Raw genomic sequence first — 57,671 nt, forward strand, 5'->3', positions numbered from 1 at the left:
TTACAAAACCCTATATCTACTTCACCCGATTTAATAAAATTACAAATTTCAGAGGTTGTGCCATTTAGCATTTGCAATTTAATATTCGGATACATTGTATGGAATGCTTCTAAATAAGGCATTAAAAAGAAGCGTGAGATCGTATCACCTACCCCTATTTTTAATTGCCCTGTTGTTAAATTTTTGAATTCAAGTAACTTTTCTTCACCAGCATCTAAAAGCCCTAAAGCAGAATTAGTATATTCAAAAAGTAGGCTACCCTCTGTTGTTAATGTCACACCTTTAGGGGTTCGATTAAAAAGACGTGTGCCAAGCTCATTTTCTAATTGCATCATTGCCTGACTTACAGCTGGCTGTGTCATATATAAATCTTTTGCTGCACTAGAAAAGCTATTATTTTTTGCTACAACACTAAAAACACGATATAAATCTAATTTCCCTATCATATAAGCACCTCTTATAGCTATTATATGAACTATTAATTTTACTTATATCATTAACGAGCCTTATAGTAAAATCATATGGTTTTTATATCACTTTACGCTAGATAGAATGAGGAGAGATTAAATTGGAACGTGTAATCGGTACAGTTGTAAGAGGTCTTCGTGGTCCTATTATTAATGAAGGCGATAATATTGAACAAATTGTTGTAGATACAGTGTTAAATGCTGCACATATTGAAGGATATACAATAGAGGATCGTGATATTGTGACAGTAACTGAATCTGTCGTGGCACGTGCACAAGGAAACTATGCTACGATTGATGATATTGCCATAGATGTAGCGGCTAAGTTTGGTGATGATACGGTAGGCGTTATTTTCCCCATTTTAAGTCGAAACCGCTTCGCCAATTGTTTACGAGGCATCGCTAAAGGTGTAAAAAAGGTAGTATTAATGCTAAGCTACCCATCTGATGAAGTGGGTAATCACCTTGTAGATATTGATGAGCTCGATGTAAAAGGTATTAACCCATGGACGGATACACTCAATGAGGTTGAATTCCGCGAGCATTTTGGCTATAAAAAACACACATTTACTGGTGTAGATTATATTGAATACTATAAAGAGTTAATCGAAGCAGAAGGGGCTACGTGTGAGGTCATCTTCTCAAATAATCCAAAAACAATTTTAAATTACACAAAGAGTATCTTAACATGTGATATTCATTCACGCTTCCGCACAAAACGTATTCTAACAGCGAACGGTGCAGAAAAAGTTTACAGCCTTGATAATATTTTAGCTGAATCAATTAATGGCTCTGGTTTCAATGCTGAGTATGGTCTACTTGGCTCGAACAAAGCTACAGAGGATAGTGTTAAATTATTCCCACATACTTGCCAACCGATTGTTGATGGAATCCAAGCAAAAATTAAAGAAGCTACAGGAAAAACAGTAGAAGTTATGATTTATGGTGACGGCGCATTCAAAGATCCTGTGGGTAAAATTTGGGAGCTTGCAGATCCTGTTGTATCCCCAGCATTCACCGCTGGATTACATGGAACACCGAACGAGGTTAAATTAAAATATTTAGCGGACAATGATTTTGCAGACCTTCGAGGCGAAGAACTAAAGGCTGCTATTTCTGAATACATCCAAAATAAAGATGAAGATTTAACAGGTCAAATGGCTGCACAAGGAACAACACCGCGTCGTTTAACAGACCTTATCGGTTCCCTATCTGACCTTACATCTGGTTCGGGTGACAAAGGAACACCAATGATTTACATTCAAGGCTACTTCGATAATTACACTAAATAAACAAACAAAAATGAACTCTCGTCCTAATGAAGAGAGTTCATTTTTTTATGGCGAGGATAACAGGAATCGAACCCGTACTCCCATTGGAAAGGGATATGCACTCCTTGCACCTACCTCGTAATAGATGATTATTGAATGCTTGCTATAGTATTACATTGTGCTCAGTCCCTTCTCTTCTTAATTGGTTAGGATTTTAATTTATTTGGAATAATTTCTTCTTGTAGCCAATGCTCACTTGTTTGAACATGTTGCGGTCTCACAAATTTCCCTAAATTATAGCGGAAATCTTCGTAATGGAATGAGCTAGTATTTCTAATGACATACCCCTCTTGTTCCCCTTCAAAGAATGATTTTCCAGTGAATGTACGTTTTATCTGTTCTTCGTCAAAAATCCCTCGGTATAAAACGGGCACTGTTTCTATACCTAACTCTGCTGCAAAGGCCACAGTTTCATCCCAGCTCAAACAAATATTTTCTTCATTCCAAATGCTAAACAAATAGAAATAGCTTGTTAATCCTTGATAATAAATAGAATGCTTGGCATAAACATTTTCACCACATAAGCGCCAGTCCTTTGGAATCCGATACGCAAAATTCGCGTGAAATGTTTTTACCCAATGTCTAGAAGGATGGTTGGCTGAATGAATACTTCTAGCATGCATATAGTCTCTGTAAAGTGTTGTTCCTTCTCCATCTAACTTTTCAGTGACAACAACCTCCTTTCCAATAAAATGATTCACATTTCTAGCCACTTTATCATCATCGGTATAACCCCTGCTCCATGGTAAATGAAAACTTCTTGGGTATTTCATTAATTTCGTCATATTTTCACCTTCCTTTCCTAAAGTTTACTTGGCAAATTGATCTGCCTCACGGAAAAAATAAAGCCTTGTTAATAAATCACCATCTAATAAATGATAAATTTGGCTTCCACCTCTATCTCCCCCATACTGGATTAACATATGAAATTGCACTAAATGAACAACCTTTAATACAAATTCCTTTTCAAAGCCCAACTCTAATAGAAAATGGCAAACCAGTTGAGCAGAGACATTTTCATGCCCAAAATAACCATAACGCTGTTGCAAAGGTTTATATTTTTTACAAGCTGGTTTACCTACATCATGAAACAATGCAGCTATTTGTAGAGCTAGTTTATCGCTTTCTAAGTAGTACTCATTGATATACGCGTACACAAAATACGTATGCTGACATAGTAAAAATTGATGGAATGGGTTTTCTTGATCGAATTGATAAATTTCTTTGAAAAGTGGGACTGCTTGAAGTGTTTGAAAAAGCTCTTCATAGGTGGGGTGGCCTTGTATGAGTGAAACAAATTGTTGTCGAGAAAGATCATAGGGACTTGATTCATGAATAATATGCAATTCATTAAACCCTTCTCCTACTGTAGGGAACTCTAAATGCTTTCTCATTTTTTCCATCACGATTAATGGTACATGTCTTTTCCTTTGCTGGTTTCTAGCTACACAGATTGAATAAGGTGTATCAAAGTAATAACATACCTTCTGCACATTACTTGGTATTTTACGAAGTGCAAACATCCTGCGCTCTCGTTCAATATTGGTTGCATCCACAATGACAGAAAACCCTTTTGCCACTAAGTCATTAAGACGTTCATATAATGTACGAAAGACTATACGTGATTTTTGCTTCGTTGAATCCCCAAATAACTCCTGACGTATAGCGTCGCTTGATAGGACAATTGCATTTTCATTTTTAGCTAACTGTTTCACAAATGTACTTTTCCCACTACCAGGCAACCCCACTGTAAAGATTACCTTCATTCTTTTCACCTCCCTTCAAGTTTCTTTATCGTATGGCATGCCACATTCTTTAGTGTCTCAATAGCATTTCATCTATTATTTTTAATAACAATTTATGATAATCAGTCATAATATGAAGCAATATTACATATAAAAAAGACGGCTCCACCTTTTTGTAGAGCTGTCTCTGTTTATCAATATCTTATTACCTTATACATTTATTGTATCATAAATTTACAATAATTTCTAGACTATACTTCTTTCCGAAGTAGATGTATGATAAATTTCCTGCTTCAATCCCCCCATATCATGTGCATTTGGATACTTTCACTATATTCAAATTTGTGGTTGGACAAACAGTTAAAAAAGCATCACAATTACGTTCTTCTCACCATCTATTGAGGTGAGGGTTACTGTCAAAGGAAGCAAATAACTATGGAGAGGAATGTGAGTAAACGTTGGAAAATCAAAAAGAATGGCTAGAAGAAAAGCATCATCTTGAGGATTCTTTAAACATTATTGTTCATAAAATAAAAGAGTTAGAGCATAAAGAAAAAGGTTTTAAAGAAAATGCTGTTGCCTTAAAGAAATCCTTTTGGAATGATGTGAGAGTCAATCTAGATACCGCTGAGGATGTAGACGAAACCTTTTTTGCAATTAAGCAGCAGGCAGAGCTTTTATCTGACTCAGAGCTAGCACAGGAACGTGCAATTCGTAATGTAAAGGTATATGAACGTTTACAACAGTCACCCTATTTTGCTCGTATTGACTTTGTACAAGATGGTCAACAAGACCCTTTAAAAATTTATATTGGTGTAGCCACATTATTGGATGAACAGGATGAAAATATCATCATTTTTGATTGGCGAGCGCCTATATCAAGTATGTATTATGATTACACACCTGGTGATGCATCCTACGAAACATTAGGTGAAGAAATTCATGGAGAAATGCTGTTAAAACGGCAATTTATTATTAAAAATGGTCAACTACAATCCATGTTTAATACGGGCCTTACAATTGGTGATGACCTACTGCTCGATATCCTTGCGCAAAATGCAAATGAGCATATTCGTAGTATTGTTGCGACAATCCAAGCAGAGCAAAATAAAATTATTCGCCATGTAAATTCACGCTATCTTATTGTTGAAGGTGTGGCAGGTAGTGGCAAAACAGCTGTAGCCTTACAGCGGGTAGCTTATCTACTTTATCGTTATCGTGATGAAATGACTGCCGATCAAATTCTGCTAATTACACCTAACCAACTTTTTAATCAATATGTGCATTCTGTCTTACCTGATTTAGGGGAAGACAATATGCAGCAGTTAACGTTTATAGAATATGCTGAAAAACGATTAGGTAAACAGTTTCAATTAGAGTATCCTTATGAGCAGCTTGAAGAACTGTTAACAGAAAAGGATGATGCTCAGTATCAAACAAAATTAAGCATCATTTCTTTTAAAGCGAGTCTCGCTTATAAACATTTAATCGATCAATATGCGAGTTATTTATCCGATAAAGGCTTGTTATTTAAAAATATCGTTTTTCGTGGAGAACGGATTATTACTGCACAGGAAATTACCGAATACTTCTATTCTTTCCCTTCTACTATGTCGATACCAGATCGCCTACAATTAGTAAAAGAATGGTTATTGCAGCAACTAACGAAATTGGAAAAGGCTGAGCGTACAAAGGAATGGGTAGAAGAAGCTACTGAGCTATTAGATAAAGAAGATTACTCCAAATCTTATAGCGAACTTTTATATGAGGGTCGCTATACTGAAAACTCATTTGACGATTTTGATCAAGAACGCTATAAATTAGCGAGACAAATTGTCAAAAAACACTTTAAACCATTACGTAACTCTGTTAACAAGTTAAAGTTTGTCCATATGTTGGGTACATATCGACAGCTCTTTGATTTGAATAGTTCTATTAGCAGGGATTTACAACACCTTATGCCAGACAATTGGGAGGACATTTGTCTACAAACACTCCCTAATTTAGCAAAGCGTTTGATTGCCTATGAGGATACTGCACCATTTTTATATTTACAGGACAAAATTGAAGGACAACAGACCAATAGGATGATCCGTCATGTGTTAATAGATGAAGCACAGGATTATTCGCCATTTCAACTTACTGTATTACAGCAGTTATTCCCAAAAGCACGTATGACCATTTTAGGTGATGGCCACCAAACGATTCATCCACATACCTTTAATAATCCTTCTCTACTCGACACTCAATTATATGGTGAGCAGGCAGAAAAAATGATATTAACCAAAAGCTATCGTTCGACAAAGCAAATCATACAACTCACTGCCAAAATATTGAATGATGGTAGTGAAGTAGAAGCATTTAACCGAAATGGCCCTGAACCATCGATTACTATTGTGCCAAATGAATTGGAATTAATGGATCAAATTATTCAAAATATCGACCATTTATCTATTGAATTCGAAACAATTGCTGTCATCTGTAAAACCGCAGCCGAATGCTCTGCCGTTTATAAGCAATTAAACAATCGAGTAGATATTCAATTAATCAACCATAATTCAAAGCAGTTTAAGAAGGGTATTTTATTACTTCCAGCTTACATGGCGAAAGGCATCGAATTTGATGCAGTCATCATCTATAATGCATCTGCCGCTAATTACTCAAGAGAAAGCGAACGGTACTATTTCTATACGGCGTGTACAAGAGCTATGCATGAGCTGCACATTTATTCTATTAACAAATTAACGTATTTCCTTCAATAATAGGTAACAGGAGAATCTGTAAATAACAGATTCTCCTGTTCTCTTGCTGTTTTATATATAGAACGTATAGTCTTCTGGAATAACACGTTTTAAAAATTTCTTCGTTCGCTCCTCTTTTGGGCTGACGAAAATATCATGAGGGCTACCTTCCTCTACAACCACTCCTCCATCCATGAAAATTACGCGATTGGCAACATCTTTGGCAAAGCCCATTTCGTGTGTCACTACAAGCATTGTGGTACCCTCCGCTGCAATATTTTTCATGACCTGTAGAACCTCACCTACCAATTCAGGGTCAAGTGCGGACGTTGGTTCATCAAATAAAATAATATCAGGATTCAAAGCTACTGCTCGTGCAATACCAACACGTTGCTGTTGACCTCCTGACAACTGACTTGGATAGGCATCATATTTGTCTGATAAACCTACTTTATCAAGTGCCTTTTTACCAATTTCCACAGCCTGTGCTTTAGGAATTTTACGTCCAATGATTAATCCTTCCGTTACATTTTCTAATGCTGTTTTATTAGTAAATAGATTATAGTTTTGAAAGACAAATGCGACACGCTGGCGAATTGCATGCACGTCTTTTTTCTTTACATGTTGAAAATCAACCTGAATATCTCCAAATGTCGCATGGCCTTGATCAGCCTTCTCTAAAAAATTGATACAACGCAATAATGTTGTTTTTCCTGAACCACTGGGACCTAAAATAACAACAACGTCCCCTTTATCAATGGCTAAATCAACACCCTTTAAGATTTCATTGTCACCAAATGATTTATGAATATTTTTAATTTCTAACATGCTAATTCACCCCTTAGACATTTGCCATTTTGTATTTGCTTAAATATTTCTCATAACGCTTAAACAAGTATTCAACCGTACTACATAAAATTAAGTACACAATAAAGATATCCAAATAGGCCTCTACATAATTGTAGCCAACGTTTGCCGCTACTTTTGCCTTCAGTGTAATTTCAGGAAGCGACATTGCGTAGCCTAGCGATGTAGCTTTAATAAGATTAACTGTAGCTGTGCAAATATTCGGCAATGCCACTACTAATGCCTGTGGAATGATGATGCGAGTATATGCTTGGAATGTTGACAAACCTACTGAGTGTGCAGCCTCTAGTTGCCCCTTTTCAATGGTACTTAACGCCGATCGAAAGACCTCAATCAAAATGGCTGTTGAGCTGAATGCAAATACAATAAACGCATACCAAATTGGATTGATTTTATAAATATCATACGCAATATGATATTTTTCAAAAATAATTTTTAACATTAAAGGTATACTGCTATAGATAATAAAAATTTGTATAATAATCGGCGTTCCTCGAACAAAAGAAACATAAATCTTCGCGAGGTGATGAATAACTGGAATTTTATTGATCCTAGTTAGTGCTAACAAAAAACCTAGTGGCAAAGCTATCACCAAAGCAACAACTGTGACTAGGAGCGCTATAGGAACACCAGACAAAGCTACGAAAAATGTTTCAAGTAAAAATTGATAATTCACCCTCACGCCTCCTTAAGTTGTTTCTAGGGTCTTCTTACCCTTGCCAAATACCTTTTCTAATATAGTAAATATTTTTTCTATAATAATAGATAACACCCAATAGATAATAGCCAATGCAATATAAATTTCTAAGGCATGAGCATTGATGTTACTTGCAATAATTAGATTTGCCTTACCTACAATATCAATTAGACCAATTGTATAAGCGAGTGCACCTTCCTGTAATAAAGCAATCATGCCATTGCCAAAGTTCGGTAAAGCGACGACTAGCGCCTGCGGAAAAATAATTCGACGGTAGGCTTGGAATGGCGTTAGCCCGACACTAACGGCTGCTTCAAACTGCCCTTTTGGAATGGCTAAGTAGGCAGACCGTATCACCTCAGACATTATTGCCGTGAATTGTAAGGTGAATGTTACGACAACAAATATGGCCGTTTCAATTGAATGGAGATTAAGACCAACATTTTCCGCTAATGCTGGGACACCATAGTAGACAAGAAATAACAAAACAATGGAGGGTGTACAACGCATAATCGTTGTATACAGATTGGCGAATTTAGTTAGCCACTTGACTGAAGATAGCTTAGCAGCCGCCAGCAATAAGCCGAATAGGGTACCTAAGATAATGGAGGACCCTGCAACTAAGAACGTAATTTTTAAAAATGGCAATAACACTGGGATTGCGTTCCAAATGTAGGTTGCGTCAAAATATTTATCCATTTCCTCACCAACTTTTGTTTTTATGAATAAAGACTGCTGAGCATTACTGACTCAACAGCCTTACTATTCGTTCCGTTTTAAACTAACGATTTACGTTTTCCAGTACTTCAAATAAATCACGGCCATAGAATTTTGTACTTAATTCATTTGTTTTCTTTTGTTCTTTAACCTGTGCTATTGCTTTATCATAAGCGTCAGCAAATTCCTGCTCTTTTTTATTGAACAGTGGCCATGTTTTTATAACAGCAAATTCGTTATAGACAACGTCATCTTTTAGGTTATAATATGGTCCATCTTCTGCAAGTACTTGTTGTTTAAATGGGCCTTCAATCATGACACCACCATCAACACGGCCTTCATTTACCCACTGCACTACATCGACAGTAAAGGCGTCACCGGCCTCAAGTTTTACTTTATTATCTGGATTTGCCGTATTATACTCATCGATAATTGTATATTGAGCATTATTTGCAGCAATCGGTGCTAAAGAATAGCCCTTTTTCGCAAAATCCGCTAATGTTTTCACGCCTTCATCCTCTTTACGCACAACTAAACCTGCGCTACTTAAACCTAGGAATTCCTTTGGGAAAATAAATTTCTCTGTTCGTTCCTGAGTAAAGAATGCGTTTTTAACCCCTACTTGATATTTCCCTTGCTCCACACCAATTAATAAATCATCACTTGTTGTACCTACATACTCAAATTGATAGTCAGGTAGCAATTCATCTACTAATTTCATTACTTCTACATCATAACCAGTTGGATTTCCATTATCGTCGATGTAACTAATAGGCTTTGAGGCTTGATCGTAGGCTACTTTTACTGTACGTACCTTTTCACCATCACCTGAGTCTTTATCTGCTGATTCTCCTGAATTACAACCTGCTAATAATGCTATAGATGCCAAACCAATTGCAGCAAATTGGAAAATCTTATTCTTCTTCATATGTCATTTCTCCTTATTTTTCACGTGATTTAATGATTGATTTTCATATAATTTCTGCTGTTCAATAGCGGCAGTCGCTAATTTAATAATCGTCATATCATCCATCGGTGGATTATGAAGCCCTGCACGAACATTGCGGTAATAACGCTGTAATGGATTGGATAGTTGTAAGCTTTTTGCCCCCACTACACGCATCGCTTTATCGACTATATCTATTGCCATGTTTGTTACTGTGTGTTTAGCAACAGCCATTTCATTTGTTATTAGTCCACGTCTAGCAGGATCATCGTAAGCCTCAGCCACTCCGTATAAGACAAAACGTGCTTGGTGGAGCTTTAATTCAATATCCCCTAAAAGCTGTTGTACGTTTGGCAACGTACTAATTGGCGCATTCAGGCTATTCGGTTGATGGTGATTAGCAAAATGAATAGCATAATCACGAGCTGCTTGTGCAATGCCTAAGTAAGTTGCTGGGATATGGAGTATCCAGCCATTTATTTTGCCACCACTCGGATGACTTGGTAACTCTACTAAATGCTCTGTTGCAACAAGCACATCCTTTAACACAAGATCGTGGCTGCTTGTGCCTCGCATTGCAGACATCTCCCAATTCTCCTCAATGGATAGACCTGCTGCATCCTTATGAATGAGGAAGAAGCCAACTTGCTGCTTTTCTTCAATCCAAGCGGAGGTAAGGAAATAATCGAGCACCGGAGATGCAGTCGTAAAAATCTTACGCCCATTTATTAGCCAGCCACCTTTAGTAGAAATGGCATTTGTCCCTGGCCGCCCTCCTCGCGTTGGGCTACCTGTTGCCGCCTCACTAACAGCTCTATTAATCATGGCCCCTCTCTTTATTTCTTCAGAAAAAGCTATTAGTAGATCATCAGTCCATAGTTTAGTTTCATAAATTTCACCAACAACACCTAATGTCCATCCAAGGGAAAGAGAGGCATTTTCGTCATAGCTTGCTAGCGTCTCTTGTACAAGCACCATATCATAAACAGATAACCCTTCTCCGCCATATTGTTTCGGTAAAGTAAGTTGAGGATAGCCAATTTGTAAAAGTAATCGATGAGCTTCGAACGGAAAACGAGATTGCTCATCTACCTCAACAGCCTCTGCCTTGATTGGCTCTGCTATAGCAGCTAGTTGATCTAGCCAATATCGTTGTCGCTCTGTTTTTACAAATAAATTCTTCAAATGAATCTCCTTCTTCCCAATATATATAAATCGTATAAATTTACTAAGGATTGATAATGAAAAAAAATCTCTTGCTACATGAATGTAGTGAGATACTATTTGGTACTGAATTTTCTGATTCGTTGACACTTATAATACTTTTCGCATTAGAAAATGTCAATGGGTGAAATTCAAGTTTTTTTGTAAGTTTAATATGTATTACAAAGTTTCAACTTTTACCTTTAATTTATGCACCAAGCTTTTCTTACAACATATGCTAAGACTAATGAAAGAGGTGCATATATGACCAATAATTTAAATTCGCCACTAAACGGTGGAATCATAACCCATTCGGCTCCACAAGTTATTCAAACTAAGTTTGGAGATATTAACGGGGATGGTTTTTTTGAAACCATTTTTTTAATGGGCACTAAACAGCCTGATAGTCCTTTCTGGAGAAATCTAACACTGTCTATTTTTTATGGTCAAACAAGACAAATGGAGCAAATTCCATTGAAACAAAATATGGGCTATAATCCGACTATTTTCTTGGGCGATTTTACTGGTAATCATATTGAGGATATTCTGGTTGTGTCTGATACAGGAGGTAGCGGCGGAATTGTAAATGGTGAGATTTTTTCCTCCATCAACAATCAAGTTCGTTCCATCTTTGATGCAGAATCTTTTAATAATAAACTTAAATATAAGGTCAATTATGTAGATCATTATAAGGCTGTTGTTCAGAGTTTTAATCCTGCTATTAAATACACAATTGATTTACAGTATAAAGGAACCGACTACTTAGCTGAAATTTATAATCCAGATGGCACCTTAAAGCAACCGATTGAAGGCTGGGTAGATCCTTTTGGAGGACTATATCCTGTTGATTACGACCGAGATGGAACGTATGAAATTTTAGGATATCAAGAAATTGCAGGTAGATATCATGCTGATGGATTAGGCTATGTAGAAAATATTTTAAAATGGAATGGCCATGAATTTGTAATAGATCGACAAACGGTTGGTATTTTTGGTGAGGATTTATCATAGACGACAAATCTAGCTATTAAATAATCTAAAACAGGAATCTGCTCATTTTTACTTAACTCTAACAAAAAACAAGCAGATTCCGTTATTTATTTTTTCTTTTCAACCAAGGCAAAGTAGTTATTTTCAGGGTCAGCAAAGTTAAAAACCCTACCCATTGGCATCATGACTAGATCTCCTACTTTTACGCCCTTTGCCTGAAAATCTTGGTACATCTCTTCAATTTTATCAGCGTAAAACATAATAGAAGGTGTTCCTAAATTTAGATCAGGTTGCATTTTAGCAATAATTTCTTTGTTATGAAGCACAAAGGATGTTTGAGCTTCCTTAGTTGGTGCAATTTCAATCCAGCGCATGCCTGCCTCTTCCTGTTCAGAAATAACCACAAACCCCACTTTTTCTGTCCAAAACTTAACAATTGCATCTTGATCATTAACATATAACATTACTTGTCCTATTTGATGAATCATGACTTCATTCCCTCCTCTTTTGAGCATTAGTATACATCAAAAAGCAGCTTTATATAGCTTCTAACGCCATCAATTTAGGGAAATTTCAAACAACTGATAATGATATACATTACTAAGAAATAATTAATTCAAAGTACTTAACTTTTATTTTATTTCTGATAGAATGAGTATTATTTACCTTTAAGGGAAAAGTATAGAATAAAATATTATGTGAGGATAATACAATTGAAACAACTAAGTTTAAGAAAAAAGCTTATTTTTTCGTTTTTAGCCATGCTTCTCATCCCAACACTCTTGATTGGAATAGTATCTTACCAAAGTGCTGAACAGCAAATTTCAGAGGAGCAACGCGCAAGTGCGACTGAAAGTGTACGCATTCTAAATTCCAATATTACAAACATGATTGAACCTAAATTGAAAGATGTACAATATTTTTCACAGAAATTTAGTGAAACTTACTTTCAAGATGAGAGCATTTTAGAACTGAAGTCATTATTAAGTGAATATGTCAACATGCACCCTGAAGTAGATCTGATATATATTGGAACTGCTGAAGGCAAACTGTTTGATCAGCCTGTTCAAGAGTATCCTGATGGCTTCGACCCTCGGACAAGACCTTGGTATAAGCAGGCTTTAGCTAATAATGGGAAGACCTCAATTACTGCACCATATGTTACACAATCTACAGGTGACATTGTCATCACAATTACTCAGGCATTACCGGATGGTTCTGGCGTATTAGGATTAGATCTAAATATTTCTACATTAAGTGACATTACGAATAATATTCGTATTGGAGAAACGGGCTTCGCTTCTCTTTTAGATAACAATAAAATTTACATTGCTCAGCCAGATAAAGAAAGTGGTACAGAGGCAACGGAAAGCTACATAACAAAAATTTATGAGCAGGAAAGCGGTACTATCATTGAAAAAGACCGTCACTTACAATTTGTTACGAATGAGTTAACGGGTTGGAAGGTAATTGGTACAATGTTTACTGCGGAAGCTGCAAAAGCTGCAGCATCCACATTGAATATAAATTTAATTATCATTATTGTTTCCATTCTCGTTGGCGTTATTTTCATGCTCTTTATGATAAAGTCTATTGTTAACCCAATTAATCAATTGAAGCAAAGCGCATTAAAAATTAGTGACGGTAATTTAACGGAGTTTATTGAAATCCATTCTAAAGATGAAATAGGTCAGCTTGGAGAAGCCTTTATCTCTATGAAGGTGAGCTTAAAAAAATTAATTCGAAATGTTGATCAAAGCTCACAACATGTCCAAACAGCCGCTCAAAATTTATCTGCTAATGCAGAACAAAACATCGCTGCCTCAGAGCAAGTTGCCGATGCCATGCACCAAATGGCAATTAGTACAGAAAAACAAACAACAGGTATTGATCAGAATGCCATTTCAGTTGAAGAAATTGCTAAGGGCGTTGTTGAAGTGGCAGACAGTTCCATGCAGGTTTCTGACCTATCTAGTCATGCTATCCAATTGGCAGAAGAAGGTGGACAATCTGTCAAACAAACGGTACAGCAAATGAATTCTATCCATAATTCTGTAACGCAATCAGATACAATGATTAAAGCACTGTATGATCGCACGAAAGAAATTGGGTCCATTTTAGAAATGATTAGTGCTATATCAGATCAAACGAATTTACTAGCGCTTAATGCAGCTATAGAAGCTGCTAGAGCAGGAGAACATGGCAAAGGCTTCGCGGTAGTGGCAGATGAAGTACGCAAATTAGCAGAGCAATCTCATCAATCAGCAGAGCAAATTTCTGCGCTTATAACTACTATTCAGCAAGATACGGCAAAATCTGTAGAGACAATGGTCAAAGCGTCGACAGATGTTCAAGAGGGCTTACAATTGACAGAAGAAACAAGTAGAAAATTCGCGAGCATTATCGAAAGTCTTCGAAACATCGCGCCGAAAATGGAGGATATTTCAGCATCTGCTCAAGAAATGTCTGCCGTTGTAGAAGAAGTTTCAGCGACTGCTATTGAACTTTCCGATCACGCAAAATTAAATGCTGCTGCTACAGAAGAAGTTGCTGCTTCCACGGAACAAACTTTATCTTCTATGCAAGATATGGCTTCGTCTGCCAAAACCCTACTTGATATGGCGGATGAATTGCAGGGTTATGTTAATCGTTTTAAATATTAATTATTTAACTGCTAGATCTGAGTTCACGATAGTATTGAACTCAGATTTTTTCTATTCCAAAAAGATAGGAAATTACAAAATAAGATATTTTTCTACAAATAATAGCGTTGCATAACTTTATTTTCCAGATTTTTCAGAAAATTGTGTTGATTATTATTCATTTTCCTCTTAGAATCAGATTAAACATTTGAACGACTTAGGAGTCTACTAGTGTAATATAACCCATCTCGTAGTTAATTCTATTACACTTCAATAATGTCGTTTAAGGAGGAATACTATATGAAACGAATTAGTTTAAGAAAGAAACTCATCTTTGCATTTTTAGTCATACTTCTCATTCCCGCACTTTTAATCGGGTATACCTCCTTTAAAAGTACCAAAAATCAAATACTCGAAGAGCAGCAAGCAAGCGCCAAGGAAAGTGTGCGTATGCTTAATAGTAATATTACCAATACAATTGCTCCTAGAGTTCATGATATCGAATATTTTGCCAAGAAAATAAATCAGTCTTATTTACAAGATGATAAAAAAGCTGAATTAAAAGGTCTTTTTCAGGAATATGTAAATACACACCCAGAAGTGGAGCTAGTATATATAGGGACTGCTGATGGGCGAATCATTGATGAACCTGTCCATGACTATGCAAGTGATTATGATCCTCGTAAACGTCCTTGGTATATAGAAGCCATGGATAATAAAGGGCATGTATCCATCACTTCTCCATATATCTCAAAATCAACAAATAACATCGTTGTAACAGTTATGCAAGCTCTTCCTGATGATTCTGGCGTAATTGCCTTAGATTTAAATATCTCTCTTCTAAGTGCACTGACAGATCAAACACGTATCGGAGAAACGGGCTTTGCCTCTCTGTTAGATAATAATAAGTTATATATTGCTCAAAAAGATAAGGAAAGCGGCACAGAGGCAACAGAAGATTATGTTTCAAAAGTTTACGAAAAGCAGGAAGGTATTATTACTGAAGGTGACCGTCATTTACGCTTTGAAACAAATGAAATCACAGGCTGGAAGATAATTGGTACAATGTTCATTGCAGAGGCTACTAACGCTGCTACCTCAACCTTTACTATTACATTACTTATTATTGGTATTTCTATTATTGTTGGTATTATCTTTATGCTCTCAATGATTAAATCTATTGTTAACCCAATTAAACAACTACAGCAAAGTGCTCTTAAAATTAGTGAAGGTGATTTGACAGAGTATATTGATATTCATACCAAAGATGAAATAGGACAGCTTGCTGAAGCATTTGTCTCAATGAAAGTTAGCTTAAAAAGACTGATCCGCAATGTTGATCAAAGCTCACAACATGTTCAAACCTCGGCACAAGGTCTTTCAGCGAATGCTGAGCAAAATATCGCTGCATCTGAGCAAGTGACAGAGGCTATGCAACAGGTAGCGATTAGTACGGAAAAACAAACAACAGGAATCGATCAAAATGCTGTTTCTATTGAGGAAATTGCAAAAGGTGTTGTAGAGGTAGCAGATAGTGCCCTACAAGTTTCAGACCTATCCAGCCAGGCCATCCAATTAGCGGAAGAAGGTAGTCAATCTGTTGAGCACACTGTTAATCAAATGGTATCCATTCATGATTCTGTGGCTCAATCCGATACGATGATTAAATCCCTATTTGATCGTACAAAAGAAATTGGCTCCATTATAGAAATTATTAGCGCTATTTCAGACCAAACAAACCTTCTTGCTCTTAATGCTGCTATTGAAGCAGCACGAGCAGGTGAACACGGTAAAGGCTTTGCAGTTGTAGCAGATGAAGTACGTAAATTAGCGGAGCAATCTCATCAATCAGCAGAGCAAATTTCTACTCTGATTACTGGCATACAACAAGATACTGCTAAATCTGTACAAACGATGACGAAAGCTTCTGCAGACGTTCAAGAAGGTTTACAGCTATCCGAGGATACGAAAAAGAAATTTATAAGTATCGTTGGAAGTCTTCGAGAAATTGCTCCTAAAATGGAGGATATATCAGCTTCAGCACAAGAAATGTCTGCCGTTGTAGAGGAGGTATCCGCTACTGCTATTGAACTGTCAGATCATGCAAAACTAAACGCAGCTGCATCTGAAGAGGTTGCCGCTTCAACGGAACAAACATTATCTTCCATGCAGGAAATCGCCTCTTCTGCTAAAACATTGCTTGATATGGCAGATGAATTACAAGGCTATGTAGATCGTTTTAATTACTAAATAAGAAAGCACGATGATACTTGGTTTAGCCCTATCATCGTGCTTTTATCTTGTTATTTAATTATTCATTTACCTCATGGCTAAATTGCCATTCAACGCCAAATTTGTCTGTAAGTGAGCCGTAACATTTGCTCCAAAATGTTTCTTGAAGCTCCATTCTCACGTTACCACCTTCTTTAAGCTTATCAAATGCTTGACGCATTTGCTCTTCATCATCGGATACAACAGCTAATGTGACATTATTCCCTGTGGAAAATGGCATGCCTGGAAATGTATCTGAGAACATAATTCTACTACCGAATACAATAAGTCGTGTATGCATGACAAGATCTTTTGCTTCTTCTGGTAATGGATAGTCTGGATTTTGTGGTGTCTCTCCAAACGTCATAATTTCAGCCTTGTCCGTATTAAAAACGTCTTCGTAAAACGCAACTGCCTCTCGACAATTTCCATTAAAATTCAAATAAACCTCTACTGCCATTTTCAACACTCCTTTGTCATTTTTTGAAACAATTCTATTGTACATGGATTACAAAACATAACACAAATTATAACTAGAATATTTCATCTTCAAAGTAAGTTGTCTCCTTTCTTTTTAAATTTTTTATTTATTTTCACAAAAGCTTTGACATTTACTCAAAAATCATGTAAATTACCAAATGGCGAACAATTTAAATTAAATCTTAAAAAATATTCGTATTTTAGGAGTGTATATAATGGATAACGTATTTGACTATGAGGATATTCAACTAATTCCCGCAAAATGTATTGTAGAAAGTCGTTCAGAATGTGATACTTCTGTTACTTTAGGTGGTCACACTTTTAAACTTCCAGTAGTACCTGCAAATATGCAAACAATTATCGATGAAAATCTTGCAAAGAAACTTGCTGAAAACGGTTACTTTTACATCATGCACCGTTTCCAACCAGAAACTCGTCGAAACTTTATTCTAGAAATGCAAGGAAATGGCTTAATTGCTTCTATTAGCGTTGGTGTAAAAGAAGAGGAATATACATTTATTGAAGAATTAGCAGCTGCTAATTTGGTACCTGATTTTATTACAATTGATATTGCACATGGTCATTCAAATGCTGTTATTCGTATGATTCAGCATATTAAAAAGCATTTACCAAAAAGCTTTGTTATCGCAGGTAATGTAGGAACACCTGAAGCGGTGCGCGAGCTTGAAAATGCTGGTGCAGATGCAACAAAAGTTGGGATTGGACCAGGTAAAGTATGTATTACTAAAATCAAAACAGGTTTTGGTACTGGCGGCTGGCAACTAGCTGCACTACGTTGGTGTGCAAAGGCTGCTACAAAACCAATTATTGCTGATGGTGGCATTCGTACACATGGAGATATCGCTAAATCTGTACGTTTTGGTGCTTCAATGGTAATGATCGGTTCATTATTCGCTGGTCATGAAGAGTCACCTGGTGAAACAATCGAAATCGAGGGTAGAACAGTGAAGGAATACTTCGGCTCTGCTTCTGAATTCCAAAAAGGTGAACGTAAAAACGTCGAAGGTAAGAAAATGTACGTTGAACATAAAGGTAGCATCAAAGATACATTAATCGAGATGCAACAAGATTTACAGTCATCTATTTCATATGCTGGTGGCACAAAGCTAGAGGCTATTCGCAATGTTGATTATGTAATCGTAAAGAACTCTATTTTCAATGGAGATAAAGTGTATTAATCGATGTAAACCTGCTATATTATGCTTCAACATCACCCCAATTAAGAGCTGCTTTTTACTCTTGATTGGGGTGATTTTTTTGGACCTATTTCACTTAAAATACCGTATTTATTTTCAGAATTTTCTATTTTATTAAAAAATTATATATTATAATAGAACTATATTGAAGGAATGAAGGAACGGGGGTTGTATCTTATGAAATCAGTACGTAATAAACTTGTTAGTCTTGCTATTATAGTTATTCTACTATCAACAGGACTAGTTGGAACCGTCAATTATATGGTGGTGAAAGGAGAACTCGATCAGGTAGGTCGAGATAGTCTTAAAAATGGCACACTTGGCATACTTGAACTAATTGCACAATTAGATACTCAAGTTCAAAATGGGAAATTAACGCTAGAAGAAGCTCAGGAAAGTGCTAGAACACAGATCGTTGGTAATAAAATTGAAGATAACAAAAGATCCATTGATAATCCTGTTAAATATGGTGATAATTTTTATTTCTATGCTTTCCAAGATAGTGGTATGGTTGAAACTCATCCATCCCTAGAAGGACAAAATATTTCAGATTTACAAACAGAGGATGGGCGCTATTTTGTACGAGAAATGATTGAAGCAGCAAATGCTGGAGGAGGATATGTACGTTATGATTGGGCCCTTCCCTCAAATCCTGAAATCGTTGCGCCTAAGATAACGTATGTAGAAAAGGACAAGCATTGGGGCTGGATTATAGCAGCTGGTACATACGAAATGGACTTTAATGCAGGTACGAATAACGTTTTATACTACACACTAGGCATGACCATCCTTGCAACGATTATTGGTGTATCACTCTTCTGGTTCTTCTCTGGACGAATGACAACCTATATACGAAAAATTATGGTCATTACATCTGATATTGCTAAAGGCAAGCTAACTGGTGATGACATACCTGTTACTACAGAAGATGAACTAGGTATACTAGCTAGTAACGTGAATAATATGAAACATAGCTTACACGAAATGGTCAACAATACAAAAGATAGTGCGTCCCAAATGCGCGTTTCTTCAGAAATGCTGAGTGCTATTACTGAGGAGACGACTGCTTCTGCTGATGAAATTCATCAAGCCATCAATGATATATCTAAGGGAGCTGTAGTACAAGCTGAGGAAGCAGAAATGGCCATTAGTAAAGTAGAAACACTGTCCTCACTTATCTCAAATGCTACAGATAAATATAGTGAGATTACAGAAAATATGAATATCATTAATCAATCACAAGAAAACGGTAGACAAAAAGTCGATGTATTACTTCAAAATTCAAGTGAGTTTACGCAAGTGATTGAGGAATTAAGAACAACTTTCTCAAGTTTGACAAGCCAAATGAAAGAAATTCATCAAGTCGTACAAACAATTACATCCATTTCTGAACAAACAAATCTTTTAGCACTAAATGCAAGTATTGAAGCAGCCCGTGCAGGTGAACATGGCAAAGGGTTTGCTGTCGTAGCTGAGGAAGTCCGTCATTTATCTGAGGATACGAATGAAGCTACTAATCGGGTTAGAAACCTATTACAGCGCATTGAGGTCGATACCGCTAATTCAGATTCAAAAATGATACACACGCTCCAACTGTCACAAAATCAGGCCATGTCGATTACGGAAGTAAAGGGAGCCTTTACTTTCCTAGCAGACTCCATTCATGGCATTACAAAGCACCTTGTTTCTTTAGACAAAGGAATGAATGACATGGCGGAAAATCGAATAGTCGTGATGAACGCCATCAATGAAATAGCAAGTGTCGCTACACAATCTGCCGCAGCTACCGAACAAATTAACGCTTCTATTGACGAACAAAAGTCAGCAGTGACATCTATCATGCACTCCTCTATGGAGCTTCATACAGAGGCAGAGCGCATGTACGACTTGGTAGAACGCTTTACATGATAAAATACTATATAAAAAAGAATGCTACGCATATCCGTAGCATTCCTCTTTTACATTATAGTTTGTTAATTACTGCGTGGATTGTTTCCTTAAGCTCTGCATCGTGATCTGCAAGATCTACAAGGTTCCCTAGACGTTCACGTAATACAGGACGCTCAATTACTAGCTTTTCATCAAGTACTTGTACCAGTAGCTCGATAATAAGTCGATCACGAACATTTAACGCTTCTTCTAAACGTTCTGGTGTAATTTTCGCATCAGTTTTTGCAGATTTTGCCATTTTAAAAACCCCTTTTATATTTTATATTCATGCACATCTATTTTAGCATACCACTAAATTATTTTGAAAACTTTCTTTCATTAAAATATACCAAAACTTTACAAAATACTAAGAAAAGATTTACGACAAATTGTTATATTTATATCATAAAACACTACTACTCGACCATATGATGATGTATTTACAAAACCGATTGGAGGAATTGGATGAAGCAAAAAAATACGACTTATTTACAGCTCATTAAAGCTGTGCCAAAATCTCTACAGCTCTTTCTCAATGTTTGCCTTGTACTATTAGCACTGATTCTCTGTTTTTTATTATTTAAGGAGCTAATTGAATTTCTTAAAATATTACTATTCGCTAAGGAAGATGGTGATTATAAACTATTCCTTGCCAATATTCTTATTTTCTTTTTATATTTCGAATTCATCACAATGATCATTAAATACTTTAAGGAGGATTACCATTTTCCACTTCGCTATTTTATCTATATAGGTATCACAGCAATGATTCGACTAATTATTGTGGAGCATGATCATCCTCTAAATACGTTAATTTATTCATTAATTATCCTCATACTAATCATAAGCTACTTTATTATTAATATAACGCCACTTGAAAGGCCAACACGTTCTTCCATTCTCATTAAAAAAGATTAAAAGACCTCACGCCCATTCTAAAATGCAGATATACATGTGGGCTTTTCAAACACATAGAAGAATTGCTGTAAAGCCTGTAAATACTGATTATCACTAATCTGTATTCGACTCAGCATAAATAGCTCTTGGACCGTTACTACGCCCATTACTAGTGATGAAAGCTCAGCTACATCTATCGTTACTTCAACATCATAGCTATCACTTTCTAGCATTTTAATTGTACCATTAACAGCCTCAACAATAAGTTGCTGATTATTTTTTGCCAGTAACGAATCCATAACATTCAATTTAAAGGTCAAAGTGACACCGTTAAAATTGCGTGTTAGTAGCTCATCAAAAAAGCCCTTCACATTAATGATACGGTACATTAGACCAATTCCTGACACGGCACTTGCGTGATAGACACTTGGAATTAAATGATTTGTGCCATTTCTTACATCCTCTAAAAAGAAATGGACATTTTCTTCTTGTGTATTCCATTCGATTCGGTTTACTTGATCTGCTTGACTGTTTAAAAATGTACTAAGCTCTAGCAAAGCCTCCGGAGTTTCATAGATCCACTCCTTAATGACCAAATTATTTAGCATAAAATTACTATCGCTTTGTTTATTAAAAGAAAAGGCAATATAGCCCTGAACTGTACCTTCCTGTTCCATTGCAATCACATAGTTATCTGGATTATTAAAAATAAAAGATAGTTCCGATTGTGTTTTAAGAAACATCCCATGTTTTTTTGCTACTACCCTGTTGTAGCAATCTACTAGCTGTTGTTGATCTTCAACTGTCAAATATTTAAGGTGCTTTTTGGTTGGTCCTTTCGGGAAGCTTGAAGGCTCTACCAAGTATTGATAGATTTTCGGTCCATAGCCAAAACCCATTTTTTTATAAAAATCTGGTCTAAACGGATACAAGGCCAAAAAATGAATATTTTTTTCTAAAAAGATGTTAAAGAAATGTTGGATTAATTCTTTTGCAGCCTTCTCTTTTTTATGTAATAAATCAACTGCAACAAGTCCTACCCCACCAATTGGTAGCATTTTAGAGAACAGATTCATTTGAAAGTCATGTAGTCGCATACCACCAATGAGTTTGTCATTTTCCCAAAGTCCATAATAATGAAGAGATTCATCATTGCTCTGATTTTGCATAAAGAGCTTTTTCAGCTGTTCTTTTGTTATTTGTGTTCCATTCAATCTTCCTGGATACGCTCCTACAACGATATTCACAAAGGCTACAAAATCTTGCTCTTTTAATAATTTCTCTACAACCCTCATCATGTCCCCTCCATTTTCAAATTGTTGCATGTTGTTCACGAATTTTTCATATTAATTTTTATACCCCATAATAACATATATTACCACGACTAATTAATGAGTACTGAAAATGATTAAAGGAGGAAAATGTATGACTTTAATTGATTCATATATTCACGAAGTGACTAAAAGGCTACATAAAAATAAACGTGAGATAATCAAGGTTGAACTAAAGGCTACTATTGAGGATATGTTGCCAGAGCAATATACAGAATCTGAGGTGAAGGAAGTAATTAAGAAGCTTGGAAGCCCTTCAGAAGTTGCTGCACGCTATCAGGATACTCCCCACTTTTTAATTGGTCCAAAGAATTTTGAACAATATACAAGAACCATCAAGCTAATTATTCCTTGGGCAATTCTTATTACGATCATTGTTCAAATAATAGAGAAGATGGTTCTCTATTCTGGAGAAGAAGCACTTCTCACAACCATTATTACAGCATTTGTAGGGATGATTGTTGCAATTATTGCTGTGTTATTTCACGTTTTGTTTTGGGTTACGGTTATTTTTATCATTAAGGACCGTTCTGGGGCTGAAAAGCTTTCGATCCCTTTTCTGAGAGATACCAAGCCATGGTCACCTGATGATTTAATACAAATTAAAAAGATTCCCAAAGATAAAATCATTCCTATAAGTGATACGATTTTTAGCCTTTTAGGAATACTTATTTTTTCTTTTGTTTACTGGAATGCCTATCGTCTTTTAGGTATTTATACAACGAATGACAACGGCAGCTTGAAATTTGTTATGCCTATCTTTAATCAAAATACTTTACAATCGTTTGTTCCCATGGTCTTACTATGTATTATCCTAAGCCTAACTTTAACCTTATTAAAATGGCGTGCAGGACAGTGGACAATGCCTATCGCCATCACTAATGCACTACTTCAAAGTGTAGGAACAATTGTGTTTATTTTAATAGCGATACACCAAGATTTTATTCACAGCGCCTCTATACCTTATATTGCGGCTATTACAGAAACAACCTCAGCTAAAGTTGCCTTCACTATTGATAAAATCCTACTTGTCAGTATGATTATTGCTGTTTTAGCAAATGTATTTGATATCTACCAAGGATTTAAAAAAGCGAAAATATAACGCCCTTCTTTTCATATACCTAGTAAACCATACAATCAAATCGCCAAAATACCTTTATTCTCTGATGTTTTGTATAATGATAAAGTTGAAAGTATTTTATATATGTGAAAAATAATCTGCACAATTCAATCAGAGTAAGGGGAAAGTACTATGACCATTCTTCTAGTAGATGACAATCAAGTCAATTTATTTGTCATTGAGAAAATACTAAAAAATGCAGGTTATGATAACTGTGTTTCTCTTTCATCTGCTTATGAGCTATTTGATTATTTACAATTAGATTCACCCAATCCGACAGGAAATTCAGTAGATTTAATTTTGTTAGATATTATGATGCCGGAAGTAGATGGTATTGAGGCCTGCAAACGCATTAAGCAAAATGAGAGATTAAAAGATATTCAAATCATTTTTGTTACAGCACTCGAGGATAAAAACAAACTGGCAGAAGCCCTAGACATTGGTGGTGTAGATTATATTACTAAACCAATTAATAAAACAGAGTTGCTTGCCAGAATGCGTGTTGCCTTACGTTTAAAGGCAGAATTAGACTGGCACACACAGCATGAAAAGAAAATACAATATGAACTAGATTTAGCAACCCATGTACAAAGGAGTCTTCTTAGCCCACCGTTAAATGAGAGGGACATCCGTATTGAAGTTTCTTATTTACCATCCTCTAATTTGGCAGGAGATATGTATTATTGGTACAAAATAGACGATCATCGTTATGCCATTATATTATTGGATATGATGGGTCACGGTATATCTGCAGCGTTGGTTTGTATGTTCATCTCCTCTGTTCTAAGAGAGGCGGTTAAGCAATTGGTGGAACCTGAACTTGTCATCCAAGAACTGAATCGTTATATGACGCTATTACAAGATGGGAAAGAGAATAATCTTTATTATTTTACAGCGATTTATTTAATCATTGATACAGAGCAAAAAACAGTCGAGTACATAAATGCTGGCCATCCTCCTGGATATGCACTAATCGATGAAAAAACATGTATTCCATTAGATCAGGGTAGCTGTGCAGTCGGTTTCTTCGATGAAATAAAAGTGAAAAAGCAATATATTCAATATGAGCATGACATTCAAATCGTGTTATTTACAGACGGTGTATTAGAGGCAATGGGACCCTGTGAATTAGAATCAGAAAAGCATTTGCAAACGCTAACATCCTCAAAGTGGGATTATTCACAATGCCTAATCGATAACCTTTTGCCTAAGGATAAACAAGAGAATCAGCCTGATGACATGTGTGTTTTAATGATTCAAGCTAGCACTAATACTATATAAAAAAGCAGAGGCTATCCGTTAAAGATAGCCTCTTACTCATTAATACATTTTTTGATAAATTCTTTCGTTTCCAGAAATCTCCTTATACTTTGAAATAACCTCTTCAAATCGTAATGTTTCTTTATCCCCTAAGCATAAAAAACCTTTGTCACTTAGACTTTCATAAAATAATTGATGTACCTGGCTCTGAAGCTTAGGTGAAAAATAAATAAGAACATTTCTGCACAGAACAACATGAAATTCATTAAATGAATGATCTGTTACTAAATTATGTTGAGCAAAAATAATATTTTTCAATAATGTTGGATGAAAGTAAGCATATTGATAATCTGTTTGATAGTATTCTGAAAAAGCATGGGCACCTCCAGCAAGCATATAGTTTTTTGTATATGCCTGCATTTTATGAATTGGAAAGGCCCCCTTCTTAGCTTTTTCTAATACTTGCTCGTTCATATCTGTTGCATAAATTACAGATCTCTCTATTAGCCCCTCTTCTTGAAGCAAGATAGCCATAGAATATACTTCTTCACCTGTTGCACAGCCTGCATGCCAAATACGGATTTCTGGATATTCTCGTAAAACAGGGATGACCGTTTCACGAAAGGCCTTAAAAAAGCTTGGGTTGCGGAACATCTCTGTTACATTTATCGAAAAATCGTTTAATATCTGCTCTAAAAATTCTTTATCATGAATGACCTTTTCTTGTACACGTGAAATCGTTGAGATGTTATTTATTCCCATCCTATTGTAGATTCTGCGTGAAATGGATGAACGATTATATTGCCGAAAATCATAACCCGATAAACGATAAATAGCTTCTAGTAACAAATCAATTTCTAAATTTGTATGCTTATTTAATTGTATATTTTGCTCCAAAGGCTGAAATTGTTGTTCCATGTTCATTAACTCCCCTTAGAAACTAACCATACTCTTAAAACTGATATTAATTGATCTAAATTTAATGGCTTACTAATATAATCAGATGCACCTGCCTGCAATGATTTATCACGGTCATTTTTCATCGCTTTAGCAGTCAATGCAATGATTGGCAAATCGATACGTTTCATTTGCTGACGAATAATAGTCATTGCTTCATAGCCATCCATATTAGGCATCATTATATCCATCAGAACAAGATCGATATCTGGATTAGCCTGCAAGACCTCTAAACATTCTAGTCCATCTTTGGCAACTAGAATATGCATGCCTCTTTTTTCTAATGCCGTTTTCAACGCATAAATATTACGGTTATCATCATCAACTATTAAAATATTTTTCCCTTGAAACACCTCAACCTCATGTTGAAGGGCTTCTTCCATTGCTACTGGCTGCTCTTTGATTTGTTCCTCTTCCACCGTCGTCACTGCCACTTCGTTCATGGCAAGCTTTTGGCAATGCTCCTCTTCAATTCCATTTGGTAGACTCGGAATCGTTAACGTAAAGCTACTACCTTGTCCTTCAGTACTTTGTAATGTAATCCATCCACCAAGTAATTTTGCAAATTCCTTACAAATAGAAAGACCAAGACCCGTTCCACCATATTTTCGGACCGTAGCTCCATCTGCTTGTTGGAATGATTCAAAAATTAGCTGGTGTTTGTCTTTTGGAATACCTATTCCTGTATCTGAAACAGTAATTTCTAACCAATCCGTACTTATATCCTGCATATTGTTTGTTAGTTGTTGAGGTGTAAGCTGGTTAATGTCTAATGTGACAGATCCCTGCTCAGTAAATTTAAAGGCATTCGATAATAAATTCTTTAAGATTTGCTGAAATCTCTTCTCATCCGTATAGAATACATCCACTACATGATCTGCCTTTGAAATATGGAATGCTAAGTTTTTCTTCCTCGCAACTGGCGCAAAGGTATGTTCAATTTGTACAGGTACTTCGCTCATATTCACTTCATTAAAAATAATATCAAGCTTCCCGGCCTCCACTTTAGATAAATCTAATATGTCATTGATTAGAGCTAGCAAGTCCTCTCCTGAAGAATGAATAACTTTAGCAAACTCTGCTTCCTCGTCTGTTAGGTTGTGTTGGCTATTTTCTGCTAGCATTTCAGATAATATTAATATGCTGTTTAAAGGTGTTCTTAATTCATGTGACATATTCGCTAAAAATTCGGATTTGTAATTAGAGTTAAGGATAAGCTGCTCTGCACTTTCTTCTAATTCCTTCTTCGCTTTCTCTAGCTCTCTTGATTTGGACTCTGCCTCTTTCGTGCGTTCCTCAAGCTGCTCATTAATCATAGTCAGCTCTTCTGTCTGCATTTGTAATTCCTCTGATTGTGTTTGAAGCTCCTCTGATTGGACCTGTAATTCCTCTGTCATTGCTCTAGATTCATTCAATAGACGTACAATTTCCATACGCCCTAAAACACTATTAACTGTTAGTCCAAAGGTTTCAGTAACCTGTCTCACTAATTCTTGCTGTAACTTACTGAATTTAGCCATTGTTGCTATTTCAACAACCGCTATAACTTCATTTTCAAAAATGACAGGAATCAATAAAATATTTTGTGGTCTAATTTCACCTAATCCCGTTTTGATTAAACGATAGTCTCTCGGAATATTATCATAGAATAGCACTCTCTTTTCTAATGCACATTGACCGATTAACCCTTGTCCTATTTTGAAACTCTCCATGCCAACACAATCATCCGTGTCAGCAAAAGCAGCCTTTTTCACAAACTGTACTTGGTTCTCTGTTACTTCCCGAACATAAAATGCGCCAAGGGATGCTTGGGTTTTCTGTGCTACTTCTGATAGGAAGGTCTCCGCTAATTTTGTAATTGCTGAAATACCTTGATAATTTGTCACGATTTCAGCTACATTGCTTTGTAGCCATTCCCTCTTTTCGACGGACTCTAAAAGCGTATTCGTTGCATTAGCAAGTTCATTCACTTCATCGTTTGTATTCACATGGATTCTTCTTGTAAAATCACCTTTTGTAGCTGCTATTTCTTGAATTGTTTGTGTTACTTCCGTTATCGTTTTTACAATTGAACGGGAAATGCCACTAGCGATAGCAATAGCTATTGTAGAAACTAAAATTAAGATCCCAAATAGAGCACTAGTTAATTTACTATTTTGCTTATCTAACTGACTTGCCTTTGCCTGTGTATAAGCATTTTCAGTGGCACGGAATGAATCGAATAATTTGCGCATTTTTTCCATATCCTGACGACCATTATCCACTTTAAAAAAATCATTTAATGCTTCTACATTATTATCCTTTTTATATTGAATAGTTGGTTCGCCTGACGTTGCAACCCAATGTTCAATTGTTTCCTCTATCTCTTTAAGTTTGTCCTGCTGAGCTGGTTTATCTTTCATTTGTTGATAGAGTTCATTAAAATCTATTTTCCAATTTTCAGCTGCATTATCATAGGGTTCCAGATAACTCTGCTTACCCGTAATGATGAAAGCCCGCTGACTTGATTCCATATCCAAAATATATTTTTCAATTTCATTCGTTAAAGTTAGAACATTGGAATCGTACTTAATAATAAAATTTCTTTCCTTCTGCAAAGATGTAATTTGATTATTTAATATGACAACCGTCGCAAGTAGGCAAAGAATGATTACGATATAACCTAATGAAATCTTTGAGCGTATACCCAATTTTAATCTATTTAACATTTGGTTTTCCTACCTTTACCTTTCTTTTACTTTAGTATGATTACTAGTATACATGTAAAAATAACTCATTTTCTCCTATTTTAGATTCATCATAAAGAAATTTTGCTGATTTTGTATCAATAAGTCTCTGTATTTTTCATATACATTTTATATTGAACCATTTCTAATTAAGGAGAGAAAACATGTGGATATTATCGTAAGACCAGGAGATTCACTTTGGCATTTCAGTAAGGTATTTAAAATTCCTCTTCAACTCATTTTAGATTCTAATGAAAATATAAACCCCCAATTTTTAAGAGTTGGACAACGGGTTCGTATTCCTGGTTTTGTGACCAACAACTATCAAATTAAACAAGGAGACTCTTTTTGGCAGATTGCCCAGAGCCGAAACCTCCCCCTAGTCGCCCTATTGCTTGTTAATCCTGATCTCAATCCAAATCGATTACAAATCGGTCAAATAATTCGCATACCCCAACGTATCACATGGCGTTTAGTTGAAGGTAAGCAAACTTACACGTATACCCATATGATAAATGATCTCAGAAAGCTCCTTGATGCATATCCTTTTCTTCATAGCTCAAACATTGGCAGTTCCGTTTTAGGGAAGGAGCTACCTGAGCTGTCGATTGGCCATGGTGCAAAACGTGTACACTATAATGGCTCCTTCCATGCAAACGAATGGATTACTACACCTATTATTCTAACATTTTTAAATGACTATTTGCTCGCCCTCACCAATCAAAGTAGTATTCGTGGAATTTCTCCATTTTCTCTTTATCAGCAAACATTCCTTTCCATCGTTCCTATGGTAAATCCTGATGGCGTAGATTTAGTAATACAAGGCCCACCAAATGATGAAGCATTAAGAAATCAACTAATTGCATGGAATAATGATAACGCTGATTTTTCTGGCTGGAAAGCAAATATTCATGGAATTGATTTGAATGACCAATTCCCTGCCAAATGGGAGCTTGAAAGTGCCCGTAATCCAAAAACACCAGGGCCAAGAGATTATGGTGGTGAAAGACCACTATCTGAACCTGAAGCCATTGCAATGGCTGATTTGACCAAGCAACGTGATTTTTCAAGAGTATTAGCCTTTCATACACAGGGACGTGTCATATATTGGGGTTTTGAAAATCTAGAGCCCCCAGAATCAGAGGTGCTTGTAAATGAATTTAGTAGAGTAAGTGGCTATGAGCCCGTTCAATCTGCTGGAAGCTATGCTGGTTATAAAGATTGGTTTATTCAAGATTGGCGTAGACCAGGCTTCACTGTTGAATTAGGAAGTGGTACAAATCCTTTACCAATCAGCCAGTTTGATGACATTTACGAGGAGTCTTTAGGGATTTTCCTTGCTGCATTGTATATGTAAAAAGAGTACTCGAACTCCATTCGCTATGAAATAGTCCTTTTGGGCTTTTCAGCGAATGGGTTTTTTTATTGAAAATCTCATCATCATTGTAAAAAAAGGGAAATAAATTACTTTGACAGACAGAGTAATGTTTGCTACTATTACTCTGACAGATAGAGCAATAAAAAAAGTAGGTGACTTATGGTTCGCAGTGATATTATCCGAGGACATTTGGATTCGATTATTTTACGGTTAATTTCAGAAAAAGACCGTTATGGCTACGAAATTTCTCAGGAAATAAGTCTCCGTACAAACAATCGGTTTCAAATCAAGGAAGCAACTTTGTATGCAGTTTTTCAACGTCTCGAAAAAAAAGAAATTATTGAAGCCTATTATGGAGATGTCTCACATGGAGGCAAAAGAAAGTATTACCGTATTACATCATTAGGTAAGGCCTATTTAAATGAGCTAGTGAAAGAATGGTCGGAAGTAAAGGAAATAATCGATTTATTTATGGAGGGCTTAGAATGAAAAGAATAAAAAACCATATTGATGAGCTTTTTAAAGACATTCCTCGAACTAACGAAACGGAAATGGTTAAACAAGAAATCATTGAAAATCTTGAAGAAAAAGTATTTTATTTGATGGACCAAGGTAAAGAACAAGAGGATGCCATTAATAAAGCCATTGTAGAATTTGGAGATATCGAAGACTTAAAGCAAGAGTTAGGTGTTAAAGAACCAGCAAAGAAAAACATGGCTAAATTAAACTTAGAATTTTCAATTTGGGGTAGTGGCTTAATCATTGCATTTTTTATTTTTATTAATCTTTATTACACACCACATACTATTTGGGCAATCTATCCGATTTTCGCCATTCTTTGGTGGCCTTTATCGATGTACTTTGTGTGGTCTCGTAAGAAATGGGGTGAATAAACATGAGGAACTTTATTAACTTTTCTATAGCGGGGAGCTTGATGACAATGATTTTTTTAGGGGTTGTTAATTATACGACATCTCCTCAAACAATGTGGTTTGTATATCCATGCTTATTGCTACTGCTTTGGCCTATTACGTTATTCTTTATGGCTAAAAAATTGTATAAACAATACTCAATTGTTTGTAGTGCCTTAATTATTACATTTCTAATAGTTGAAAATTATATTTACGCACCAGATCATTTATGGTTTGTCTATGCGATTTATCCAATTATCTGGTGGCCAATCCTCATGTACTTAGATGAAAAGGCAAAAACGTTAAAAACAGCTCTAATTGGATGTGCTTCTACCATCATCTATTACTCTATATTGAATATGATTGTATCTCCTCAATATCCTTGGGCAATTTATCCTGCTTTTTTAGTGATATGGTGGCCTCTAGCTTTATATCACGCGCAACGAAAAACCTTTGTAGCATTCTCCGTTACAGCTACGATACTAATTAGTATCTTTTTCATTACAGTAAATGTTGTTTCTTCACCAAGCGTTATATGGGCGATTTACCCTATTTTTGTTACACTTTGGTGGCCTCTGAGTATGTATTTTTATGTGTATAAAAGAAAAATGTATCATGCTAGCTTTATGAAACGCATGTAAAGTAGGTATTGTATGAAAAGGATTAAAAAGTTCATTAAATATCTTGTCTTGATTATGACCTCCTTACTATTATTAGCACTTGTATTTCCAACATGGACATCATCTATAGAGGACATGAACAGCATCAGTACGCTAGAACAGGTAGAAATTAACGGCAGTGACCATGAAATTATGATACGGGGCCATAACAAAAATAATCCTGTCATCATCTTTGTCCATGGCGGACCAGGTTGCTCTGAAATACCCTACGCTAAAAAATATCAAGATTTATTGGAAACCGAATTTACAGTGGTAAATTATGATCAAAGGGCTAGTGGGAAGTCTTATCATTTTTTTGAGGACTACTCAAATCTTTCATCTGATTTGCTTGTGGAGGATTTACTAGCACTGACTGACTATATTGCTAATCATCTAGATAAAGAAAAAATTATCTTAATTGGTCATTCCTACGGTACCTATATTGCCACACAAGCAGCTGCTAAAGCTCCTGATAAATATGAGACCTATGTAGGGATTGGTCAAATGAGTAATACCGTTGAAAGTGAGATGGACAGTTTACACTTTACGATCAAACAGGCTCAGCTTAAGAGTAACACAGAGGATGTTGCACATTTACAGAGATTAATGGAGGAAATTAGTAGTGGTAAAACATTTACGCCTCGTCATTTAGTGAGCAAATACGGTGGAGCTACAAGACTTATTACTAACCCTGATGGAAATATGTTAGGGATGCTTTTTAGTACCGAATATAATTTGTTAGATATTATTCGCTATAGCAAGGGGATATCCCTATCGCAAGAAGTCTTAGTAAACGAAGTCTTGCAGTCCCCACTTCCTGCGAAAGTCAATTCACTGACTCTTCCCTTCTATTTTGTAATGGGGGATTATGATTATCAAACATCATCGAATAGCGCTAAAAAGTACTTCGACCAAATTATCGCGAAGAAAAAGGAATTCATAGCATATGAACAATCTGCTCACTACCCCCAGTTCGAAGAAAAAGAGAGATTTTTCGAATGGATGCGTACGACTTTTAAAAAATAAATATTTCTTAAAGTAATTCTACACTTGGTAGCATTTATTTAATTGCTATATAATTTAATTATTAAATATTTTAGCGGACGTGATTATATGCCAGAAAATCTAAACAATGTAGAAATTATTATGAAAGAAATGCTGGAAATACAGCAGAAGTCGAAAATGTTTGTAGATCTTTTATCTGAAGGAGAGGCGTTATCACAAAACCAATTAATATTACTCCTACAGCTAAAAATAAATAATGGGATGAAGGCAACAGAAATTGCTGAATTCTTTAGTGTAACACCCGGAGCTGTAACTTCCATGTGCGATAAACTGGAAAAACTCGAACTCATACAAAGAATTAGAGAAAATAATGATCGACGTGTGGTCAAAATGGCTTTAACCAATATTGGTGACATGAAGGTTCAAGAAATCTTTTTAAAGTTTTCTCAGGATAAACTCATAGACATGGCCAACATCTTACGCGAAGTAAACCAATTAATGAATAAAATTTTTTAGGATTTCAACAAATTGAAATCCTTTTTTTATTGTTTAATTTAAGCAGTGCTTTTGTTCTTGACAAATGGAAGTAGCATATAATTTAATTAATATATATTTTAATTATTAAAATATATATTAATTAAATTATAATGAGGTGACTTTATGTTTCAAAAACTCCGTACCCTTACACAAACGAATGGCACCGTTAAACATTTGGATGCTGATTATGAACAATTAAACATTCGAGGCGCTGTATCGTTACAACAAGAAGTACACTTAATAAAAGTGTCCACTCATGGTCATAGCTCCTTCTATTATCCAGTTACAGCGCAGATATTTAATAGTACTGGCTCGTGTAAGTTAAAGGATTATTGCCAAATCGGAGAACTTACAAATGCCGGGAATATTAAAATACGTAATGGTTTTATCCAAAAAATCAATAGTTCTGGAAAGCTAATGGTTGAAGAGAAATTACAGAGCGAGCAATTTGATGCCATTGGAATAGTCAAGGCTGCGGAAATAATCGCTCATCACTTTCATTTGAAGTTATCGGGAGAAAGCGGAATTGACAGGTTAAGGGCTGAAAATGTGGTAATAGAAAAGGATAGGATAACCCTTCTTCCGTTATTTAAAAAAATATTACGCTGTCACACAATTAGTGGAAAACACCTACAATTATCTAATACGAATGCAGAGTTTGTGGAAGGGGAAGTCGTCCATGTTGGGGAAAATAGTGTGATTGGGACACTTTACTATACGGATGATTATTCGATAGCTTCGAGTTCAAAGGTGCACCACATTATACGGAGGGAAAAAGAATGATACTTCTAAAAATGCTAAAGACTTTTTTTTGCTCATTAGCTTTAGTGGTATTATCTGTACTTTATGTTGGATTACTTTTAAGCGCTGGCTTATCCATACTCGCTGGTTTTTTACGAACATTCGGAGTGGATCAAATTAAAATGGGCCTTTGGTATGGCGTAGAACTTCCTGTTATGTTCAGCATCCCCTTCGCCCTGTTAATAGCCCTACTGTTGTTCTTTTGTGCCATATATATTAAACGTTCTATTGTTTTTTGTTTGTCAACTCTTCGTATATAGAGCAATAAAAAGTAAGCATATTTCTTAGAAAGAATATGCTTACTCTCATCGACTTTTAAGTTGAATAGCAGGGAGGCTCATTTAATCAGTTGATTCACATTTTTATCAGTAGCTTAAAACATTGCTATAGTTCTCCTTCAAGAAAACGGATAAGGTATATTTCAGGTCTACCAATAAATTCTTTAAAACTACATAAATTAGCATACTCCTCATGCTCCACATCATAGCACCCTATATGGCCTTCTCCTTTTGGGTTCCAGACTATTTGCAAATCAGAGTAATTGTCGATATTTGCGGAAAGAAGGAGGAGCTCTCTATGACCTAGTTTCATCTCAATTGTATCAGTTAGTTTGAAAAAATCGATAAAGTGAATATCATAATCATTTGGTGCAAGCTCAAGATGCAGTCGATCTCCTGTCAGAAAATTAATCAATTCATCTGGTAACTTGTATTTTTTCAATGTCTCTTTTTTGTTTTCAATAGTATGGAGTTCTATTGGTTCTAGAGCCTTTAAGTAATTTGCTAGTTCCACATTTTTCATACGTACAGCAATTGTATAAGCTCTCTCACCATCTTTCTCCGCTAAAGTGACGTTTGCACCTCGTTCAATCAAATAGTTCACCATAGCTATATTTCCCATTCTTGTTGCAACTGTTAATGGTGTTGCTTCATAGGGATAGACCATATCAGGCTTTTGATAATTAATATCTACTCCTTGATCAAGTAAATAAGTGACTGTTTTTTTATCAAAATTCGACACAGCCTGACGCAATACAGGACCTCCATGCTGCTTTATATCAAGCCCAAGTTCATGAATAAGAGGGATATTTCTTTTATTGCCATAGTAGGCCTGAGAATAGGCTCCAGATCCAACTTGATTATAGCCATCTAATTTTGCTCCTTGTTCAACAAGGTAACGTACTATATTTTCTTTACAATATCGAACAGCTCTTAAAAAAGAAGGATTTTTTTCCACATTTAAATTAACCCCATATTCAACTAATAATTTCACTACATCCAATCTTTGTGCAATCAATGCTAAATCCAATGGGCTTAATGATGTATGCTTACTTAAACATATCTCTTCTTCAATATTCCAACCTTTATCCCTCATAGCCTGCAACGCCGTAATATTGCCAGTATAGATATACATTGCAAGCTCTGGTAGTTCTGAAAATGTTCCAATATCTTGTAGCTTAATCATCTATAGTTTGGCTCCCTTCTTATGTATATAAAAAGTATAGAAAACTACCATCTATATCACAATGGGACATAGAGCTATAGTGTCATAAAACACAGGGCAAGATTTATAGCAAATTTGATGGTTCTTTTATTAAAAAGAAGGCAATTGGATATAAAATTTCCCAGGAAAGAATTTATTCAAATTAAAAAGAGCTCTCAATCTATTCTGATTGAGAGCTCTTTCTTAAACGCTTACCATGACTTATTTTTATTTTAAGCCAAGTGCTTTATCTGTTGTTGCATTTATTTCTTTTAGAAGCTCAGGGTTTTCTGCTAATGATAGACCATAAGATGGAATCATTTCTTTAATTTTTGGTTCCCACTCCTTGATATGCTGAGGGAAACATTTATTAAGAACTTCAAGCATAACATGTACAGCCGTAGATGCACCTGGTGAAGCCCCTAGTAAAGCTGCAATCGAGCCATCAGAAGCACTTACAACTTCTGTACCGAATTGAAGTGTTCCTTTACCGCCAGCTTCTGTATCTTTAATTACTTGTACACGTTGTCCAGCTACGATAATATCCCAATCATCACTTTTTGCATTTGGAATGAACTCACGTAACTCTTCCATACGTTGTTCTTTTGAAAGCATAAGCTGTTGGATTAAATACTTTGTTAAGCCCATCTCTTTCACGCCCGCAGCTAATAAAGTTGTGATATTATGCGGTTTTACAGAAGCAAATAAATCCATATTTGAACCTGTTTTTAAGAACTTAGGAGAGAAACCTGCGAATGGTCCAAATAGTAATGATTTCTTGTTATCAATATAACGTGTGTCAAGATGCGGAACCGACATTGGTGGAGCACCAACTTTTGCTTTTCCGTATACTTTTGCATGATGTTGTTCAGCTATTTCTGGATTATTACATGCTAAGAATAAACCGCTAATTGGGAATCCACCAATATGTTTCCCTTCAGGAATACCTGATTTTTGTAGTAATTCTAAGCTTCCTCCACCAGCTCCAAGGAAGACAAATTTTGCTGAATGATATTCCATTTTACAGCCATCTAAATCGTGCACACGTACTTCCCATGTACCATCACTAGCTTGTTTTAAACTTTCAACACTATGGTTATAGTTAACATCTACATCTTTTGCTTTTAAATGATCAATTAACATACGTGTTAAAGCACCAAAGTTAACATCTGTACCAGTGTCAATTTTCGTTGCAGCAATGTCTTCACCAGCAGGACGATTTTCCATAATAAGTGGAATCCATTTTTTTAGTGTTTCAGGGTCATTAGAAAATTCCATTCCTTCAAATAAAGGATTTTTTGTCATCGTTTCATGACGTTTCTTTAGAAACTCAACATTTTCTTTCCCTTGTACTAAACTCATATGTGGTAAAGGCATAATGAAGTCTTGTGGATTATTGATCAGCTTATTGTTTACAAGATACGACCAAAACTGTCTTGAAACATGGAACTGTTCATTAACATTAATCGCTTTTTTGATATCGATTGATCCGTCTTTTTTCTCTGATGTGTAGTTCAGCTCACATAACGCAGCATGTCCAGTTCCCGCATTGTTTAATTCGTGAGAACTTTCCTCGCCTGCTTTTTCAAGCTTTTCAAACACTGTAATTTTCCAATCTGGTGCTAATTCTTTGAGTAATGTTCCCAAAGTTGCACTCATGATTCCGGCACCAATTAAGATAACATCTGATTTAATTTGTCTGTTACTCATTTTTACCTTCCTTATATGTTAAGATTTGCAGAAAGGATGTAAGCACTCCCACTTTAGAAGTACTGTAGCCATGGAGCAACCTCGGAGCACACCATTTCTGTATCAATTATTACCTTATTGCAGTTTATCACAATTAGTTCAAGAATAAAATATCAACTATTTATATGAGAGTTATCAGCTTTTTTCGAGCCTTTCCAATCATAATTCAAGCAAAAAAATCACTTTTTGTTCTAGATAAAAATTGAATTATTTAAGCTTATTGGAATAATCGGCCTAAAAATGGTTGACATTTTCATAAAAAATAGGTTCTTTTTATTATTATATCTGTATAATAACATATAAATATGGAGCTCGTCTTGTATCTGAACTAACTTTCAATTTTCCACAGATAAACTTTCGATTGGGCTTTTTATATGCCAGCCATCTATATGAAAACCACCCATTTGTATGAGCACATACTCTACTACTGCTTCATATGACGCCATCATCTTTTCAGCATTGTCCTCATGCATTGCTCTCATAAAAATTTCTCTAAAGTCCTCATCTGGAAATGCTGACTTACTATATTTTTGCAGGTAAATTGGATCTTCAAGATAGGCATAGATTTGATAAAAGGGTATCGTTTCTAGATTTAAAAACTGACAGTACACCAAAAATAAATTGGCTAATGAGTTATGGTAGGTAAAGGAAAAGTCCATTCTATCCTGCTCATAGCAATCCTTTAAATTATCTAGTGCATCCCATAGTTCATATTTTTTTATTTCTAAGACCGTTTCATTCATTGTGTTATATTTTTCTTCGAGCCATTCCTCTGCCTCAAATTTCAAGTCTTTTATTATTCCAGTATAATCAAATAAAATCCTACCTGTTTTAAATTGGACCATCGACATGGTTCTTCTTTTTTTAAAATCATCTTGGAAATACCCACGAATTTGACTTGGTGGATTCGCAAAGTATTCAATTAAAAAACCATCAATAACACGATTCCCTCTTTCCCTCCACCCCACATTATCCGCCAAAATAATATGAACATCAATATCAGAGCGCTTAGAGGGATTTCCAGTAATATAGCTCCCACATACGAGCGCTCCTACAACTTCCTCTTTATCTTGCCATGCTTTCAGGAACGTTTCTAAGGCTATTTTCCATTTTGCCATTGATATCATTCACTCCCTTTTTAATTGATTTATTTCTACAATACTATTGAAAAAACAGAAAACCTTTAAATACGTTTTCTGTTTTTATCTGCTTCTTATTTAATTTCTTTAACAGTTAATTTCTTTTGGCTAACTTCATAAGTGACTACCACGTTTTTAATAATCGCCGTATCATCATAGGAAAGACTAGCTTCAAATTCTATTGTAGCATCTCCCTTCCATCTAAGATGATCCACATAGCTATAGTTTTCATGATCTGTTCGAATCCAAGTATCTAACCCTTGCTCAGCACCATATTTAACCCTTGAAGATTCTACTAACTCTGGGCTTACCATTCGCTCTTCCACATTGATGACTTCAACAAATTCACTTTTATTAGAGTTCGTGACAATAGCAATTAATTTCTGATCAGGTGAAGGAATTATCTCTTTAATATACATTGATGGACTGGAGAAGCTAGAATATGCCTCTAGCACATCATCTTTTATACGCCAAAGAACATTTTGGCTTCCGTAATCTGAATAATTATTGAATAAAGTAAAGAAGACGCTCCCATCTGCTAATTTATATACCTGCTGACTTTTAAAGCTTCCCGATAAAATATCGACAGCAAAAATAGCCGAATTTGCAATTTTTTTGTTATCACTTTGTATAAACGGCTGAATAGCCTTTAACGCCTTATTTCTCAACTTTTCATCATTATAGCTCTCTACTAGCCTATTTATTGCAATATAGATATACTCCTCTTTGTCACTATCTAGAGCTTTTAGAAATTTATCTGCATCATATTTTGTAGCTGGCATTAGTTCCATATCCTCTGCTGATAAATAACGAATATAAAGCTCATTATTTTGATGTTTATAGTAAGCTGCTGCTATTGTGGCAGTAGAAACTGAGCTTACGATCATCATACTTATTACCACAGCGAGCCATTTTTTAGAAAAACTTTTCTTCTTTACTTCATAGTTGGCTGCTTCAATTAATTCTTCCTCTATAAATCCAATTTCACGATATAACTCCTCTTTTTTCATATATATAATCCCTCGCTTTCCAAATAAAATCTTAGTTTATTACGTGTTCTAAATAAGTTGGACTTAACTTTACTACTACTCATTTGAAAGTGTAAGGAAATATCTTTTATAGAATAGGAGTACCAATATCGCTGAATAAATATATTTCTAGATTGTTCATCTAAGGTATATAAAAATTGGCTAATGTATTGAGCAAGTTCACCCGCTTCATAGGATGTTTCTACTGTATGAGAAGAAGCTAGACATTCTTCCAGCTCTGTGAGAATGACCTCAAACTCATTGTTTCTTTTTTTGGCTGTATTATAGCTATGCTTATCAAGTGCAATATTACGTATGATTCTCCCTAAAAAAATAGATAGTTTTCTTGGTATCTGTGGAGGAATTGTGTTCCATGCAGCTAGGTAGGCATCATTCTCACATTCTTCAACATCCCTCAAATTTGCCAAGATTCTTCTTGCTATTACTCTACAATATGCTCCATATTTTTTCCTTGTTTCCAAAATAGCCTGCTGTGAGCGTTGTATGTATAAAGCAACTATTTTTTCATCGTCCATTTGCATTTTCTCCTTTTATGTACTCTTACTTATAAAGTAGATAATCCAAACAATTGGTTGCATGTTGTGGCAAAAATTCTGGTAATGAAAAAACCGCACTCTTTTAGGTACGGTTCTCCACATTTCAAAATAAATTAGATAAAAATGTTTGTATTGATGTAGGTAATAGCTGAAAGAATAATCCCTCATATTTAATATCCAGTATACCAGCGACAACAATAACAACGAAAATTAACAATAGAAAGATTTTCTTATTTTTAGAAATCCAATTCAATAGATGCCACTCCTCTGTCCTAATAGTAAGCATGTTTAGTATAAGTTGATTGCTATCAAATAGCATCCTATTCATTGTCTGTCACCTAATTTTACAATGCTACATAAATTAAAATGATACGCTAAAAATGAGAAATATGTAAGAAGGGAATGGGTATGGTCAATTTTAAATCTTTTCGAGGTGTTATCACTCAAGTCAGTGATTTTTCTGTTGGGCAAAACGGAGATAAGAATGGTTGTTATAAAATAATGACCTTAGAAGATGGTGCTGGTGGGGTCGTCAATTTTATTATTTCTCCCTCCACCTATTTTGTTAATCGTGAAATTGTCACAACTGGTGAATGGGTAACAGGATATTATGATGGAGATGCACCTGTACCGATGATTTACCCGCCACAATACCGTGCTTTAATTATTGTAAAAGAAAGCAATTATCATAATGTAAAGGTAGATTTCTTTAATCAACAATTACTGAGTAGTGATGGACAATTACAATTAAACCTTTCTCCTACTACGATTATTTCACTTAAAAATGGGCAGCCTTTTACCAATAGTCCTGCCAATCGAAACCTCATTGTTGTTTATGGTCCTACCACTAGGAGTATTCCTTCTCAAACCACTCCCTATGAAATCATTGTTTGGTGTTAATTTAATCACATTTAAACAACGGCTTAAACCTCACTGCGTGAATTTAAGCCGTTGTTTATTGTTATTTTTTATTCAGTATCATTTTTCATTTCATGTAATTGTTGTTTAATCTGCTCTAGATATTCTTTATTTTGCTGAACCGTATCCAAATGCTCACCATATTGTTCTGCATTGAAACGTGCATTTTCAGCATGCTTAATCTGATTAAATGCATGTTCTATTGCTATTTCCTCTGGATGTGATTTTGCATGCTTTAATAGACGATCCGCCTTTTGCACGGAGTTACTAAATAATGTGCTAGGATGATCCTGCTTCCAACTTGTATCGGAGTGCTTAGCCAATGTATATATCTTCCCTTCTTAAAAATGTTTTCATTGTTCTAGATGTAGTATTATGAAATGCTCTGATAATATGTATGGAAGAAAATAAACACAATATTTCCCAGGCTATAATCAAAGGACTAAGGCATATGCCTTAGTCCTTCTCTCAATGTCATGAATAGTTGTCAAATATAAATTAGTGCCATGCAGTCCTCTCACTGACTGGTTGCTTGATATCTGTTTTTCCTTGTGTTTCAGCAAAGTTATTGATTTGTGCTGAAGCTGAATCAAGCTCAAATTCAGCACCAAACTCCTCACGATGAAGTGTCTGACGCTGTTGATTTGTTTTATTTGCACTTTTCGTACCATTTGATCTGTTACGATTTGTATCCATATTTGACATAACCATCCTTCATCGATTATTTGAAAAGCTTTAAAACCTTGTACAAGTTTTACGAACTTTTCATTCTAAAGTTTGTCCAAGGAGGAAAAAAGAATGTGCATTAATTATTTTTTTTAGCTAAGTATAGAGTTGAGGATTTTTCAATTTTTGATTGTTAGTAAGTCGCTTGCAATCTTATTTTCTTTCTGACTATAATACTTGTATACAAGTATACTTCAAATCAAAAAGGGTGATATTATGAGCGAATATAATGATTATTTATATCCACAAAAATGGCTTTCTAAGGCTTCTACAGGTGATCGCGTAGCATATGAACTTAGAATGCGTATTATTTCAGGTTTAATTGAAAGCGGTACCATTCTTTCAGAAAACAAACTGGCAGCTGATTTTGAAGTAAGCCGTTCACCCATTCGTGAAGCCTTAAGAATATTAGCTTCTGAAAATATCATTCGATTAGAGAAAATGGGTGCTGTTGTCATTGGTTTATCTGAAAAAGAGATTGAAGAAATTTATGATGTTCGATTGCTGATTGAAACATTTGTGTTTGAACGTCTCATAAAAATGGATACAACTAGCTTAGCACTAGAACTTAGCAAAACATTAGAAATGATGAAAGTTGCCATTAAGTATAACGATGCAGACGAATTTTCTTATCAGGATGTTATGTTCCATGAGACAATTATTCGTTCCATCGGACATTCCTATATCACCATGATTTGGAATAATTTAAAGCCAGTAATGGAAGGCTTGATTTTACTATCTATGCGCATGCGCTTTAAAGAGAAATATGAGGATTTTACTCGTATTGTGAAAAATCATGAGCTCTATATTGACGCTATTAGAGCCAAAGATCGAGAGCTTATGATTAAATCCTTACATGAAAATTTTGATGATGTTCAAGGCAAAGTAGAAGATTTATGGCGGTCACAGCAAATGCTATCTAAAGGGGTTGAGCCACAAAATGACTAACTATATGTTAGGTGTTGATATAGGGACTACTAGCACTAAGGCCGTATTATTTAGTCAACATGGGAAGGTTATTCAACAAGAAAATATTGGGTATCCATTATATACACCGGATATTTCGACAGCAGAACAAAATCCAGAAGAAATCTTTCAAGCTGTACTACAAGCCATTACCAGCATTATGAAAGTCCATTCTGATAAACCATTACTATTTGTTTCCTTTAGTAGTGCTATGCATAGTGTGATCGCTATGGACGAAAATGATCAACCGTTAACACCTGTCATCACTTGGGCGGATAATCGTAGTGAAGCATGGGCACATAAAATTAAAGCTGACTGGAATGGCCATGAAATTTATAAAAGAACAGGTACACCTATTCATCCAATGTCACCACTAAGCAAAATTACTTGGCTTGTGCATGAACATCCTGAAATCGCGCGCAAAACGAAGAAATATATCGGTATTAAAGAATACATTTTTAAAAAGTTTTTTGATCAATATGTCGTCGATTATTCATTAGCTTCGTGTATGGGTATGATGAATCTCCATACATTAGATTGGGACGAAGAAGCTTTAGCTGTTGCAGGTATTGCGAAAGCACAATTATCCACACTCGTACCAACAACTCAACTATTTTTAAATTGCAATGACCTTTTAGCTAAACAAATTGGTATTGACCCACAAACACCTTTTGTCATTGGTGCAAGTGATGGCGTGCTCTCTAATCTAGGTGTGAACGCCATTCGAGAAGGCGAAATTGCTGTCACTATTGGGACAAGCGGTGCTATCCGTACCATAATTGATAGGCCCAAAACAGATGTAAAGGGTAGAATTTTTTGCTATGCACTAACAGAAAACCATTGGGTCATTGGTGGACCCGTAAACAATGGTGGTATGGTATTACGCTGGATTCGCGATGAGTTTGCCTCTTCTGAGATTGAAACAGCTAAAAGACTAGGTATTGATCCATATGAAGTGTTAACGAAAATTGCTGAACGTGTTAGACCTGGTGCTGATGGGCTGCTATTCCATCCCTATCTATCAGGTGAACGTGCGCCTTTATGGAATCCAGATGTCCGTGGTTCATTTTTTGGTTTAACTATGTCTCATAAAAAGGAACATATGATACGAGCTGCCCTCGAAGGGGTTATCTACAATTTATATACTGTCTATTTAGCATTACTGGAATGTATGGAAAGCCCTGTCACTCGTATTCAAGCAACAGGCGGGTTTTCACGCTCTGAGATTTGGAGACAAATGATGGCGGATATTTTTGAATCCGAAGTGGTAGTACCTGAAAGCTATGAAAGCTCCTGTCTAGGCGCTTGTATTTTAGGCTTATATGCTACAGGAAAAATTGATTCCTTTGACGTTGTCGCTGATATGGTTGGTGACACTTATAAACATACGCCAATCGAAGAAGCAGCCAAAGAATATAGACAGCTACTCCCAATTTTCATTCGTTTATCTAGAGTTTTAGCAGACGACTATACGTCAATTGCTCAGTATCAAAGGAGCTTAATTAAGCCCGACTAAAGAGGAGGAGAATACATGCCATTAGTTATTGTAGGTATTGGTATTATTGCGCTGTTAATTTTAATAATGGGCTTTAAATTAAATACGTTTATTTCATTAATCATTGTTTCATTCGGTGTTGCTTTAGCTCTTGGGATGCCTTTGGATATTATCGTAAAAACGATTGAAGCAGGGTTAGGTGGAACATTAGGTCACTTGGCACTAATATTTGGTCTTGGAGCGATGCTAGGAAAATTAATTGCCGATTCTGGCGGTGCACAGCGTATTGCCATGACCCTTGTGAATAAATTTGGAGAAAAGAACATTCAATGGGCAGTTGTAGTAGCATCCTTTATTATCGGTATCGCTCTTTTCTTTGAAGTAGGTCTTGTGCTATTAATCCCAATTGTCTTTGCTATTTCAAGACAATTAAAGGTATCTATTTTATATTTAGGAATTCCAATGACCGCAGCCTTATCTGTCACACATGGATTTTTGCCACCACATCCTGGACCAACTGTTATTGCTGGCGAATTTGGGGCAAATATTGGTGAGGTGTTGCTTTATGGCTTTTTCATCGCCATTCCGACTGTTATTTTAGCTGGACCATTATTTACAAAATTAGCGAAAAGGTTAGTGCCTGAATCATTCAACAAAACTGGAAATATTGCCTCTCTAGGTGAACAAAAAACATTTGAACTAGAGGACACACCGAGTTTTGGAATAAGTGTTTTTACTGCACTATTACCCGTTATTTTAATGTCCATTGCTACTATTATTACACTGTTACAAAAAACAATTGGCTTTGAAGATAATGGCTTCTTAGCAGGTATCCGCTTCATCGGTGAAGCTGGTACATCCATGTTAATTTCCTTATTAGTTGCCGTCTATACAATGGGTATCGCAAGGAATATTCCTATTAAGCAAGTAATGGAGTCATGTACAACAGCAATCTCCCATATCGGTATGATGCTCTTAATTATTGGGGGCGGTGGTGCCTTCAAACAAGTTTTAATTGATGGTGGTGTCGGTGATTATGTAGCTGAACTCTTCCATGGAACTACCTTATCGCCAATTTTACTAGCATGGATTATTGCGGCTATTTTACGCATTTCATTAGGGTCAGCTACGGTTGCTGCTTTAACAACAGCTGGGTTAGTCATTCCAATGTTAGGTCAAAGTGATGTAAACCTTGCCTTGGTCGTGTTGGCAACAGGTGCAGGAAGCTTAATTGCTTCACATGTTAATGATGCAGGTTTCTGGATGTTTAAAGAATATTTTGGATTGAGCATGAAGGAAACATTCGCTACTTGGACCTTGCTAGAAACAATTGTATCTGTGGCTGGTTTAGGGTTTATTTTATTACTTAGTTTATTTGTTTAAAAAATATTTAAAAAGGAGCAAGTACAATGTTAAATACAATTGGCGTTATTGGATTAGGTGTTATGGGCAGTAATATCGCTTTAAACATGGCTAATAAGGGCGAGCAAGTAGCCGTTTATAATTACACACGAGATTTAACCGACAAACTTCTACAAAAAGTTGAAGGACAAGCGCTTACTCCTTACTATGAAATAGAAGAGTTTGTACAAGCTTTAGAAAAACCAAGAAAGATTTTTTTGATGGTGACAGCTGGGAATGCTATTGATTCAGTTATCCAATCAGTAGTGCCTTTCCTTGAAAAGGGCGATGTCATTATGGATGGAGGCAACTCTCATTATAAAGATACAGAGCGTAGATACGATGAACTTAAAGCTTTAGAAATCGGGTATTTAGGGATTGGTATTTCTGGTGGTGAAGTAGGAGCATTGACAGGACCATCTATTATGCCTGGTGGTGATCAAGAGGTCTATAACAAAGTAGCACCTATACTGACAAAGATTGCAGCGCAAGTGAATGATACACCATGCTGTACGTATATTGGTCCCAAGGGCGCAGGTCACTTCGTCAAAATGGTACACAATGGAATCGAGTATGCAGATATGCAACTCATTGCGGAGGCCTATACGTTTTTAAGAAAAAATATAGGATTATCCGTTGAGGAAATTGCTACTATCTTTGAAACATGGAATCAGGGCGAATTGAAAAGCTATTTAATCGAAATAACAGCTGAAATCTTAAGGAAAAAAGATGAGATAACAGGATTACCACTGATTGATATGATACTTGATAAAGCTGGTCAAAAAGGTACTGGGAAATGGACAAGCCTGCAATCTATAGACAATGGTATTCCTACATCAATTATTACGGAGGCCTTATTCGCTCGCTATATTTCATCATTAAAAGAGGAACGAATTCAAGCAGAGGCAATACTATCTGGACCAAATTATAAACAACAAAATCTAGATAAAGATGTCTGGATTGAATACGTCCGCCAAGCGCTATATATGGGGAAAATATGTGCTTATGCGCAAGGATTTACACAATATAAAATGACATCAGAGCTTTATGAATGGCGTTTACCATTAAAAGATATTGCATTAATTTTCCGTAGTGGTTGTATTATTCGAGCAGAATTTTTAAATGTTATTAGTGAAGCCTATCAAAAGCAACCTTCTCTAAATAATTTATTAATTGATCCGTACTTTGCAGAAAAGTCGATGGACTATCAAAATGGATTAAGAAAAATAGTTTGTGAAGGCATCCAAGCAGGAAACGCGTTCCCTTGCTTGAGTGCTTCTCTCACATATTACGATAGTTATCGAACAGGTTCATCTAATGCTAATATGTTACAGGCACAACGTGATTATTTCGGTGCGCATACGTATGAACGAATTGATGCACAAGGTGTTTTCCATACAAATTGGTAAGTAAAAAGCTAAAATATACATCATTGCCTCAATGATTGTATATTTTAGCTTTTTTATTCTAGAAAAACATGTACTCGATTACGGCCTGCTTGTTTTGCCGCATACAGTGCTTTGTCCGCACTGTTTAAAAGCTGATACAGTGTCTCTTGTCCCTTTGTGCCTTCTGCTACACCACAGCTTATAGTAGCACGAATTGCTCCCTCAGTAGTCATAAGTGGCTGGGATTCTACGCTATTACAGAGCAAATTAGCTAATGCTTGCCCCTCTAATAATGTAGAGTCCTTGAGTGCAAGAACAAATTCCTCACCGCCATACCGTGCAAACAGTTCTCCTTTTTTCAACACACTCTGACAAACCTTTACGACATGAACTAGTAATTGATCACCGATAGCATGCCCATACGTATCATTGACGTTTTTAAAATGATCAATGTCCATTAAAATGACAGTAAAAGCTGAGGATGATTCTCTTGCCTCGCTGTAAGCCTGATTACATTGTTGAAAAAAAGCTCGACGATTATAAATTTGTGTAAGTTCATCGTAAAAAGCGAGTTGCTCTAACTGTCTTTGTAGCTCCTTCAACTCTGTTATATCAGTGAAAATAAGTAATAACCCCTTACCATGATTAACATGTTGCAGCTCTGTAACACGCACTTGATAAGTATGATCAGAAAGCATCATCTCGATGTCTTGCGTATTCACCACTGCCTCCAATGTAAATGGCATCGGTTGTCCAGTTACTTCAAGCCATGTTTTCCTAATATCCCTACCAATCATGGATCTGGTTAGCTGAGGAAATACCTTGCTGCAGGCTTGGTTAAACTCTATTAATCGAGCAGATTCATCTAAGACAATAACCCCATCATTGATACTATGAAATATTGCATCCTTGGCAACAGGCATCACCCTAAATAACCGTGAGGAATTAATAGACCATAAATATAAAAATGAAGAAGCCCATAATACCATAGGAACAGGATCAACTCCTTGAGGTGTTAAGCCCAATAAATAGATGAATGCTGTTATCATAGGAATAAGTTGACTACACATTAAGGCAATTAATTGTTGCCGGTAGGCCTTAGTAGTCTCTTTCCAATGGATTAATACTAATAAGAAGGATACGAACATACAGCCAAAAGTAAATATGCCATGAATGATATACCATATGCCAATTTCCTGATGAACATAAGGTGCCCCTAATATAGGATCTATTTCAAATACTCTATAATGAAAATGGTGTATATCATTTGTAGCAACCATGACTAAGCTAATAAATGGAACGGCAAGAAGAGCCATTATCTTTTTCCTTGTCAGATGAAAGCCTAGGTATTGCATGATAAACAATAATCCGAGAGGCGTTGAAAAAGCCATACCTACATATTGGATGGCCGTCCAAACCTTTATGGCACTTAATGTTGTAGCGATTAAACCAAAAGCAGAGGCAAAACAATATACCGCAATTAATGCGGTATAACTAATAAACAATTGAGCAATTTTTGTATAATTGTAGCGTTTTAGAAATACGTATAAACATAAATACAAATTTAGTACACCTGATGTGCAGCTAAGAGTAATGAAAGCAGTCAATTGCGAATTCATGTCTATGTACCTCTTTATATTTTTAATTTTAATGTAGCATACATATAAAATTTTGTGGATTTATTTATCGATTAATTTTTTAAGGAGTAACGAATATGATTAATAAGGATAACTCAGAAATCATTTTCTTTTCTGATCCAGTTGAAAATCTAACCCACCCCTTTTATAAGAAACAAATTGTATTCACAGGCGCCCTTTCTACCATGACACGATCCGAAGCCTTCAAACAAGTAAAAGCCTATGGAGGGTATTTACAGGGAGCTGTTACACAACATACTGATTTCGTTGTGCTTGGTAATAAACGTAGGGGTATAAGCGCCAAGCAGCATAAAGCTGAGCAACTAATCCGTGAGGGGCAAGACATTCAAATATTAATAGAAGATGATTTTTTATGGCTTATTTCAATCCCAAAGAAAGATGATAAGTAAAAAGAGTATGTAAGGTTGTTCTTCTTACATACTCTTTTAATTTTTTACTTTATCGGAACAGCAATAGGCTTTAATGTATATGGCTCTTTTATCGGTTCTAATGCCCCTGTACTATCCTTAATTTTGTATACACCTACTACAGGGGTGATCATAATCGAGGTAGCTTGTTCATCAAATTTGTTTGCAACAATACGAGGGTAATTTTCACGCCCTTGAAAATCTGTACTATGACCAGTTCCTCTAAAATGAATGACATTATAATCATTCCCTAAATCATCTGTCACAATATAGTCAATGAGAACTCCTCGCCAAGCTTCATTTTCTTTTTCCACCAAGACTTCTTCGGAAAGATAAAATGTTGTAGCGATAGGTGTTTTGGTTATTTTAAAAGCTTCAATTTTTATACCTTCCCCTTCTGTTTTCATACTATCTTTTTCCACCTTTATTGTTTCACTTTCAAGCTTCTCTAAAGTAAATTCAAATGCCCAGTCTCCTGCTACTGACTTATTTACATTATTTAAATCAACAATTTGATTTCCTTGAAAATTAATGTGAACTTCCTCGGGCTTAGAGCCTCTAATGAGTTCAAAAATATACAATACTGCATACTCATTGCTGTTTATTTTTTGAACCAAATAATTTGTTGAATAGCCACCATATCGATACCTATTACCAAATTCCTCAGCAGTTAGTTCACGATTGTCACCATATAAAACTGGCCTTTCTCCTAAATCCTTTTCACTTTTTATAGTGTAAGCAATAGTAATATTTTCACCATCATATACAGCATCTGTAACAGTGACTTCAACTCCATTACTTTCTTGGCTCACTCCGACACTTGTAGAATACTGATCATAATTGTTAAATACATACCTTTCATCATCAATAAACAATTCGAATACACTTCCAATAAACGGTAAATTTGCAGCAAATGTAGGAAACGAATAACCAATTGTCATACTGGATGCAATAAAAAAAGTAGCTGCAACAATAAAATTTTTAATGAAATGCCTTTTCTTTTTAACTATCATGACATTTCTTTTCACTCTCTCTTTTTCAAGTGAGCTCACTTCCATCGGCTCTATATTTATATCAAGATTTAAATCATTAAATTGTTTATATAGCTTTTTCATGTCATACTTCCCCCCAAACGAATTTGCTGTAATCGTTTTTTCCCACGATATAATCGATTATCAATAGCGGCTTTTGTTAAACCACAATGAGTAGCAATTTCTTCGTTTTTCATATTTAAAAAGTATTTCATCGTAAAAATATCACGGTCTAACTGCTCTAATTGCGTCATCATGATGAGCACTTCCTCTGTTGTTGTCTTGATTAAGTATTCCTCTTCAGCCGATATTGCGGCTTCACCTGTTTCATTTAGCTCATAAAAATATGGCGTTTTAGACAACCTTCTTTGTTTCGAAATGGCTTTAAACTTTGCTATCGTGCAAATCCATCTTCTAAAATCCTCTTTATCGCCTCTAAATTGTTTAGCATTTTCATAAGCCCCTAGAAATGTATCACTAATACATTCCTCTATTATTTGAGGATCATTATAGGATTTTAGAGCATTATAAATAATCGCTTTGATAATCCCCATATATTCATCAATGACATATTGAAGTGCTTCTTCTCGTTTTTTCTTAAGATGTTTTATAAAATTTTCATCTGTTACCCTCATGCAAACACCCTTTCTTCCACAAACATAAAGGATCCTTTATATAAAACATCGCTCAATCTTAAATTTCTTCTCATATTACTCAAAAATATTTATAATTTCAATTTTTTAACAAATATAAAAGGCTAAATCTCAATTGATTTAGCCTTTTTAATGTTTATAGTATAGATTTTAACCAATAGCATTGGGACGAAAACTATTTGTTTACCTTAGGTGCTGGATAATCAAAGCCCTTTGTATCCACCTCTACCTTTTTCATCTGCTGATCTTCTAGTGGTTTATTTGTAGCATCTCGCTCTGCTCCAACAATGGCATCAACTGTTTCCATACCTGCAATCACCTTGCCAAAAGCAGCATATTTTCCATCAAGATGTGATGCTTCCCTTACCATAATGAAAAATTGTGAGCCTGCTGAGTTTGGATCATCTGAACGAGCCATCGAAATAACACCACGTTCATGCTTCATATTATTTTCAAATCCATTTGAGGTAAACTCACCATCAATCGAATAATCAGATCCTCCAGTACCATTTCCTTTAGGATCTCCACCCTGAATCATAAAATCAGGAATAACTCGATGGAAAATAAGACCATCATAGAATCCATCTTTTACTAAAGCAATAAAGTTAGCTACTGTATTTGGTGCTACAGTAGGCTCCAATTCAATAACAATTTTTTCATCATTGCTCATCGTAATCGTCACAATTGGATTTTCCTTCACTTTTGACGCATAATCCATTGTTTCTTGTGTTTCTTTAGCTGTTTTTCCCTCAGTTTTCGCACTATCCTTAGCTGTACCACAGCCTGTCAAAACAACAATAATGGCTAGCAGAGATAGCATAAAAAACAAACCTTTATTACGTACGAACATATCCTTTTCAACTCCTCTTGTTAAGCATCAATTCATTATAAAACTATTCCAAACTGTAGGACAAATCCAAGAGAGACAATGACAGAATATTCCTGTCATTGTCTCTTTTTATTTCTACTATATTAATTTCGTAGGTTGCTATTAATTCACATTATTTCAATAAATCATAATTCCCTTGTCTAATACAGATTGATTTTGTACCTGATTCCCTAAAATATATAGTTTTTTTAAGTTGGGCAAATTCACTAAGGGTTCTACATTCGAAATAGCATTATTTTCTAAATGAAGCACCTCTATTTGTTGCCAATTTCCCAAGAAATTTAACGATTGTAGTGAACTATCTTGTAAAGTGAATGAACGTAAATTTGTAAAGCCAGCAAAGTAAGGCATGATCTTATCTACTTCTTGCACCCATTCCCCATTACCAATTTGAATGGAAACATCATTTAAAGTTAAATGCTCCAGCACGTTGTTCGTAAATGGCTTGCTATTCACCTGAAAATTACATTCATTACAGTTTAACATTTTTACATGCTGCAAATTGAATAAGTCATTGGTTTCATAAAAGAGGGTCTCATTTAAATTGATTGTTTGCAAATGAGGTAGGTCATTTAATGAACGAATACCTGTAAGAATTCCATACTCCATGACTGTAAGCTGTTCTAGCTGTGGGTATTTCAGTAGTTCTGCACCATTCAATTGCGAATCCGATCCACTTATAGAAACCGTCAAATCTCTTAAAGCGGGTGCTTCTAGCTGTGGTAAAAATGAACTCTTCAGCTCTGCTTTTTTCAAATGGGGCGCTACAATCGATGAAATATCACCATGATAGCCAGTTAACGATAACTCTGTCAATGACGTTAGACTGTTAACCATATCTAACAATTCAACTTGACCAGGAGAAGCTAAACGTAGCTTTGTTAAAGATGACATATTTCTAAGTCTATCTAAATTGATGATATTCATGTTTTCAAGATCTAAAGATTGTAGTTTAGGCATGTTTTGTATAAAATCAAGCGTTTTTAAATTTCTTACTGACGTAAGCTTCAATTCTTGTAATTGAGTCAATGAGTAAAGTGGGCTAAAATCTGTAGCTTCACTAATGTCTATTGCTAACGACTCTAGATTAGTTAGTGTAGACAGCCACTTTAAATCATTAATTGATTTTAAGGAAAGTGATTTCAGCGATAATTTATTTAGAATCTGAAAATCTGTCACCTCTTCAGCCACATAAGATAGTTCTAGAGATTGAAGATTGGGGAACTCTAATAATAAAGCAAGTTCATCATTACTTCTAATTTGGATAGAGAGCTCTTTAACATTTGACTTATCACTAAAATATCCTGCGATTTTACTAAATGATTCATTAAAACTACCTGTATAACTTTTTAAGTTTTCAAGATGTTGGAAGCTTACTTTTTCACTTTGTGATATTTCATAATCATTCATGAGCTTTAAAACCGTTAATCCAGTAAAGGCCTCAAAGTCCTTTTGTTCAATTTTTTGCGTATTTAATAATTTATCCATAATGATATAAGTAGAAATTTTAGCTTCCTTATTTGTAAAAGGATCTTCTAGACTATAATCAAAATGCCATTGATCGTCAGAATAGTAGGCAGCCAAATATCGAATACTTGCAATCTCTTCTTTTGCTGGCATCGTCCCACCTTTATCAAAAATATCTTTTAAAAAGAACAGTAGAACTTCACTTTCAGGCATTGTTCGAACGGATAGTTCTTCACGGTTTCCATCCTCTGTTTGATTACTACTTAAAAGAAAATACCCAAGGAATACACACATCATGACAATTGGTATCATAAAGAGCAGCTTTAAATTTGTTTTTGGACGGGATGGTGTATGAGGAGAAGCTGTTCCATAATAATTATTAATCGTTTGATCAACATAATAAATTTTATTCTCTTTCAACATGATTTCCGTATCACAAAAAGGACATTTGAATGTTTGCTCTTCTTTATATTCAATTTTCCCATTACAATTTGGACAATTTAATTTAATAAATTCCACTGGCAGCCCCCCAGCACTATTTTTCCATTAAGCTTAGTTGTCTAAAAAATAAATGTCAATATTTACGAAGTATAGGCAAGCAATCTAAAACTAAATTTTAAGTGTCTAGCCAGCTGTTTGAATTCTTCATAACAGCAGAATTTTATAAATCTAACTAAATTTACAATAATCCTATACTTGGGTTATTAAAGTTTGCCCAGGCTATATCACTGTTAATGTACCTAACCATTCTATAGGCTACTGGCTTAAAACCGCACTTAGGCCAAAATGCCGATGCAGCAAGATTAGTTATTCTCCAATCTGTAATGATATTCTCATAGCCCGCCTCTTTCATCCTTCTACAGCCTTCATTCATCAACTTTTTTCCCACACCTCTTCCCATTTGAGAAGCGTAAGTACCTGCAATCGTTAGCTCTATTGCATGCTCAGGTGTCATCAAATCTGAATGTATAGGATAATATTTTTGAAATCCTAATTCCTGCCCATCCTTTACTGCAACGAAACATGTATCATTATTCTCCTCTACTATACTTTTATATGAGTCTTTTATGCTCATGACAACCTCAGGGAATACAGGCTCAAATGTAGGTGCGGAATTTTGATACGATTGAATGATCCTAGACATTTTCCCCATCATTTCACTATCCATTTTATTTGCAACCCTAATCTCTGCATTACATGTATTTTCAAATGGTTTATAATCCCCAATGTTCATGACCCCATGTACTTGTTGTATAGAAAAGCTTAATCGTTGGTAGGCATCATAGTAAGCCTGATTTCCGAGAGGGATTATCGTGTAATGCATAAAGCAACCTTGCTCTAGCCATACCACTGAAATCTCTGCATATAATTTTCTAATAAGCTCAGCGGATTGATCCTTTCTGATTGCCAACCCTTCATATGGTACCCATACATGTCTGCCTCTTAGAGAGTCATTCTTGATGACTCCGATTAAATATCCTACTAGGTCATCTTTAATAAATGCTCCAATCCCCTTAATAGTATTATGAGCAAATAAGTTTTCAAGCATATTTGTTATATGTTCAGCATTAAGACAGCTGTTGTTTAGAAATGGATATACTTCACCCTCAAGGCTCTGTCTATTTTCGAGTAATTCAGCCATTGTGGGTACATCATTCACATCGATTGTTTTATATTTATATTTTCCCACTTCAACTCTCCCCCCTAAATTTCTACATTATATTACATATTATATCATTATAGATAATACAGGATTTTGTTGGATATTTTTAATTACTTTCTAATCTAAGAGAGCCTAAGTCTAATTACAATGATGCATTTCTATCCTTAAGCTAAGCCAATTAACTATGTAGAAATAAAATAAATATGATATCTTTTTGCAAGGTAGTATTTTGGAAAGAGAGGATTTTAGCAATGAATCAAAAAAATTTCTGGCTTGATTTACCACGGCCATTCTTCATTTTAGCTCCAATGGAGGATGTGACAGATGTTGTATTTCGTCATGTCATTCAGGAAGCAGGGAGACCCGATGTATATTTTACGGAATTCACCAATACGACGAGCTATTGTCATCCAGATGGGTTAGATAATGTACGTAACCGCTTAGCTTTCACAGAAGATGAACAGCCTATTGTTGCACATATTTGGGGAGACAACCCTGAACATTTTCGTCAAATGAGTATTGGTATGAAGGAATTAGGCTTTAAGGGAATTGATATTAATATGGGTTGCCCAGTTGATAATGTAGCAGAAAGAGGTAAAGGAGCTGGATTAATTCTTCATCCTGACCTAGCCGCAGATATTATTCAAGCAGCCAAAGCAGGAGGCTTACCCGTCAGTGTCAAAACAAGACTTGGCTTTACGGATGTAGCAGAATGGCGTGAGTGGCTTACACATATTTTAAAACAGGATATCGCCAATCTTTCTATTCATCTCCGTACAAGGGAAGAGATGAGCAAGGTCGCTGCACATTGGGAATTAATTGGAGATATCAAAAAACTACGTGATGAAGTTGCTCCCCACACATTACTGACGATCAACGGTGATATTCCTGATCGTTTAACAGGTCTAAAACTAGTTGAGCAATACGGTATCGATGGTGTAATGATTGGGCGCGGGGTGTTTTCAAACCCATTTGCCTTTGAAAAGGAACCTAAAGAGCATAGTGCCAAAGAATACCTTAATTTACTATACTTACACCTTAACCTTCATGACCACTATTCCAAGGAATTCGAAACACGTTCATTTAAAGCATTACAACGTTTCTTTAAAATATATGTACGTGGCTTCAAAGGGGCTAGTCAATTGAGAGTTCAATTACTGGGTGCACATTCTACGGATGAAGTCCGTGAATTACTAGCTACGTATATTGCCCACGAACTAAAGGAGAAAAAATAAGAGGAGATTGGCTATCGCCACTCTCCTTTTTATTTGCTTTTACTTGTAATCATTTATTGGGCCTTTATCCATTAGAACTTCTACCATATTAGAAGAGCCCATCTTCAGCTTAGGTCTACGTTCAGAATTTGGTTCACTATAAAACTCTAATGGGCTGATAATCACACCATCTGGAGTATTATGAAGTATTCCAGGCACACAGGAATAAATTCTATCATTATTATTAGCATTTTTAGCAAAAATAGTAACGGAGGTTCCATTATGATTATCTATACTCATAGACACCTTATATCTGTAGAATGAGCCTGTGCCATTTGATTGGGCGGAATAAACCACAGGAACAACAGCTAAAACATTATTATTTAATCTCAATTTGATTACTTCAGTTTTTGTTGAACCAGCATCTCTCCCAACATCCCCCATGTGTTCGACTACCCCGTTGTGAAAACTCCTAAGTGGGGGTGTATTTTTCGCACCAAACATAGCTACATCGATCTGCTGACCATCCTTTGTATAGACTAAAGCATATATATCGTAGTCAGTACCAGTTTGCCATGATACCGTAGCAGTAATTTCAGGCGCTTTATCAATGATAACTGGCTTTTGACCTTTGGTGAGACTGACATTCCCCTTTACCTTTTCAAGATTTATCTGTGATAACATGTTTTGTCTATTTGTACTTTCTGGAACATTTAATGATTGATCAGGTTCTATCAGCATTTGTTTTTTTATAGTTGTTGATTCAGAAAGCTTGTTTTGTTCTTCAGGTTCAACCTCAACACCGTAATTTTCACATAACCCCTCTAACCCAGAATCAAATCCCTGCCAAATAGATCTCACTTTTGTCTGACTATTTCTTAGATATAATTCTAATACTACGATTCCATTTTCATTTGCAAAATTAGCTGGTGCTAAATTGATAATATTGGTATCAGTACATATTTCTGCCTTTAAATTTTTCACATTTGAAAAACCTCGGCTATTATCTTCTGTAAGTGTTATAGCTATTTTAGTAATACCTTCAGGGATTTTACTCATGTCAAAATTCATTTTATGTATTTTTATATTCCCTACATTCTCAGATGGTATCAGGGTAGCTGCACCAGATAAGCTAGTTGGTTGATTATAAAATATAATGCCGCTATCTCCTTGTACCTTGTTTACATCCGTTAAAAGAAATGCAGTTAACGAAATATCGATCGAATTAGACATTTCGTAGCTAATAGTAACACTACCTTTTTGGGAACTTATAACTGTATTTGCTCCCATCTGAAGAAATTGAATCATGTGAATCCCCCCTTATCCCCTTATTATGTATAGATATCAAATTGATAAAATTGTAAAGTTAATCTTCCAATTAAAAAATTCGAGTAATATTTACAAAATCCTTCTTTAGAGGAAAATAACCGGAAACAAACACTGATATTTACAGAAAACCAATCTAATTTCTCATAAATGCATTTTATGATATGATGTTTAAATTGTGTGTCTACTAAGTAGCACAGTTACATTCTTCAAAGAAAGAGGTATTTATGCATCATACACAGTTATCCAAGCGACATTGGTTACTTATCTTAACACTTGCATTATTAACATTTGTTCTTGGGACAAGCGAATTTGTTATTGTCGGGATCTTAACTGATATTTCTTCAAGCCTTCATATGACAAATGCAAAAGCAGGCACACTCGTTTCTGCGTTCGCTATCACATTTGCCATCGCTACACCACTCGTGATGTCAGCAACAAGCCATTTTCCAAAGCGTAAATGGATGTTGTTTTTGATAGGTTCCTTCATTGCCTTAAATGCTCTGTGTGTAATTTCAACGAGCTATATTATGCTCCTTATACTTCGGGTTATGACCGCGATTGTAACAGGTGTATTGATCTCTCTAGCCATGATTGTTGCAAGCGAAACCATGCCAATTAATAAACGCGGCCTTGCTATATCATTTGTTTTCGGTGGTTTTACACTGGCCAATGTAGTTGGAGTACCC

At 35.6% G+C, this 57,671-nt stretch carries 54 protein-coding genes (2 of these 54 only partly in view); 25 read left to right on the top strand and 29 right to left on the bottom strand.

The genetic code is table 11. The annotated features are described in order from the left end of the window. On the bottom strand, window positions 1-446 hold the 5' portion of the coding sequence (locus tag MKY76_RS23000) for a LysR family transcriptional regulator (protein ID WP_048395493.1). It extends 472 nt beyond the left edge of the window; the window shows 446 of its 918 coding nt (coding positions 1-446); its start codon is at window positions 444-446; its stop codon lies beyond the left edge, outside the window. 122 nt (window positions 447-568) lie between these two features. Here MKY76_RS23000 and MKY76_RS23005 point away from each other — a divergent pair, with 122 nt between their 5' ends. Continuing rightward, complete coding sequence (locus MKY76_RS23005) at window positions 569-1,759, top strand: coenzyme F420-0:L-glutamate ligase (protein WP_054548521.1); 1,191 nt, start codon at window positions 569-571, stop codon at window positions 1,757-1,759. A gap of 185 nt (window positions 1,760-1,944) precedes the next feature. Here MKY76_RS23005 and MKY76_RS23010 read toward each other — a convergent pair whose 3' ends face one another. Continuing rightward, window positions 1,945-2,583 carry an RNA ligase family protein gene (locus MKY76_RS23010; protein WP_048395489.1) on the bottom strand — a complete coding sequence of 213 codons (639 nt, stop codon included), beginning with the start codon at window positions 2,581-2,583 and terminating at the stop codon, window positions 1,945-1,947. A 24-nt stretch (window positions 2,584-2,607) separates the two neighbouring features. Further along, window positions 2,608-3,564: an AAA family ATPase gene (locus tag MKY76_RS23015; RefSeq protein ID WP_257962058.1), complete on the bottom strand. Its 957-nt coding sequence runs from the start codon at window positions 3,562-3,564 to the stop codon at window positions 2,608-2,610. A gap of 437 nt (window positions 3,565-4,001) precedes the next feature. Here MKY76_RS23015 and helD point away from each other — a divergent pair, with 437 nt between their 5' ends. Beyond that, window positions 4,002-6,305 (top strand): RNA polymerase recycling motor HelD, encoded by a 2,304-nt coding sequence (helD, locus tag MKY76_RS23020; protein WP_342557202.1) that lies wholly within the window; start codon window positions 4,002-4,004, stop codon window positions 6,303-6,305. A 51-nt stretch (window positions 6,306-6,356) separates the two neighbouring features. Here helD and MKY76_RS23025 read toward each other — a convergent pair whose 3' ends face one another. The 5 genes from MKY76_RS23025 to MKY76_RS23045 all read right to left on the bottom strand — a co-directional run bounded on the left by MKY76_RS23025 (window position 6,357) and on the right by MKY76_RS23045 (window position 10,696). Beyond that, window positions 6,357-7,112: an amino acid ABC transporter ATP-binding protein gene (locus MKY76_RS23025; protein ID WP_279493480.1), complete on the bottom strand. Its 756-nt coding sequence runs from the start codon at window positions 7,110-7,112 to the stop codon at window positions 6,357-6,359. 13 nt (window positions 7,113-7,125) lie between these two features. Continuing rightward, window positions 7,126-7,827 (bottom strand): amino acid ABC transporter permease, encoded by a 702-nt coding sequence (locus MKY76_RS23030; RefSeq protein ID WP_004233514.1) that lies wholly within the window; start codon window positions 7,825-7,827, stop codon window positions 7,126-7,128. A 12-nt stretch (window positions 7,828-7,839) separates the two neighbouring features. Further along, window positions 7,840-8,547 (bottom strand): amino acid ABC transporter permease, encoded by a 708-nt coding sequence (locus MKY76_RS23035; RefSeq protein WP_048395479.1) that lies wholly within the window; start codon window positions 8,545-8,547, stop codon window positions 7,840-7,842. 82 nt (window positions 8,548-8,629) lie between these two features. After that, entirely contained in the window at window positions 8,630-9,493 is an 864-nt protein-coding gene (locus MKY76_RS23040; RefSeq protein WP_342557203.1) for a transporter substrate-binding domain-containing protein, read from the bottom strand. A gap of 3 nt (window positions 9,494-9,496) precedes the next feature. Next, entirely contained in the window at window positions 9,497-10,696 is a 1,200-nt protein-coding gene (locus tag MKY76_RS23045; RefSeq protein ID WP_048395476.1) for an acyl-CoA dehydrogenase family protein, read from the bottom strand. A 282-nt stretch (window positions 10,697-10,978) separates the two neighbouring features. Between MKY76_RS23045 and MKY76_RS23050 the strand changes: the two genes are divergently transcribed. Continuing rightward, on the top strand, window positions 10,979-11,725 hold the full coding sequence (locus tag MKY76_RS23050; protein ID WP_054548515.1) for a hypothetical protein: 747 nt from the start codon (window positions 10,979-10,981) through the stop codon (window positions 11,723-11,725). Window positions 11,726-11,811: 86 nt separating this feature from the next. Here MKY76_RS23050 and MKY76_RS23055 read toward each other — a convergent pair whose 3' ends face one another. Continuing rightward, the gene (locus tag MKY76_RS23055; protein WP_048395473.1) at window positions 11,812-12,192 is read right to left on the bottom strand and encodes a VOC family protein; all 381 of its coding nucleotides are present in this window, start codon (window positions 12,190-12,192) and stop codon (window positions 11,812-11,814) included. A gap of 225 nt (window positions 12,193-12,417) precedes the next feature. Between MKY76_RS23055 and MKY76_RS23060 the strand changes: the two genes are divergently transcribed. Next, window positions 12,418-14,367, top strand: coding sequence for a methyl-accepting chemotaxis protein (locus tag MKY76_RS23060; protein ID WP_054548513.1), 1,950 nt, complete (start codon window positions 12,418-12,420; stop codon window positions 14,365-14,367). Between the two features lie 279 nt (window positions 14,368-14,646). Beyond that, entirely contained in the window at window positions 14,647-16,596 is a 1,950-nt protein-coding gene (locus MKY76_RS23065; protein WP_342557204.1) for a methyl-accepting chemotaxis protein, read from the top strand. 61 nt (window positions 16,597-16,657) lie between these two features. Here MKY76_RS23065 and MKY76_RS23070 read toward each other — a convergent pair whose 3' ends face one another. Then, complete coding sequence (locus tag MKY76_RS23070; protein ID WP_016992246.1) at window positions 16,658-17,077, bottom strand: VOC family protein; 420 nt, start codon at window positions 17,075-17,077, stop codon at window positions 16,658-16,660. 235 nt (window positions 17,078-17,312) lie between these two features. Between MKY76_RS23070 and guaC the strand changes: the two genes are divergently transcribed. Together guaC and MKY76_RS23080 are read left to right on the top strand one after the other, a co-directional pair. Then, complete coding sequence (gene guaC / locus MKY76_RS23075; RefSeq protein ID WP_004233490.1) at window positions 17,313-18,296, top strand: GMP reductase; 984 nt, start codon at window positions 17,313-17,315, stop codon at window positions 18,294-18,296. A gap of 195 nt (window positions 18,297-18,491) precedes the next feature. After that, complete coding sequence (locus MKY76_RS23080) at window positions 18,492-20,222, top strand: methyl-accepting chemotaxis protein (protein ID WP_054548511.1); 1,731 nt, start codon at window positions 18,492-18,494, stop codon at window positions 20,220-20,222. A gap of 55 nt (window positions 20,223-20,277) precedes the next feature. On the opposite strand, the gene MKY76_RS23085 is transcribed toward MKY76_RS23080, so the two are convergent. Beyond that, window positions 20,278-20,502: a hypothetical protein gene (locus MKY76_RS23085; RefSeq protein WP_016992248.1), complete on the bottom strand. Its 225-nt coding sequence runs from the start codon at window positions 20,500-20,502 to the stop codon at window positions 20,278-20,280. A gap of 206 nt (window positions 20,503-20,708) precedes the next feature. Between MKY76_RS23085 and psiE the strand changes: the two genes are divergently transcribed. After that, a complete protein-coding gene (gene psiE / locus MKY76_RS23090; RefSeq protein ID WP_054548510.1) occupies window positions 20,709-21,161 on the top strand; it encodes a phosphate-starvation-inducible protein PsiE in 453 nt (150 codons plus the stop codon). A gap of 17 nt (window positions 21,162-21,178) precedes the next feature. On the opposite strand, the gene MKY76_RS23095 is transcribed toward psiE, so the two are convergent. Beyond that, complete coding sequence (locus MKY76_RS23095) at window positions 21,179-22,438, bottom strand: GNAT family N-acetyltransferase (RefSeq protein ID WP_342557205.1); 1,260 nt, start codon at window positions 22,436-22,438, stop codon at window positions 21,179-21,181. 127 nt (window positions 22,439-22,565) lie between these two features. Between MKY76_RS23095 and MKY76_RS23100 the strand changes: the two genes are divergently transcribed. Together MKY76_RS23100 and MKY76_RS23105 are read left to right on the top strand one after the other, a co-directional pair. Then, entirely contained in the window at window positions 22,566-23,573 is a 1,008-nt protein-coding gene (locus MKY76_RS23100; protein WP_279493491.1) for a hypothetical protein, read from the top strand. 150 nt (window positions 23,574-23,723) lie between these two features. After that, the gene (locus MKY76_RS23105) at window positions 23,724-24,872 is read left to right on the top strand and encodes a fused response regulator/phosphatase (protein ID WP_328023958.1); all 1,149 of its coding nucleotides are present in this window, start codon (window positions 23,724-23,726) and stop codon (window positions 24,870-24,872) included. 39 nt (window positions 24,873-24,911) lie between these two features. On the opposite strand, the gene MKY76_RS23110 is transcribed toward MKY76_RS23105, so the two are convergent. Beyond that, window positions 24,912-25,769, bottom strand: a complete 858-nt coding sequence (locus tag MKY76_RS23110) for a protein-glutamate O-methyltransferase CheR (RefSeq protein ID WP_279493495.1) — start codon at window positions 25,767-25,769, stop codon at window positions 24,912-24,914. Between the two features lie 5 nt (window positions 25,770-25,774). Then, complete coding sequence (locus tag MKY76_RS23115) at window positions 25,775-28,516, bottom strand: ATP-binding protein (protein WP_048395463.1); 2,742 nt, start codon at window positions 28,514-28,516, stop codon at window positions 25,775-25,777. Between the two features lie 184 nt (window positions 28,517-28,700). Between MKY76_RS23115 and MKY76_RS23120 the strand changes: the two genes are divergently transcribed. The 7 genes from MKY76_RS23120 to MKY76_RS23150 all read left to right on the top strand — a co-directional run bounded on the left by MKY76_RS23120 (window position 28,701) and on the right by MKY76_RS23150 (window position 33,807). After that, window positions 28,701-29,891, top strand: a complete 1,191-nt coding sequence (locus MKY76_RS23120; protein WP_342557206.1) for a M14 family metallopeptidase — start codon at window positions 28,701-28,703, stop codon at window positions 29,889-29,891. A gap of 180 nt (window positions 29,892-30,071) precedes the next feature. Continuing rightward, a complete protein-coding gene (locus MKY76_RS23125) occupies window positions 30,072-30,401 on the top strand; it encodes a PadR family transcriptional regulator (RefSeq protein WP_004233468.1) in 330 nt (109 codons plus the stop codon). Beyond that, window positions 30,398-30,805 carry a permease prefix domain 1-containing protein gene (locus tag MKY76_RS23130; protein WP_048395459.1) on the top strand — a complete coding sequence of 136 codons (408 nt, stop codon included), beginning with the start codon at window positions 30,398-30,400 and terminating at the stop codon, window positions 30,803-30,805. The genes MKY76_RS23125 and MKY76_RS23130 overlap by 4 nt, the downstream gene beginning before the upstream one ends. 2 nt (window positions 30,806-30,807) lie before the next feature. Then, complete coding sequence (locus tag MKY76_RS23135) at window positions 30,808-31,464, top strand: hypothetical protein (RefSeq protein WP_048395458.1); 657 nt, start codon at window positions 30,808-30,810, stop codon at window positions 31,462-31,464. Window positions 31,465-31,476: 12 nt separating this feature from the next. Continuing rightward, on the top strand, window positions 31,477-32,508 hold the full coding sequence (locus MKY76_RS23140; RefSeq protein ID WP_342557207.1) for an alpha/beta fold hydrolase: 1,032 nt from the start codon (window positions 31,477-31,479) through the stop codon (window positions 32,506-32,508). 87 nt (window positions 32,509-32,595) lie between these two features. After that, on the top strand, window positions 32,596-33,003 hold the full coding sequence (locus MKY76_RS23145; protein ID WP_054548503.1) for a MarR family transcriptional regulator: 408 nt from the start codon (window positions 32,596-32,598) through the stop codon (window positions 33,001-33,003). Between the two features lie 144 nt (window positions 33,004-33,147). Further along, entirely contained in the window at window positions 33,148-33,807 is a 660-nt protein-coding gene (locus MKY76_RS23150) for a hypothetical protein (RefSeq protein WP_048395305.1), read from the top strand. Between the two features lie 402 nt (window positions 33,808-34,209). Here the strand turns inward: MKY76_RS23150 and MKY76_RS23155 are convergent, their stop codons facing one another. The 6 genes from MKY76_RS23155 to MKY76_RS23180 form a co-directional block, all read right to left on the bottom strand. Continuing rightward, window positions 34,210-35,289 (bottom strand): ankyrin repeat domain-containing protein, encoded by a 1,080-nt coding sequence (locus tag MKY76_RS23155; protein WP_257962068.1) that lies wholly within the window; start codon window positions 35,287-35,289, stop codon window positions 34,210-34,212. Window positions 35,290-35,535: 246 nt separating this feature from the next. Continuing rightward, window positions 35,536-37,017: a malate:quinone oxidoreductase gene (locus MKY76_RS23160; protein ID WP_004233452.1), complete on the bottom strand. Its 1,482-nt coding sequence runs from the start codon at window positions 37,015-37,017 to the stop codon at window positions 35,536-35,538. Window positions 37,018-37,391: 374 nt separating this feature from the next. Next, complete coding sequence (locus tag MKY76_RS23165; protein WP_342557208.1) at window positions 37,392-38,174, bottom strand: nucleotidyltransferase domain-containing protein; 783 nt, start codon at window positions 38,172-38,174, stop codon at window positions 37,392-37,394. A gap of 95 nt (window positions 38,175-38,269) precedes the next feature. Further along, window positions 38,270-39,205 (bottom strand): hypothetical protein, encoded by a 936-nt coding sequence (locus tag MKY76_RS23170; protein ID WP_048395297.1) that lies wholly within the window; start codon window positions 39,203-39,205, stop codon window positions 38,270-38,272. Continuing rightward, on the bottom strand, window positions 39,202-39,759 hold the full coding sequence (locus MKY76_RS23175) for a sigma-70 family RNA polymerase sigma factor (RefSeq protein WP_054548847.1): 558 nt from the start codon (window positions 39,757-39,759) through the stop codon (window positions 39,202-39,204). The genes MKY76_RS23170 and MKY76_RS23175 overlap by 4 nt, the downstream gene beginning before the upstream one ends. Window positions 39,760-39,883: 124 nt before the next feature. After that, on the bottom strand, window positions 39,884-40,033 hold the full coding sequence (locus MKY76_RS23180) for a hypothetical protein (protein ID WP_231595739.1): 150 nt from the start codon (window positions 40,031-40,033) through the stop codon (window positions 39,884-39,886). A 155-nt stretch (window positions 40,034-40,188) separates the two neighbouring features. Here MKY76_RS23180 and MKY76_RS23185 point away from each other — a divergent pair, with 155 nt between their 5' ends. Then, window positions 40,189-40,680, top strand: coding sequence for a hypothetical protein (locus tag MKY76_RS23185; protein WP_342557209.1), 492 nt, complete (start codon window positions 40,189-40,191; stop codon window positions 40,678-40,680). Window positions 40,681-40,748: 68 nt separating this feature from the next. Here the strand turns inward: MKY76_RS23185 and MKY76_RS23190 are convergent, their stop codons facing one another. Both MKY76_RS23190 and MKY76_RS23195 read right to left on the bottom strand, forming a co-directional pair. Then, entirely contained in the window at window positions 40,749-41,021 is a 273-nt protein-coding gene (locus tag MKY76_RS23190) for a hypothetical protein (RefSeq protein WP_004233441.1), read from the bottom strand. 175 nt (window positions 41,022-41,196) lie between these two features. Then, on the bottom strand, window positions 41,197-41,403 hold the full coding sequence (locus tag MKY76_RS23195; protein WP_054548846.1) for a hypothetical protein: 207 nt from the start codon (window positions 41,401-41,403) through the stop codon (window positions 41,197-41,199). Between the two features lie 237 nt (window positions 41,404-41,640). Between MKY76_RS23195 and MKY76_RS23200 the strand changes: the two genes are divergently transcribed. The 4 genes from MKY76_RS23200 to gnd are packed head-to-tail and all read left to right on the top strand — an operon-like array spanning window position 41,641 to window position 46,695. Then, a complete protein-coding gene (locus MKY76_RS23200; protein ID WP_048395289.1) occupies window positions 41,641-42,372 on the top strand; it encodes a GntR family transcriptional regulator in 732 nt (243 codons plus the stop codon). Then, window positions 42,365-43,906, top strand: coding sequence for a gluconokinase (gene gntK / locus MKY76_RS23205; protein ID WP_342557210.1), 1,542 nt, complete (start codon window positions 42,365-42,367; stop codon window positions 43,904-43,906). The genes MKY76_RS23200 and gntK overlap by 8 nt, the downstream gene beginning before the upstream one ends. A 15-nt stretch (window positions 43,907-43,921) precedes the next feature. Next, on the top strand, window positions 43,922-45,268 hold the full coding sequence (locus tag MKY76_RS23210; RefSeq protein ID WP_342557211.1) for a GntP family permease: 1,347 nt from the start codon (window positions 43,922-43,924) through the stop codon (window positions 45,266-45,268). A gap of 26 nt (window positions 45,269-45,294) precedes the next feature. Further along, window positions 45,295-46,695 carry a decarboxylating NADP(+)-dependent phosphogluconate dehydrogenase gene (gnd, locus tag MKY76_RS23215; RefSeq protein WP_269898053.1) on the top strand — a complete coding sequence of 467 codons (1,401 nt, stop codon included), beginning with the start codon at window positions 45,295-45,297 and terminating at the stop codon, window positions 46,693-46,695. Between the two features lie 53 nt (window positions 46,696-46,748). Here the strand turns inward: gnd and MKY76_RS23220 are convergent, their stop codons facing one another. Further along, complete coding sequence (locus MKY76_RS23220) at window positions 46,749-48,293, bottom strand: histidine kinase N-terminal 7TM domain-containing protein (RefSeq protein ID WP_342557212.1); 1,545 nt, start codon at window positions 48,291-48,293, stop codon at window positions 46,749-46,751. A 95-nt stretch (window positions 48,294-48,388) separates the two neighbouring features. Between MKY76_RS23220 and MKY76_RS23225 the strand changes: the two genes are divergently transcribed. Next, window positions 48,389-48,721 carry a BRCT domain-containing protein gene (locus MKY76_RS23225; protein ID WP_103119029.1) on the top strand — a complete coding sequence of 111 codons (333 nt, stop codon included), beginning with the start codon at window positions 48,389-48,391 and terminating at the stop codon, window positions 48,719-48,721. 44 nt (window positions 48,722-48,765) lie between these two features. Here the strand turns inward: MKY76_RS23225 and MKY76_RS23230 are convergent, their stop codons facing one another. From MKY76_RS23230 to MKY76_RS23250, 5 genes are all read right to left on the bottom strand, one after another. After that, the gene (locus MKY76_RS23230; protein ID WP_342557213.1) at window positions 48,766-49,854 is read right to left on the bottom strand and encodes a DUF4179 domain-containing protein; all 1,089 of its coding nucleotides are present in this window, start codon (window positions 49,852-49,854) and stop codon (window positions 48,766-48,768) included. Further along, the gene (locus MKY76_RS23235; RefSeq protein WP_259420030.1) at window positions 49,851-50,405 is read right to left on the bottom strand and encodes a sigma-70 family RNA polymerase sigma factor; all 555 of its coding nucleotides are present in this window, start codon (window positions 50,403-50,405) and stop codon (window positions 49,851-49,853) included. The genes MKY76_RS23230 and MKY76_RS23235 overlap by 4 nt, the downstream gene beginning before the upstream one ends. Window positions 50,406-50,598: 193 nt before the next feature. Further along, a complete protein-coding gene (locus MKY76_RS23240; protein WP_342557214.1) occupies window positions 50,599-51,273 on the bottom strand; it encodes a peptidylprolyl isomerase in 675 nt (224 codons plus the stop codon). 156 nt (window positions 51,274-51,429) lie between these two features. Further along, window positions 51,430-53,298, bottom strand: coding sequence for a leucine-rich repeat domain-containing protein (locus MKY76_RS23245; RefSeq protein ID WP_342557215.1), 1,869 nt, complete (start codon window positions 53,296-53,298; stop codon window positions 51,430-51,432). Window positions 53,299-53,458: 160 nt separating this feature from the next. Further along, the gene (locus MKY76_RS23250; protein WP_342557216.1) at window positions 53,459-54,469 is read right to left on the bottom strand and encodes a GNAT family N-acetyltransferase; all 1,011 of its coding nucleotides are present in this window, start codon (window positions 54,467-54,469) and stop codon (window positions 53,459-53,461) included. A gap of 224 nt (window positions 54,470-54,693) precedes the next feature. Between MKY76_RS23250 and MKY76_RS23255 the strand changes: the two genes are divergently transcribed. Then, on the top strand, window positions 54,694-55,677 hold the full coding sequence (locus MKY76_RS23255) for a tRNA-dihydrouridine synthase (RefSeq protein WP_257962082.1): 984 nt from the start codon (window positions 54,694-54,696) through the stop codon (window positions 55,675-55,677). A 39-nt stretch (window positions 55,678-55,716) separates the two neighbouring features. Here the strand turns inward: MKY76_RS23255 and MKY76_RS23260 are convergent, their stop codons facing one another. Then, on the bottom strand, window positions 55,717-56,964 hold the full coding sequence (locus MKY76_RS23260; protein WP_342557217.1) for a TerD family protein: 1,248 nt from the start codon (window positions 56,962-56,964) through the stop codon (window positions 55,717-55,719). A gap of 245 nt (window positions 56,965-57,209) precedes the next feature. On the opposite strand from MKY76_RS23260, the gene MKY76_RS23265 reads away from it, so the two are divergent. After that, window positions 57,210-57,671, top strand: the start of a protein-coding gene (locus tag MKY76_RS23265) for an MFS transporter (RefSeq protein ID WP_066038346.1). Its footprint extends 729 nt past the window's final position; the window shows 462 of its 1,191 coding nt (coding positions 1-462); the start codon lies at window positions 57,210-57,212; its stop codon lies beyond the right edge, outside the window.

Origin of the sequence: Lysinibacillus sp. FSL P4-0201, from assembly GCF_038593425.1 — a bacterium.
GTDB classification, from domain to species: domain Bacteria; phylum Bacillota; class Bacilli; order Bacillales_A; family Planococcaceae; genus Lysinibacillus; species Lysinibacillus capsici.

Coding starts and splice junctions, on each gene's coding strand:
- MKY76_RS23010 (WP_048395489.1), bottom strand. CDS start 2,583: ATGACGAAATTAATGAAATACCCAAGAAGTTTTCATTTACCATGGAGC.
- MKY76_RS23015 (WP_257962058.1), bottom strand. CDS start 3,564: ATGAAGGTAATCTTTACAGTGGGGTTGCCTGGTAGTGGGAAAAGTACA.
- MKY76_RS23025 (WP_279493480.1), bottom strand. CDS start 7,112: ATGTTAGAAATTAAAAATATTCATAAATCATTTGGTGACAATGAAATC.
- MKY76_RS23035 (WP_048395479.1), bottom strand. CDS start 8,547: ATGGATAAATATTTTGACGCAACCTACATTTGGAACGCAATCCCAGTG.
- MKY76_RS23040 (WP_342557203.1), bottom strand. CDS start 9,493: ATGAAGAAGAATAAGATTTTCCAATTTGCTGCAATTGGTTTGGCATCT.
- MKY76_RS23050 (WP_054548515.1), top strand. CDS start 10,979: ATGACCAATAATTTAAATTCGCCACTAAACGGTGGAATCATAACCCAT.
- MKY76_RS23055 (WP_048395473.1), bottom strand. CDS start 12,192: ATGATTCATCAAATAGGACAAGTAATGTTATATGTTAATGATCAAGAT.
- MKY76_RS23065 (WP_342557204.1), top strand. CDS start 14,647: ATGAAACGAATTAGTTTAAGAAAGAAACTCATCTTTGCATTTTTAGTC.
- MKY76_RS23070 (WP_016992246.1), bottom strand. CDS start 17,077: ATGGCAGTAGAGGTTTATTTGAATTTTAATGGAAATTGTCGAGAGGCA.
- guaC (WP_004233490.1), top strand. CDS start 17,313: ATGGATAACGTATTTGACTATGAGGATATTCAACTAATTCCCGCAAAA.
- MKY76_RS23080 (WP_054548511.1), top strand. CDS start 18,492: ATGAAATCAGTACGTAATAAACTTGTTAGTCTTGCTATTATAGTTATT.
- MKY76_RS23085 (WP_016992248.1), bottom strand. CDS start 20,502: ATGGCAAAATCTGCAAAAACTGATGCGAAAATTACACCAGAACGTTTA.
- psiE (WP_054548510.1), top strand. CDS start 20,709: ATGAAGCAAAAAAATACGACTTATTTACAGCTCATTAAAGCTGTGCCA.
- MKY76_RS23095 (WP_342557205.1), bottom strand. CDS start 22,438: ATGATGAGGGTTGTAGAGAAATTATTAAAAGAGCAAGATTTTGTAGCC.
- MKY76_RS23100 (WP_279493491.1), top strand. CDS start 22,566: ATGACTTTAATTGATTCATATATTCACGAAGTGACTAAAAGGCTACAT.
- MKY76_RS23105 (WP_328023958.1), top strand. CDS start 23,724: ATGACCATTCTTCTAGTAGATGACAATCAAGTCAATTTATTTGTCATT.
- MKY76_RS23110 (WP_279493495.1), bottom strand. CDS start 25,769: ATGGAACAACAATTTCAGCCTTTGGAGCAAAATATACAATTAAATAAG.
- MKY76_RS23115 (WP_048395463.1), bottom strand. CDS start 28,516: ATGTTAAATAGATTAAAATTGGGTATACGCTCAAAGATTTCATTAGGT.
- MKY76_RS23125 (WP_004233468.1), top strand. CDS start 30,072: ATGGTTCGCAGTGATATTATCCGAGGACATTTGGATTCGATTATTTTA.
- MKY76_RS23130 (WP_048395459.1), top strand. CDS start 30,398: ATGAAAAGAATAAAAAACCATATTGATGAGCTTTTTAAAGACATTCCT.
- MKY76_RS23135 (WP_048395458.1), top strand. CDS start 30,808: ATGAGGAACTTTATTAACTTTTCTATAGCGGGGAGCTTGATGACAATG.
- MKY76_RS23140 (WP_342557207.1), top strand. CDS start 31,477: ATGAAAAGGATTAAAAAGTTCATTAAATATCTTGTCTTGATTATGACC.
- MKY76_RS23145 (WP_054548503.1), top strand. CDS start 32,596: ATGCCAGAAAATCTAAACAATGTAGAAATTATTATGAAAGAAATGCTG.
- MKY76_RS23150 (WP_048395305.1), top strand. CDS start 33,148: ATGTTTCAAAAACTCCGTACCCTTACACAAACGAATGGCACCGTTAAA.
- MKY76_RS23155 (WP_257962068.1), bottom strand. CDS start 35,289: ATGATTAAGCTACAAGATATTGGAACATTTTCAGAACTACCAGAGCTT.
- MKY76_RS23160 (WP_004233452.1), bottom strand. CDS start 37,017: ATGAGTAACAGACAAATTAAATCAGATGTTATCTTAATTGGTGCCGGA.
- MKY76_RS23165 (WP_342557208.1), bottom strand. CDS start 38,174: ATGGCAAAATGGAAAATAGCCTTAGAAACGTTCCTGAAAGCATGGCAA.
- MKY76_RS23170 (WP_048395297.1), bottom strand. CDS start 39,205: ATGAAAAAAGAGGAGTTATATCGTGAAATTGGATTTATAGAGGAAGAA.
- MKY76_RS23175 (WP_054548847.1), bottom strand. CDS start 39,759: ATGGACGATGAAAAAATAGTTGCTTTATACATACAACGCTCACAGCAG.
- MKY76_RS23185 (WP_342557209.1), top strand. CDS start 40,189: ATGGTCAATTTTAAATCTTTTCGAGGTGTTATCACTCAAGTCAGTGAT.
- MKY76_RS23195 (WP_054548846.1), bottom strand. CDS start 41,403: ATGTCAAATATGGATACAAATCGTAACAGATCAAATGGTACGAAAAGT.
- MKY76_RS23200 (WP_048395289.1), top strand. CDS start 41,641: ATGAGCGAATATAATGATTATTTATATCCACAAAAATGGCTTTCTAAG.
- gntK (WP_342557210.1), top strand. CDS start 42,365: ATGACTAACTATATGTTAGGTGTTGATATAGGGACTACTAGCACTAAG.
- MKY76_RS23210 (WP_342557211.1), top strand. CDS start 43,922: ATGCCATTAGTTATTGTAGGTATTGGTATTATTGCGCTGTTAATTTTA.
- gnd (WP_269898053.1), top strand. CDS start 45,295: ATGTTAAATACAATTGGCGTTATTGGATTAGGTGTTATGGGCAGTAAT.
- MKY76_RS23220 (WP_342557212.1), bottom strand. CDS start 48,293: ATGAATTCGCAATTGACTGCTTTCATTACTCTTAGCTGCACATCAGGT.
- MKY76_RS23225 (WP_103119029.1), top strand. CDS start 48,389: ATGATTAATAAGGATAACTCAGAAATCATTTTCTTTTCTGATCCAGTT.
- MKY76_RS23230 (WP_342557213.1), bottom strand. CDS start 49,854: ATGAAAAAGCTATATAAACAATTTAATGATTTAAATCTTGATATAAAT.
- MKY76_RS23235 (WP_259420030.1), bottom strand. CDS start 50,405: ATGAGGGTAACAGATGAAAATTTTATAAAACATCTTAAGAAAAAACGA.
- MKY76_RS23240 (WP_342557214.1), bottom strand. CDS start 51,273: ATGTTCGTACGTAATAAAGGTTTGTTTTTTATGCTATCTCTGCTAGCC.
- MKY76_RS23255 (WP_257962082.1), top strand. CDS start 54,694: ATGAATCAAAAAAATTTCTGGCTTGATTTACCACGGCCATTCTTCATT.
- MKY76_RS23260 (WP_342557217.1), bottom strand. CDS start 56,964: ATGATTCAATTTCTTCAGATGGGAGCAAATACAGTTATAAGTTCCCAA.